The following is a 57,671-nucleotide window of genomic DNA, read 5'->3' as shown; positions in this document are numbered from 1 at the left end:
CTCAGTGTTCCATCATACTTAGCCCCGATTTTCTCCATTGCCCTCCTGGATCTTACATTTAATTCGTCTGTTCTTAGTTCCAGGCGCTCCATGTCCATTTTGTCAAACGCATGACTCAGCATCAAAAACTTCATATGCTTATTGATACCCGATCCAATAAATTTTTTGCCCAGCCAGGTCCAACCGATCTCGATTCCTTTTTCCTGCCAGTTGATATGACCATAACTGGAAGACCCAATGATTTCACCGGTTTCATTCAGCTTAACTGCATAAGACATTTTATCACCAAGTTTTGACTCAGCCAGTCGCATTGTCATCCACTTTTCCAAGGCATCCGGATGAGTTAAGTCTTCCGTATACCAGGTCCATATATCCGGATCATCGCTAAGCTTACGCATCTCTTGAATGTGATCTGCTGTTAGCGGAATCAAAGTGATTAATTCATCACCCAGTTCTTTATAATGCCTTTTCATTCGTATTCAAAAACACCATGTTCAGATCGAATAATGAGCTCTTTTTTCTCAGATGGTTCTACTCTTCCAATTACCTGAGCGTCCACATTGAATGACCGAGCAATCTCCACAATTTCATCTGCCGATTCCTCCGCAGCATATATTTCCATTCGATGACCCATGTTAAAGACCTTGTACATTTCCTTCCAGTTTGTTCCACTCTCTTCATGGATCATCTGGAACAAGGGTGGTATTGGTAGCATGTTGTCTTTAACAATTCGCAGGTTATCAACAAAGTGAAGAATTTTTGTTTGTGCGCCTCCACTACAATGAACCATGCCATGGACTTCAGTACGCAATTCCTTCAAGATGGATTGAATGATCGGGCCATATGTCCTAGTTGGAGAAAGAACCAGCTTCCCTGCATCCAATGGCGATCCGTCAACCGGATCTGTTAGTTTCTTTGAGCCACTGTAAACCAAATCCACGGGAACACCTGAATCAAATGATTCAGGGTATTTTTCGGCGTATACCTTATCAAACACATCGTGACGAGCTGAGGTCAGTCCATTGCTACCCATACCTCCATTGTATTCCTTCTCATAAGATGCCTGACCGTAAGAAGATATTCCGATAATGAAATCACCAGCCTGGATATTTTCATTATTGATTACATCCATTCGTTTCATCCGGGCGGTCACTGTACTATCTACGATGATCGTCTTTACCAAGTCACCCACATCTGCAGTTTCACCACCAGTAGACTTGATGTTGATCCCATTATCACGAAGCATCTGAAGTACCTCCTCTGTTCCGTTGATGATCTCTGCAATCACCTCTCCGGGAATTAGATTTTTGTTTCTGCCGATGGTAGAGGACAGAAGAATATTGTCTGTACACCCCACGCATAGCAGATCATCTACATTCATGATAATTGCATCTTGAGCAATTCCTTTCCAGACACTTAAATCTCCTGTCTCTTTCCAATATAGATAGGCAAGTGACGATTTAGTGCCGGCTCCATCCGCATGCATGATGGTACAATATTCCGGATCTTCGGTGATATCTTCTACAATCTTGCAAAACGCTTTCGGAAATAGCCCCTTGTCAATGTTTTTGATTGCAGAGTGAACGTCCTCTTTGTCTGCTGAAACGCCTCGTTGTGCGTACCGATCAGTCATACTTCTGTTTTTGTTTGCAAAGAAAACCGTTTATCCGTTTCCATCGCCCGAATCTTTAAAGAATCGATCGTATTCATCGACTGGCTCATCTGGAGGAAGGTCGTCATTTCTATTTCGAGGATTATATCTAAGCACCTTGAATTCAGTACGACGGTTCTTTTGGTGTTCTACCTCTGTCTTTGCGTTCTTAATCAAAAGCTGAGTTTCCCCATATCCTTTCGCAACAATCCGATCTGAATTGATTCCTTCATTGATGATATAGCTTACCGCAGACTGAGCTCTACGTTGGGATAGCTTCATGTTATAATCATCATCAGCTCTGCTATCAGTGTGGGACCCAAGTTCAATGTAAATCTCAGGGTTATCATTCATTATCTGAACTAGACTATCCAAAACAAGCGCCGCATCAGGGCGAATATTGGCTTTGTCCAGATCATAATAAATGTTATCCAAAACAATCGCTTTTTCCAACACAATTGGATCCATCATGATGTTGGTTTTAAATGTGACATTTGTGATGAATTCAGTTAGCGTGTCCCTGTTTACTGTCTTGCCTACCGTTGTAAAATCTTTGCGAACGGTGAAATAATCCGTCTTTTCGCCGATCAGATCGTAGTGCTCTTCAGGGTATACTCTAAAGTTAAATTTTCCATCGGCTCCTGTAAAAGCCTCATCCAACACATCTCCGTTATCTGCAGTCAATGAAACTTTTGTGTTAGGAAGAATGATCTCCTCTCCTCCATCGTCTGTAGTCATGGTAATGCCTGTTAGGAAATAGTTCACAACTTTCAAATCGGGATCATCATTAATAAATGTATAGATGTCATCATCTCCTTTTCCGCCTCTTCTATTTGAAGTAAAAAAGCCTCGTGTGAGGTTGAATTGGAAAAGACCAAAATCATCTGCTGATGAGTTCATTGGCTTCCCAAGATTAGTGACTGTAACGTGACCTCCTTCCCGAACTGCTCTAAACATATCTAACTTCCCAAAACCTGCATGTCCATCCGAAGAAAAATACAAACTCCCATCTTCACTTATATATGGGAACATCTCATCTCCAGGTGTATTTATTTCAGGGCCCAAATTCCTAACATCCACCCATCTTCCCCTTCTATTCACTTTCGCCTGGTATAAGTCCGCACCTCCATAACCTCCGGGTCTGGTAGATGAAAAATAGAGGGTTGTACCATCGGGAGAAAAAGCCGGAGTTGAGTCCCATGCTTCCGCCATATTTATAGAGAGCGGCACTGGCTCAGACCAACGTCCGTTACGATATCTTGTAAAAAACAAATTCACCTCACTATATCCCTTGGCTTTCCCGTCGTTTCCTTTAGCAAAGATCATCGACGACCCATCAGGTGAAATAGCAACTGAACCCTCGTTTGTATCAACATGGTTAATGATAGGATCCAAAGCATCAAGCGTGCTAAGGTTCACATTAGCTCCACGTGAAGCTACGCGATAGATGTCAGTAAAGGGTGTGCCTGTTGTTCGATAGATTTTTCCGCCCTCTCGATTGGATGTGAAATACAAATAATTCTGACTAAAGACCGGAGAGTATTCAGCTCTCTCCGTGTTAATCTCTTCTAAATTTTTAACCTGATAGTAGCTTTCCTTTTCTTTTAACTCATCAATCTTTCTCAGGTTTTCAAGCTCTTTTTCAGCTAATTTCTTCGTCTTTTCGTCTCTTGCCCTCGGAAGGTAGTTATTTAGAATTCGTTCTGCTTCCGCATAATTTTGTTGCACTTTCAGACCTTGCGCTAAATAAAGATTAGCCTCTTCCGGTGCACCTCCTTCCTCAATTGCAGCTTCATAAAAAGGGATGGACTCTACCAATCGATTGGATTTGCGGTATGCGTCTCCAACCATCACATTTTCTTCCACAGAGTTTTTTTCTGGTGAGTCTCCAAGCTTGGCTATAACTGCATCAAACTCTGCATTGTTCATGCTTTTTTCAAGTGAACAGCTGAAAGAGAAAAGTGCAAGTAGAAGAAATTGAATGAATCGCATATAGAAATAACGAAATTCTTGTCCAGATGATTTTTCCGAAATTAGCTAAACCTGAAACAAGAAACGAACCAAATGCCCTATGAAAAGTACCTTTTCACCCAGGTCTTTCCACTTTCTTTTAGCCACCCTTCTCGAAATTGAGCTACATTTTGTACTGTATTATCAAAAACCAGTGTTTCCGGGGTGATTACTTGCTCCTCGGCCTGTGACTTCAATTGATTGAATGGATAGAGATTAATTTGTTCATTCTGCAAAAACGCCACCTGGCTGGTAGTCATAAATGAGAGACTCAATTCATTCTCGAGAGCTTTTATCAAATGCACAGAAGCATCGATGCTGCATCCACTGGCCTGACTGAATGATTCATCAACCGAAATAATCAAAAACTGATCATATTCTACTGAAAATGAAGCTTTCAAATCCTGGCCATGGGCTTGCCATTGATTCAGAAAATTTTTGGTGTTTTCCTCTACAAATCGAACCTCCTCAGGTTTCAACTTTCGCTCCGCCTGATAAATCCATAACCGGGCATTGTCGGGCATCTCGTCAAATGGTATTAGCATATCAATCCAAACCCTCTGATTCGGCAATGAGTTCCGCCAGATCCTTCACCTTGACAGAATCTTCCTTCTCCTTATTCTTTACCCCATCAGACATCATAGTCATACAGAATGGGCAAGCTACTGCTATGGTTTCTGCTTTGGTTTCTAATGCCTCCTCTGTGCGTTCTATGTTGATTTCTTTGTTACCAGGCTCAGCATCTTTAAACATCTGAGCTCCACCAGCACCGCAGCAAAGACCCTTTGTCCGGCATCTTTTCATTTCCACCAACTCTGCGTCCAATGCTTCTAAAACCGCACGTGGTGCAGAGTAAACATTATTTGCACGGCCAAGGAAACATGAATCATGATAGGTAATCTTCTTGCCTTTAAATTCTCCACCACCTTTTAATTCTACTTTACCTTCATTGATTAACTCTTGGAGGAATTGTGAATGGTGGATTACGTCGTAATTTCCACCAAGCTCAGGGTATTCGTTTTTGATGGTATTAAAGCAGTGTGGGCAAGCAGTCACAATTTTCTTAATCTCATACCCATTCAAGACCTGAATGTTGGACATTGCCTGCATCTGGAATAAAAACTCATTTCCAGCTCTTCTCGCAGGATCACCGGTACAGGTTTCTTCCGGTCCTAGCACTGCGAACTTCACACCCACTTTGTTGAGGATTTTCACAAATGCTTTTGTTACACTTTTGTATCGATCATCGTAAGATCCAGCACATCCTACCCAAAAAAGAACCTCAGGCTTTTCTCCTTTAGCTGCTAAATCTGCTACGGTTGGTATTTGTATTTCGCTCATTTTCCTTCTTTTAATTCATTAGACCAGTTGAATCGATCTTGCACACCAAACTTCCAGGGTGCAAAATTTGTCTCCACATTTTGGAACATCGCGTTCCACGAGTCTGGAGCCGCTGACTCTTCCATTGCCACATATCTTCTTGTTTGAAGTATAATGTCTAATGGGTTAATATTCACAGGGCATGCTTCCACACAAGCATTGCAATTGGTACATGCATTGATTTCTTCCTTAGTGATGTAATCGCCTAACAATGATTTCCCATCGTCTAATCCATTTTTTCCAACGTCCTCCAGCCGATCACGTGTATCCATCATAATCTTTCGTGGAGATAGCTTTTTTCCTGTCAGGTTTGCAGGACATTCAGAAGTGCATCGTCCACATTCGGTGCATGCGTACGCATCCATTAGATTCTTCCAGGTAAGGTCATTTACATCTTTCGCTCCGAATCGCATACCCTCAGGAGGTGGTGAATTGTCTCCTTCTACAGGCATACCCAGCATCATTTTCACCTCGTTGGTGATTTCATCCATATTAGTCATCTTCCCTTTTGGATCCAATCTACTGTAATAGGTATTTGGGAATGCCATAAAAATATGCAAGTGCTTGGAGTAGGTGACATAAAGAGCAAATGCAAAAATCCCAACAATGTGAAACCACCAGGCTGCTCTTTCAATAAGAATTAAAGTGCCTGTTTCAAACTGATCCAGCCAACCGAACATGGCAGAGCTGAAAAAGAAAGAACCGGTCTCTGTATAGTGACTAGCTCCTCTGGTTTGAAGAATTTGGTCTGCACCATTCATACCCAGAATGGCTACCATCAACAAAATTTCAATAATTAAAATCAAATTAGCATCTAGTGAAGGCCAACCCACCATCTCTATTTTTTTGAAACGATTTATTCTCAAAACATTCCTTCTGATGAGAAAGACTACACATGAAAAAAGTACACCCACAGCTAGAAACTCAAAGAAATTGATCATCGTTGAATAAAAATCTCCAAGAAGTGGTGCTGCCACTCTGTGAGTTCCGAATATTCCATCGATTACGATTTCAAGAACTTCAATATTGATCAATACAAAGCCTACATAGATCAACAGGTGCAACAGCGCTGGAATGATGCGCTTGAACATCTTTTTCTGCCCAAACGCCACCAGGAGCATCGTTTTGAGTCGCTCTCCTTTATTGTCTGATAGGTCTACCGGTTTACCCAGCTTAATATTTTTTGCAATGCGCGAAACTCTTCTTGAGATCAGATATCCGAAGAATCCTGCAAACAGCAAAAACGCGATTTGAGGGATATATTCCATAATACTAAAAAATTCCTGATACGAACTTCAATTTATATTTTGCCTTTTCAAAGAAATACCTACTTTTGCCAACCCAAATTTTGGTGCTGTAGCTCAGTTGGTAGAGCATCGGACTGAAAATCCGTGAGTCGGTGGTTCGAATCCACTCAGCACCACCCAAGCCATCCTTCTTCAAGGGTGGCTTTTTTGTTTTCATGCCCTTCTGCTATATCGCTCATAAAGCTACCAATTTCAGCTTTCTTTTAATTGAACCCGAAGATAAAATCATTTCGTTAAAATAGTATGCATGCATACTACTTTAGAAACTTTATAAATTAGTTTTCGTTATTAATATACCGATCGGTATATTTGCATTATGGCGAGAAACCCTGAACATACTAAGGAGCTTATTATTGAAAAGGCATTGCCTATTTTCAACACGAAGGGCTATAATGCAGCATCTATTTCAGACATTACAGCTGCAACGGGTATTACTAAAGGAGCCATTTATGGAAATTTTAAAAATAAAGATGAGGTAGCAACCGCAGCGTTTGAAAGGGGGGTAGAAATTGTAGCTGGAGCATTGGCTAAGCGAGTTAGAGCTGAGAAGACCGCTCCGGATAAACTAATTGCAATTATGGATTTCTATGAGGAATATTTAAATGATCCACCTATTCCAGGAGGTTGTCCTGTTTTAAATTCATCTATCGAAGCGGATGATAACCTACCATTTCTTCGATCACGTGTTATTAGATCTATTGCTTTACTTAAAGATTCTGTCATGAAGATCATTAATCGAGGCATAATGGAAGGACAGATGAAAAGAGATGTAGACGCAGAGGAATTTACCAACTTCTTTTATGCTACCATCGAAGGGGCCATCTCAGTATCAAGAATTGAAGGAGATAGCAGATCCTTTGATTTTGTTAAGCAGTTTATTCTAAAACAGATCAAAGATATAAGTACTTAAAAAAATTTATTCATTAAAATACCGATTGGTATGTTCAATTATGGTTACTCACATAGAAATAAAAGGAGAAGATATTAGTCGACCTGCCGAGCGACCTCCAAAAACGAACTGGAAAATTGAAATAATTAAAAAAGGACTCGGACTCCTTCAGCATGCATCTCCGAAGAAATCAGCTGCTATTATATGGCATTACTTCACAATGCCTGGAAGAGTCGGTTATACTGACCCACAAAGACAGATTCTAGGTGAGGCACAAGTATCACAAACCAGCTATCAAGGAGATTTAATCAAATATTATCGATGGGGTACCTCCGGACCTAAAGTCCTACTTTGCCATGGATGGAGGTCAAAAGCTGCTGATTTTAGACGTATGATTAAGAAATTTGTTGCAGAAGGATATCAGGTTGAAGCAATTGATATGCGAGCACATGGAAACTCCCAGGGAAAACATACTGCCATGCCCGAGTTTAGAGATGTCATAAAAAATCATATTGCTAAAAATGGACCTTACGAAACGGTCATTGGACACTCAATAGGTGCACTAGCCTCAGGAATTGCATTAAGTGAGCTTGGTTCGACCTTTCAACCGAAACACTTTTTCGTTATATCAGCTCCTCCATACATCAGGTACTTTTTTAAAGACATAGTTAATGATGTAGGCTGCAATGAGTCCGTTTATCAGGCAATGTGTGGTTTGGTTAAAGAAAAATACCATCATTCCATCGATTATTTCGATTTGCGGATAAAAGCGAGTGATTTAAAACAAATCGATACGCACCTTTTTTATTGCGAAGATGATCAGGTTATTCCTTTTAGTAAAGGCGAAGAACTTGAAGCAGCATGGCCTCATGCATCTTTCGTTCATGTAAAAGGATTAGGCCATTACAAGATCATGGCCAATGATTCTATCATTGATTACATTCAAAAATTCATGCGATAGGCTCATTTTGAAATTTGCAATCAAAGCATTCATAATGCTGCTATAATTACAAATATTTCAATATTTTATAATATTCTGATAATTATTTCAATAACCAAATGATTGCCCTTTAATATTTAAAATTTCCATTCATTATTTGTTATTTTGGGATTTATTTCAAAATATAAATGCATGGAGGGAATGTATCTCAGCTCAATGGAACACGATGCATGCGGGATTGGGTTCATCGCTAATATCAAGGGTAATCGGGATTACAAAACAGTAGATGATGCTATTCTGATGCTTGAAAATATGGAGCATCGGGGAGGTGTTGGTGCCGAACCTGAAACCGGAGATGGTGCCGGCATAATGACAGAGATTCCTTACGATCTATTCGATCAGGAGCTATCCAGACATAAAGCCAAGCTTACACCCAGATCTTACGGTGTGGGCATGCTCTTTCTGCCAAAACCACAATGGGAAGAATGTCTTGATGAATTCAATTTGGTCGCTAAATCATTCGGTTTTGAGGTCTTTGCCAAAAGGTCTGTTCCGGTTGATAGCCTGCATGTTGGCCCAACTGCACGAGACAATGAGCCCATCATTATTCAACTTTTTCTTAAACACGGAGAGCTTGCTGAACGGGAATTAGAGAGAAAACTATACGTGCTCAGCAAATATGCAACCCACCAATTAACTCCTAATTACGACGAGTTTTACATTTCTTCTCTCTCCTGCTACAAAATTGTTTACAAAGGTCAGCTAAGAACAGACCAGCTAAAAAAATACTATCTGGATCTTCAAAATGAAGATTTCAAATCATCCTTTGCAATCATCCACTCAAGATTCTCCACCAATACTTTTCCGAAATGGAGTCTGGCTCAACCTTTCAGATACGTAGCTCACAATGGTGAAATAAATACGATCAGAGGGAATGTAAACAAGATGAAAAGCAAAGAAGCATTGCTTGAATCTCCGTATTTCACAAAAGAAGAAATTGAACACTTGCAACCCGTTTGTAACCCAGCATTCTCAGATTCAGCCAACCTGGATGAGTTGATTGAGCTACTGGTTATGGCAGGCAGGTCTCTCCCTCATGCGTTAATGATGCTGGTTCCGGAAACCTGGCAATACAACCAAAGTATGGATGAAAAGACCAAAGCTTTTTACAAATACAATGCTTCTATAATGGAGCCCTGGGATGGCCCGGCAGCATTGTGTTTCACAGATGGTGAAATAATAGGAGCCACTCTCGATCGAAACGGCTTGCGTCCATGCAGGTATACAATCACATACGACAACAGACTCATAGTTTCCAGCGAAACAGGTGCACTCCCAATCGACCAAAAGTTGGTCAAACAAAAAGGAAGGCTGCAGCCGGGAAAAATGATCATCGCCGATCTTGAGAATCAGCAGGTTCGGTTTGATCAGGAAATCAAAGAAGAAATATCAAAATCCAAACCATATACCGACTGGATTAAAAAGCATCGAATCAAGCTGCGATTTCTACCGGGTCCATTTTCAGACATTCTCTTTTTACCGGCAGATAAATATCAATCCTATCTCAAGGCAAATGGCTGGACCAAAGAGCTGGTGGATCGCATTCTGATGCCCATGTGCCAGGAAGGAAAAGAGCCCATCGGAAGTATGGGTTTGGAAATCCCAATTGCTGCTCTAAGCAAACTCCCACAGCACACTTCCAATTATTTGAAGCAATTTTTTGCCCAGGTTAGCAACCCACCAATAGACCCAATCAGGGAGCGACTGGTCATGTCCCTTTTTACGAGATTAGGAAAAGGCAACAATATTTTAACTGAAGAGCCTTCCCACTGTCATCAAATCCATATTACACGACCCATCCTAAGACCTCAGACCTATCAAAAAGTGCTGGAGCTGGAAAACCAGGGATTTAATCATCGGATTCTTGATTGCACATTTTCTATTTCCGAAACGTTGGAAGAAGGAATAAATAAGCTGTGCCAGGCCGCTGAGGAAGCCGCTCGGGAAGAAATTAAAATTCTGATTATTTCTGATGAAAATATTTCAGAAGATCGATTACCAATTCCATCATTGATGGCTACCGGAGCTATCCAGCATCATTTAATTGATAAGAAACTCCGATCGCACACCAGCCTGATTGTTCATGCAGCGGATGCTGTAGAGGTGCATCATTTTGCTACACTAATTGGATATGGTGCCAGTGCCGTAATGCCCTATCTAAGTTTTAACCTCATAAAAGAGCAGGCGGAAAATAAACAACTTGATTTTGACACGCTTTCCGACAATTACGCGGAAGCCATAGGTAAGGGATTGCTTAAAATCATGTCAAAAATGGGCATTTCAACACTGCAATCCTATCAGGCAGCCCAGATCTTTGAGGCAATTGGTTTGTCAGATGAAGTCATAAATAAATGTTTCAAGGGTACCATCTCTCGAATTGGTGGGAGCACCTTTGCTCAGTTTGAAGAAAATATCCGAGATAATCATTCAAAAGCTTTTCAGCAACACTCCGACCTGCCTCATGGAGGAGTTTATAGTTGGCGAAGAGATGAGGAGCGTCACCTGATTGATCCAGAAACAGTTCATCTGCTACAAAAAGCAACTAAGCTGAAAGATTATGAGCTTTATAAAACCTATGCTTCCCGAATCAATCACCCTGAGGATCCTTTCTACATCAGGCATTTGCTCGATTTCAAATACAAGGACTCGATCCCAATTGATTCGGTAGAGCCAGTCGAAAACATACTTAAACGATTTGCCACAGGCGCCATGTCTTTCGGCTCCATTTCTCATGAAGCACACACTACACTCGCCATAGCGATGAACCGCATTGGAGGGAAAAGCAACAGCGGCGAAGGGGGAGAAGATGTGAGTCGTTTTGAGCCAAAAGAGAATGGAGATTCGGAGAAATCAAGAATTAAGCAAGTGGCCTCCGGTCGATTTGGGGTAACGTCATACTATCTCAATAATGCGGATGAAATTCAAATTAAAATCGCGCAGGGTGCCAAGCCCGGTGAAGGCGGTCAACTACCTGGTCACAAAGTAAATGAGTGGATAGGTAGAGTGCGAATGTCAACACCAGGAGTAGACCTGATCTCACCTCCGCCACATCATGATATTTATTCCATTGAAGATCTGGCGCAGCTTATTTTCGATTTAAAAAACGCCAACCCAGATGCCCGGATTAATGTGAAGCTTGTTTCACAAGCCGGTGTAGGTACCATTGCTGCGGGTGTAGCCAAGGGTTTCGCTGATGCAATTCTCATTTCCGGAGCAGATGGAGGAACAGGGGCATCCCCCTTAAGTTCGATCCGGCATGCGGGTCTACCATGGGAAATGGGGCTTTCGGAAGCCCAGCAGACGCTTGTCAAAAATCGCCTCAGAAGTCGGGTGGTACTCCAATCGGATGGAAAAATGATGACAGGCCGGGACATTGCTATTGCCACCCTACTTGGTGCAGAGGAATGGGGTGTTTCAACAGCCGCATTAATAGCAGAAGGATGTATTATGATGCGTAAATGTCATCTTAACACTTGCCCTGTAGGGATTGCCACTCAGAAAGAAGAATTGCGAAAGTTGTTTTCCGGTGACCCGGAACATGTGATCAACTTGTTCCACTTCATGGCTCAGGAACTTCGAGAAATCATGGCAGAGCTTGGATTTAAGACCATCAATGAGATGGTTGGGCAGAGTAATAGACTTGCTATTAAGGATCAGGACTTAAAAGGTTTAGATCTTTCAAGGATTCTTGCCTTTGAAGAAACGAGGGATACACGATACAATTCTCGGAAGCAACAAGACCTCCTATCTGATGCGTTGGATTATCAGTTGTGGAATGATGTGAAGGAAGAGGTTAGAGCGGGCTTTGTTGCTGCCTATGATTACCCAATCAAAAACACCGATCGGTCTACAGGTGCTATCCTATCAAGTATAGTTTCTAAAGAATATGGCGAAAAAGGACTTCCAAAAGACCTGATTAAACCTAAGTTTAAAGGGTCTGCCGGTCAGAGTTTTGGTGCTTTCCTTGCCAGAGGATTGAAGTTTACCCTGGAGGGAGATGCGAATGATTACGTGGGAAAAGGTCTCTCAGGAGGACGAATCATCATCCATCCTCAAAGAAATGTTCGCTTCCATGCAAGAGAAAACACACTCATAGGAAACGTAGCACTATATGGAGCTACCAGTGGTGAGTGTTACATCAATGGTATTGCCGGTGAGCGATTCGCAGTACGAAATTCCGGTGCACGAGCTGTGGTAGAAGGTGTTGGTGATCATGGATGTGAATACATGACCGGAGGAACTGTGCTCATTTTAGGTGAAACAGGGAAGAACTTTGCTGCGGGTATGAGTGGTGGCATTGCTTATGTACTTGATACAGCTAACAAACTAAGGGAGCGCTGCAACATGGAAATGGTGGTTTTCGACACGCTGGAACCGTCGGATATTCAGCATATTCGATGGCTGATTATCAATCACATCCGACATACAGCGAGTAGCCTGGCGCAGGAAATCCTGCTGGATTGGGAGCGTCACCTCAACCACATTGTTAAAGTAATTCCTGTGAAATACAAGGACATTTTGGATAAGGAGAAATCAAAAATTCCAATGACACCCGTTTATTAATTAAGCAGTATGGGAAAACCAACAGGATTTTTAGAATATACCCGAGAGCTTCCTCCAAAGGAGGATGTAAAAGCCCGTGTGAAATCTTACACCGAATTCGAACACACCTTTCCGGAGGATAAAACGAAAGAACAAGCAGCCCGGTGCATGGATTGTGGAGTACCGTTTTGCCATTCGGGTTGCCCACTTGGTAACAAAATACCTGACTTTAATGATGCCGTCTACAACCAGGAGTGGGAAGAAGCATGGCAAATACTCAAGTCCACAAACAATTTTCCGGAGTTTACAGGTAGAATCTGCCCTGCCCCCTGTGAAGGTTCCTGTGTATTGGGAATTAATCAGCCACCTGTTACCATCGAGCATATTGAAAAATCCATAGCTGAAAAAGGATTTGAATTGGGACTGGAAAAAGTAAGAAAACCATCTACTTCCACGGGTAAGAAAGTTGCGATAGTAGGTTCTGGACCGGCCGGGTTGGCAGCAGCCGATCAATTAAATCAATCAGGACATTCTGTCACCGTTTTCGAGCGGGACGAAGCTGTTGGAGGATTGCTACGATATGGGATTCCGGATTTTAAGTTGGAGAAGCAGATTGTAGAACGTCGGATATCTATTTTGGAAAAAGAAGGGATCACCTTTAAAACAAAAGTGAATGTTGGCTTTGATATTACCGCCAAAGAATTGGATAAGTCGTTTGATGCGCTCGTACTATGCGGTGGGAGCACCATTCCCAGAGATTTAGATATCCCGGGAAGAAATCTTAAAGGTGTTCATTTCGCGATGGAATTTCTCACACAACAAAACAGAGAAGTAGCCACTGGTCAATCACCGAAGAATAAAATTTCTGCTGAAGGTAAAGACGTGGTGGTCATAGGCGGTGGTGATACAGGATCCGATTGTGTTGGCACCAGCAACCGACAAGGGGCTAAATCCATTACCCAAATAGAGATCATGGATAAACCCCCTCTGGAACGCCCTGAAGACAACCCCTGGCCTGAGTGGCCTATGGTGCTCCGGACATCAACCTCCCATGAGGAAGGGTGTGATCGCAAATGGGCGATCATGACTAAGGAATTCACGGGTAAGGAAGGTCACCTTACGGGACTAAAAGTGGTTGAAGTCTCTTTTGAAAATGGTAAAATGGAGGAGCGACCAGGATCGGAGCAGATTATTCCGGCACAGCTGGCACTCATTGCGGCTGGGTTTGTTCACCCGCAAAAGGAGGGTTTACTTTCTCAGCTTAAGTTGGAGCTCGACTCGGGTGGAAATGTCTCAACCAAAAACTTTCAATCCAGCATTAAAAAAGTATTTGCCGCCGGGGATATGCGCAGAGGTCAATCACTCGTTGTTTGGGCGATTGCCGAAGGGCGAAAGGCAGCAGAAGCGGTGTGCAAATTTTTAAATGCATAAAAAAACCCCTTTCGGGGTTTCTTCAGGTTAGGTCAGTAACCATTTCTCTTTCTATGGTGATATGCTGTTCGCCATGATATCCAATATCCATTCCTTCCAACTCAAGGTCCTTTGTGATCCTGGCACCTTTTGTAAAGAGTGCTACAATTTTATAAACAACAAATGTCCCAACTGCGGAATACACGATGGTAGCACCTACAGATTTTAATTGTATCAATAGCTGACCTGGATTACCATAAAGTGCTCCAACTCCCGAAGGGTCAATCGCCGGATTAGCTAATACTCCTGTGAGTAATGCTCCTGCAATGCCCACCAGACCATGCATACCAAAAGCATCAAGCGTATCATCATGACCGAAATATGCTTTAAGTTTTACAACTCCAAGGTAGCCTACAACACTGCTGATAATACCTATCACAAGTGCTCCAGGCACGCCTACAAATCCTGCAGCTGGTGTAATACCAACCAACCCGCATATAGCCCCGGATGCCACACCAATCAGGGTAGGTTTTTTTATAATTACCATTTCTATAATCAGCCATACAACCCCTGCGGTACATGCAGCAATATTGGTCACCATGAGCGCATTTGCCGCTAGGAAATTTGCTCCATAAGCACTACCTCCATTAAAACCGAACCAACCAAACCATAGTAGGGCTGATCCTAAAATCATAAATTTTATGGAAGAAGGTTTCCGTTCTTCATGCAGATTCATTCTTCTGCCAACTAAAAGAGCGAGTACCAATCCAGAGACTCCTGCGTTGATATGAATTACTGTTCCCCCGGCAAAATCCAGGTCTCCGTGAAGAAACCCTTCAGAACCCCACACCCAATGGCAGATTGGTGCATATACTACTACTATCCATAAAATAGCAAACCATATCCATGACGAGAACCGGATACGTTCAATGACCGATCCACTTACAATCGCCACTGCAATAGCCGCGAATGTTCCCTGAAATGCCACATCCAATATTTTTGGAATATTTGCTCCATCCACTATATCAGTTATCGCAATATTTTTTAACAATACATAATTCAGTCCACCTATGAAACCATTGCCGTCAGCAAATGAGAGTGAGTAGCCAATGATCACCCAAACCAGTGTGCCGATCAGGAAGGAAACATAGCTCATCCCCACGGTATTGAGCACACTTTTGTGTTGGGTAAGCCCTCCGTAGAAGAGTGCCAGTCCAGCTGGTGTCATCAACATGACCAATGCAGTTGCCATTAACATCCAGGCTGTATTACCTGTATCAACAGCCCCATCCTGGGCAAAACTTAGCATTGGAAGTAAAAGAATGATTAAAAAAGCTGGTAATTTCTTCTTGAATTGGCAATTCATAGCAAAACTGGATTAAAATTAAACTATAAAAATACCCATTTGCTGAAATAATTATAAACTTTGGTATGAATTAATCCTTTTTTTAGTAATTTTTTGCAAATCGACCGTTCAACGGATTAAAATCCATTCACTTTTTCAAAAAGTGGTGTCTTTTTATAAACGATATTGAAATTTTCGCAAAGGTTTTTAGTAAAAGACTATTTAATGCCTTTGAGGCCCATTACTTCTTTTGGGCTGAGGTGTCTGTATTTACCTCTCGGTAGGTTTTTCTTTGTAAGCGAGGCGAACATCACACGGTCTAGCTTTTTGACTTCATAGCCAAGGTGCTCAAAGATTCTTCGCACGATTCGATTCCTTCCGATATGGATTTCTACCCCAAGAACCTTGCTATCTTCTCCCAGAACAGCCATCTCATTTACAACAGCTGGTCCATCGTCCAGCTCAACTCCTTTTAAAATGGAGTCAAAGTCTGCCTTTGTGATTGGCTTGTCCAGTTCAACCTGGTAAATCTTTTTGACTTTGTGTGATGGATGGGTGAGTTTCTTTGCTGTTTCACCATCGTTTGTAAATAACAAAAGACCTGTTGTTTCTTTATCCAGTCGACCCACAGGATAGATCCGCTCTTCACAGGCTTTTTCAACCAACTCCATCACTGTTCTTTTAGCATGCGGATCTTTGGTAGTGGTGACAAAACCTCGTGGTTTATTCAGTAGAATGTATTGATGCGTCTCAGACTTAAGTTTTCTTCCCTTGTATTCAACAGTGTCTGTCCGCTTAACCTTATAGCCCATCTCGGTCTTAACTTTCCCGTTGACCTTAATTCTCCCCTCTGCAATCAGGTTATCTGCCTCTCGCCTGGAGCACACTCCTGCATTAGCGATGTATCGATTCAATCGGATTTCTGCAGGCTTTTTTGTTTCCTTCTTGTTGGGGCGTTTCATAATGTCTTACGACAAGTTATTCCTTTTCTTCACCAATCGTATTTTCCTCTTCAGAGGTAAAGTCTTTTGGTGTAGGTAGTTCTTTAAGATCATTGATACCAAAGTAGTCCATGAACTTCTGGCTTGTGCCATATAATAATGGTCTTCCAACCCCCTCTGACTTTCCTTTTATTTCTACAAGCTCTTTTTCCAGTAGCTTTTGAATGGAGTAGTCGCAGCTCACTCCTCTAATTTGTTCAGCCTCACTCTTGGTTATGGGTTGTTTATAGGCAATAATGGATAAGGTTTCGAGAGCCGAATTAGAAAGACGTTTTTTGGATTGCTGTTTTAAAAGAATCCCAATACTGGCCTGATAGGCTGGTTTTGTCAGAAATTGATATCCGCCACCGGATTTTACCAACTCCATGGCAAAGTCATCATTTTTGAACTTCTCTTCAATTTTGCTCAAGCCATCCGTAATATCATCAACAGGTACATCTGCATCAAACATCTCTTTGAGACAGTCCTGTATCTCATCTTCCGTAATCGGCTTTGGTGAACAAAAAACCAGTGCCTGAATATGGTTTGCCAAATAATCCATTAAGGCTTTCTATTCAGCTTAGCATCAATACTCTGCGTGGTGTGAGGCACTGCTCTTAAACGCTCTTTTGAGATCAGCTTGCCTGTATCAACACAAATGCCATAAGTCCCATTCTTAATTCGAACCAGTGCATTCTCCAGGTTATTAATAAACTTTTGCTGTCTCCCGGCAAGCTGGCTCAGTTGCTCTTTTTCTGCAGTATCAGCTCCATCTTCTAATGTTTTTACTGATGAAAAATTGTCGCCACTATCATCAGATTCTCGAGTGAGTGATGCCTTTAGCGTATTCAGCTCTTCTTTAGCTTTTTCAAGTTTTTGAAGAATAAGTTCTTCAAACTCTTTTAGCTCTTCGTCAGAATATCTCGTCTTTTCGCTCATGGCAGGTGATATTTAAATTCATATAACGTAAAAATCAAGCGAAAATACTCACCTTGATGCACAATAAATAATTGGATAAATCCAAAATGAGAATTTCGCATTAAAAATCTCTTCCAACAACCACCGTCTCTTTGATGGTTTCGGAATTGCCTTTACTATCATAAATCTCGAATATAATCAGATAGTAACCCATCCGTGCCATTTTCCCATCGTTAGTGTCACCATCCCAACGAAGAAAACCGGATGTACTCAAGAGCACACCTTGTGCCAAGTTTTTCACCAAACGTCCCATTTGATCATAAATACTTACGTTGGCAAACTGACCGGGTTCATCCAATTGGTAATTGATCGTAGTGAAATCTCTTCCTGTGCCTGCATTTCCGGGGATAAATACCTCAGGATCTGCACTAACCTTACCTGATGAAACGTCAGATGAAAAGGATTGAGAATTTAGATAGCCAGGGGTTGCGAACCCTTCGGTGCTGGCAGCAGACCGCCAGTTGTCTTCATTGTTTGACTGAGAAAATGAGACCCTTTCCAGCGAAACTCCGTCTACACTTTCCAGAAGGTCATAATGGAAATCTTCATTGTAGGTGAATTCATCCTTAATCTCCGAATTCTCGTCAAGAATTAAAACGGTTCCTTCTTCATTTGGATAGGAAGGTAAAGAAGTCATTTCTATGAAGTTTTCTGCATGCCCCTTTGGGTAGTTGGATAGCAAAATATTGACATCACTTGTGAAAACAAGGTAATCACCAGGTTCAATAACCAACTCTTCGCTTGAAATGATTCTTTCTTCTTCCACAATATCATCTATTTTTCTGGCTAGTTGCCAGTTTTTTAAGCTGATGAATTTTTCGGAATCATTGTAAATCTCAACGAAATCCACACCATTCGTTCGAGGATTAAAAAGTACTTCACTCAATTTAATTTCAGCATTTTCTGCATTGACAGGTAGTGCAAATAATTGCTCGTTTTCTCCGATTTCATTGCCATTGCAATCGCTGATTCCTGAAACCTGTAGGGTATAGGGAACATCGACTTCCAGTCCAGATGAAAGTTTCACATAGACAGATTTGGTCTTATCCGCCAAAACAAATGACTCTACTATCTCCTGGCTCGGATTGAAATTAAATGTAGCATTTTGTGTACTTGCCGGATCAATTTTTTCATCAAAAACAAGTTTGACTGTGTCATCTGAAATTGCTGTTACACGAATCAAATTTGGAGGCATATTGTCAGGCACGCTTCCGGGGTTATTCACTGAATTTTCTCGTCCGGGCGTCCCACCCGACACATCGGTAGAGCTTCGCCAATTAGCTCCACTCTCAAGGCATGGGTTGGTTATATCCACCATTTCAAATGAATAACCACCGTCTCTTTTGTCATCATCATGCCAATCTGGAGTATAAGTAACTGAAAATATAAGCGAGGAATTATGAGCGAGGACAAGTGTCTCCCCAGAATTATTCAGACTGTTTGAAAAATAGCCAGAGACGCCAGTGGCGTTTGCAAACTCAGATGCGCCGCTATTACTCGTTAAAATTGTATAGGCATTCGGTTCTATATTAAAGTTTGGTAAGTCGACGGTATTCGTCGCGTCAGTTAAAGTCATGCCCTCCGTTGAAATTACATCTGCGGTGGCATTAAATATCTCAATCCATTCTCTCTCCGGAAGGCCAACCGATGGATCTTCGTCCGCATAGATTTCTGTGATAATTAGTTCGTTGAATTCAGGTGCTCTACCAAAACTGAACGAAATTGTGGTTTCTTCCAACGTGTTTCCTGAGCAATCTGATACTTCAGCAATGGTGATGTTATAACTTTTGCCCAGCTCGATGGTCTCATTGAAAGTGATCTCTACAGATCTCGGGAGTGTCCCATCTACGTTGATTTGATCAACGGTAAGCCCATCAGAAACATCGTAAGACCCTGAGCTAAGACTAGCAGCGTCCATGATTTCAGAAAAATTGATAATCAATGAGGTGGTGAAGCTGGACGAGGTGATTGTAGGAGGGGTGGTGTCAGGTGTATTATCAAAAATTGAGTTTTGAGAACCTGGTGTGCCACCTGAAGCGTCAACAGACAATGCGTAGCTATCTATTGAAAGGCATGGATCGTCTGGATTGATCAATTCAGTGGAAACGCCATTTTCTGAATCCTGATAAACAATTTGATGAATGACTGTGGCCAACGAATTAGCTATCAAGATATCATCACCTGAGTTATTCAGCGCTGGAAAAGAAGTAACCTCTAACACTTCTCCAAAACCTGAAAACAAAGCTCCATTTCCTGTTGATGTTAAGATTAAATATTCCCCCGGTCTTAAGGTAGTAGATGGGAATCCGGAAGAAGGACCTGCAGCATCACTTATCGTCCAACCCTCAAGATTGACAAACTTATCAGATCGATTGTATATCTCCACATATTCTTCGTTGGGCAATCCTGATTCTACACTTGGTGCAGCCATAAACTCATTGATCACTATGTCTAGCTCGGTTGCCTCCTCAAACACCAAATACGCAAACATTTCCTCGCTATTGCTGGCTATCGCATTTCCATTTTCATCCTCCACATTGTTAATAGTCAGTGTGTAGTTTGTCCCGTTTGTAAGCGGATCGACGGTTAGATGCACTAAAGAAGTGTTAGAAACGTCTTGATCAGCTGAGCTAACCGAGATACTACCATCAATTGAATAATTGCCCAGCACCTCAGCAGTAGTTTCATCAACTGGTTCACTGAAATGAACATCCACTTGGGTATCTGAAATAGCAGTGACAGATTGGATGGTGGGTGGAGAGGTGTCGGCAACTGGTGTCACGGTTCCTGAGAAGTCATCAAAATAAAAACCATTGTCTCTAGAGTTCGCAGTGTACCTGACTTGAACACCAAAGAAAGAAGAAGAACTATAAGTATCATCAGTAACAGTCCCCTGACTAGTTGAATTAACTTCCAATTCCCATAAACCAATCTCAGACCTCCTTACTGTGACATTGGCAAAATCCTGCGATGTTAGCTGCTGAATTGACCCAGATAAAGTAAGCTCATTGGTAGAGCTTCCGTCTTGACGATATAGTCTCACCTCATTAACATCTGAATCTGGATACCTTAGCTCAATATAATAGCCATCCAAATTTCCATTTAAGTCTGAAGAACTACTCATTAAATAAACTCTGGATGTATTATTCGAATTAGTTGAAGCAGAACCAGGTTGAGAAAAGCCCAATCTAAACCTAAAGTTCCATTCTACTATAGAGGATGATAGATCAAGATTGTCAGCAGTACTTAGGTAGAGTAATCTGGTGCCAGAGCCCATGTCCAGATTTTGACTCCTAAGCTGATTGTCTGCCTCCGATATTTCAAAAGGATCATCTACTCCAAAACTGCTAGAGCCCGTCCAAGTTGGGCTGACATTAAAATCTCCATCACTAAAATCATCAGTTACCTGAGAGTATCCAATGTTGACTAACCCATAGAGAATACAAAAACAAATGACCCTATTACTAATCACAACTTAGTCGCTTCTGATGTGCCTGATATCTTCAATCCTCCATCCAAAATCAGTTTCCTTAGCACCCACTCCAGCGGGAATATCATGAGTGCAATACCTGCATCTATGAGGAAATCAATTACTGGTGTGCTTTCAATATCTAAAAATGCGCTAATTACCGCCTGCATGAATTGAATGATCACTACAAGCGTGAGTATACTTAAGCCATGTTTCATGAAACGATTGAACGGCTTAGACTCGTCCAGCCTTGAGGTAATACCAATAATCAATGCAAGAATAAGTGCCTGAACTGCGTAAAACCATGGCTGCTGCCAATATGGAGTGGCTACCGTAAAACGCAACAACGTATCTTCCTCAATTTGCCCCAATGCATCCCTGACCTTTACATCAAGTTGATACTCACCCGGAGGCAAATAGCTGTAGTCAATAAGGTTTGCATGGGTCCACTTTGACCATTCTTCAGTAAGGCCACTCAACCGATATTGGTATTCCGGGTTGAGCAATCCCACATAGTCAGGCTTTAGCAATTCAATGCTCAGCATGTTTTGATCATGAGAAAGATTTAACTGCTCATCGATTCGCAATTCACCTGCTTTTCCTACCAGACGCTTTACAAAAATGGAATAGGATTGATGAAATTCCGGGATTTGTTTTGCGTCATATGCTAGCAACTGATTATCATCTGTAATGAGCCAATAGCGATCAAGCTGCTCATCATAATTGATGTATTTCAGGTTTGGAAAAACGCCCAAATATTTGAATTCCTGAACACTGCCATCCGGAAGCAAAAGCTGCCATATTTTACCATTGTATAGCCAAACCCTACTCTTTTCATTATGAATATGATGATGAGGAGAACCCAGTTCCTTCTTCAATTCCAGATCTTTGACAATTCGATCAAGCTCCCGCTCCAATCGGAAATATCCCTGAGAGTTAATAAAATATAATTTTCCGGAATGCTCCCAAATGCTTATCTCATCATAATACCGATTATTGATCTCATAACTATGCTCGATCAGAAAGCCCTCCTCTGAAAACACACCCTGGTAAATGTGAGTGGTGCCTGCCAACCAAACCTCCCCTAGATGATCCATGTAAACATTTAGAATAACGTCCTCAAAATATGCGCTTGAAATCTCAGTCCATATGTTATTGATCAGATCATAATGTTTCAGCATCCCTCTCTCAGTACTGATCAGAAGCTGGTTTGACCCTGGCACTGCATAAGCGTATTTCACTGGGTGATTGATCACAAGCTGAGCTGAATTTTTGTCAATTTCGTATATCCCAGTATGGCTCGTCGCGAGTATTCGGTCTTTCGTTTCAATTAGTTGACGAAACTTTCCATCTGTATCAGGCACATGGTGGAACTGATAGCTAACACCGGTCACTACCTTTTCTACCCTTCGGACGTATTTGTATTTATCTTCTTCCTGTTCCTTTCCGCCACCCGTATTTTCCTCATCACTCGTAGAAAAAATCTTCTTGAAAAACCCTTTCTTCTCTTCCTCCTTATTGCTCTCCTGAGCTCGGTCTTTCTTCTTAAAAAGACCACTTAGAAAGCCTCTTTTTTTCTTGCTTTTCTTCTCTTCAGACTCCTCTATCTTTTCTTCTTGCTGCGGCTTGGTTTGGTTTGCTGCGGCTCTTCTGGATTTTTGAGGCTCCTTTCTTACCTGTTGCACATAAACTCTACTGCGATAGGAAGTATCCTTTGAAAAGTAGTAAACCCCCAAACTTGTATTTATCCATAGATCATCTTTCAAGCGTTGTGCTTCGATAAGATTTCCTTCAAGCCCAGGGAAGTTGGTATAACTGTAAGCGGGAAAAAGTGGTGCAATACGGGTTAATCCAAATTCATGAGCCACCCATACTCCCTGATTTTCATCCGCATATAAATCATGGATTTCGTTATCGGGCAATCCAGAGTGGTAATCCGTTACCTCGAAGTAGTTTGAATCACTTACATGTAGAAAGAATACTCCAGACTCAATCGTTGAACATGCAACCAATGAATCGTTTACCCATTCCAAATCAGTGATAGCAACCTCTGCTTCCTGCAGTCTTTCATAATGATGGTGAGGCTTAACCTCATCTCCTTGTTTTACAAACAGACCACCTTCCAAATCCACAGAAAATTCACTCCTTCCATCCGGAGAAGGTAAAATGATCCCCCAGAGTTTATCAGGATTGGTAAGGCTGTCGATTTGATTTGAACCTACAGTAATCACCGTTTCATCATAAGTATTGATGTGAAGTTTCTCATCATTAACATACCCATTCAAAAAATCACCGGCAAGCAAATTCTTTACTTCATCCGTTGAGGGGGTGTACTGATACAAGTTTTTATCACTCAGGAAATATATCCGGTCATCCAAGGCGAATGTTTGTAGAAAGTGATCTGAAAGCGAGTCACTATCAACAATTGGCACATATCCATATGTATTCGATACAAAATCCAGCTTCCCAAACCCACCAAGGCACCCTACATATACAACATTATCTGAGGATACCGCTAATGAAAGCGCTGATGAATTGGTTCGATAGAAATTCCATTCATTCCCATCGTATTTTAACACACCAAACCGATTCGCTATGCAGATTATCCCATTTTTATCGGCAGTGATTTCAAAATTGACGTTATCAATTTCCGAGTGTTTAGGTGAATGATGGGTCAATATAAAATCACCCGTCTGAGCATCGACAAGCTGGAACAAAAAGCTAGCAATGAGAAAAAAGAATGCTCTGTAAAGAAGATGAGATTTTGATGGCATACTTTGTGGGTTTTGTGTGTTGAAAGTGCATTTCCGAAATGAAAAAGAAACTTTTACGGATAGAAATGAAGTCCAAACACGTTATTTCATCAACTCATAAAAGTAGTAGTTTTGCATGACAATCATTATTCACATTGTTTAAGCTAATATGAAGGTTGCAGTAGTAGGAGCGAGCGGGCTGGTTGGCCAGAAGATGCTCCAGATAATGTCCGAGAGAAATTTTCCGGTTGAAGAACTTTTACCCGTCGCTTCAGAGCGCTCAGTAGGGAAGAAAATTTCTTATAATGGAAAAGATTACACCATTCTTTCCATGGAAGATGCTATTGCTTCAAAACCGGATATTGCATTATTTTCTGCCGGAGGTAACGTCTCCCTTGAGTATGCACCAAAATTTGCCGAGGCAGGAACAGTGGTGATTGACAATTCTTCTGCATGGAGGATGGATGTAAGCAAAAAATTAATCGTTCCTGAAGTTAACGGGCATATTCTTCGCATTGATGACCGAATCATTGCTAACCCGAATTGCTCTACCATTCAAATGGTGGTTGCACTCAAACCACTTCACGATGCATTCCAGATTAAGCGAATCGTAGTTTCTACCTATCAATCAGTGACCGGATCTGGGAAAGGGGCAGTGGATCAGCTGGAAGGAGAACGATCTGGGAAAGACATTAAAAAAGTGTATCCCCACAAAATCGACATGAATGCCCTTCCACACATAGACGTGTTTCAGGAAAACGGATACACCAAAGAGGAAATGAAGATGGTGAATGAGACTATGAAAATTATGGGAGATGACTCCATAAAGGTAACGTCTACATGTGTTCGAATTCCAACTATTGGTGGTCATTCGGAGGCTATCAATGTTGAGTTTGAAAATGAATACACCCTGGAGCAGGTATATTCCATTCTATCCAATGCACCGGGTGTTACAGTAGTAGATAATCCGGCTAAAAATGAATACCCAATGCCTTTGAATGCTCATGATAAGGATGACGTATTTGTTGGAAGGATCAGAAGAGATGAAACTCAACCAAAGACACTTAACCTTTGGGTGGTATCGGATAATTTGAGAAAAGGTGCGGCTACCAATACAATCCAGATTGCCGAGTATATGCTGGAGCATAGTTTGGTTTACTAGCTAACAGCATGGCGTCAAGAATAGATTTGCTAACTCAGTCAGAGGTAAAGGAATTTATTCGTGAAAATGCGAATGCTGATCCCAATAAACTCATTCTAAATCCGCCAGCAGCTTTTAGTTCGAACATCAAAGAGATAGCGAATCAAATTCTGTCCAGACAGAAAGCAAAAGCAAAACTGGAAAGCTGGGCTTCAAACTTTGACATAATCATGCCTCCACCGCTTTCCATTGAGCAGGCATCCTCTGAGGCAACCAGTCAATATAAGCGAAATTTGATCGGTGGAAAGCATTTAGTTGATCTGACCGGTGGGATGGGTATAGATTGTTTTTCACTAAGCGAATCGTTCGAAAGAACTAGTTATGTGGAACGAGATCCTGGTCTATGTGAGGTGTTCCGCCATAATTCAAAAGTCCATAAAAGAAAAATTGAGATCATAAACTCAACTGCTGAGGATTATCTGAAGCATCACTCACTTGATACTCAGAATGTCATTGCATATATAGATCCTGCAAGAAGAGATCAAAGTAAAAAACGGGTTTTCCGAGTTGAGGACTGTTCGCCGAATCTGATCGAATTGATGCCTGCTTTAAGTAAAAATGCATCACAGGTATTGGTTAAGTACTCCCCACTTTTAGATATCAGCTCACTCATCAAGTCAATCAACCACATAAGAGAGCTGCATGTGGTTTCGGTAAAAAATGATTGTAAAGAACTCCTTCTTCTGATTGACTTTTCCTTCGAGGGTGAGTCGCAGATAAAGTGCGTCAACCTTGAAACAGATCAGCAGGCATTTTCATTTTCTATGAAAGAGGAGCATTCTGCTTCGCCTGTTTATGGGAATTACAAGCAGTTCATCTATGAGCCAAACAGCTCAATAATGAAAGCTGGGGCATTCAATAAAGTTGCTAAGATTTTTAATGTCAGTAAACTGGCAAATAATACGCACCTATACACATCAAATGAAATAATTGAATCTTTTCCTGGACGAATCTATCAGGTAATTGATACCGTCAATAAACAATCGATCAAAGCGTATGCTAAAGATGGTAAGATTAATGTGATCACCCGAAATTACCCATTAAACCCTCAAGAGCTGAAGAAAAAATGGAAGTTAAAGGATGGTGGAAGATATTATCTTCTTGCGTTCAGAGATCAGAATAACAAAGCACAAATGATTATTGCTAATCGTTTTGATCAGTGAAAATAATTCTAAAAACAGACCCTTCACCTTTAACACTATCTACTTCTATTTTACCCCCCAGCCCTCTTACGAAATCATGACACAATGCAAGTCCAAGACCGTTTCCTCGTTCCCCTGCAGTTCCATCTGAACTCTCTAGCCCACCAGTAAATAGTTTTTCTTGTTTCTCTTTCGACATTCCGACACCTTCATCTATAACCTCAATCACTTTAGTGCTTTCACCCTTTACACAATTGATCTCCACCTTTGAATCTGGATCGGAAAACTTAATTGCATTCACCACCAGGTTGCGAAGCAGGACCCTAACAATCCCGGGATTAGAATGAAGATAGAAGCCAAAAGCAGTGTCGAACTTTAATTCAATTCTTTTCTCTTCCAGTCGCTCATGCAGTTCTGACTCGAGCTCCTCAATTACAGGATGTAATGAAAAATCCTCTTTCGCTAAATTTTCTCCCTCCATCTGCCCCTCGGCCCATAAAAACAAATTATTCAAAAGATTGATCAAATTTGAGGTCTTCTCTTTTACTTCAGGCAAAAGTGGCTCAATCTCTTCCTTGCTAATTAGTTTTTGATTGAACATCTCAATGACAGATGATACCGCCTGTATGGGTGACTTAAGATCATGAGAAACAATCGCGAAAATTTTAGCCTTGAACTTATTCAGATTTTCAAGCTTTCGTTTACGAATGCCTAATTCACGAACGACCATCACGATGATAGCGATCAATATTGCTGCTATAACCAGGGCAACTACTAATCCTTGAATGATCAGCTGCCGTTGGTCTGCCAACTGCTTATTAAGCTTGTTTTTGGATTCCAACACCCGTACCTGAAAAAGTCGCTGATAGTAGGATAGAAGTTCTAACTCATTGATGGTGTTGACGCTTTGTACGCTATCGAGATATTGCTCGTGCAAAAGCTCCATTTCGTAGGCATCCTCAAATTGATTTAGTGCTCCATAACATCGAGACAAGGTTTTACTCGTGATATAGATCAGCTCCTTCACTCCGCTTTCCATAGCCATATTAAAAGCGTTTTTGGCTTTGCCGAGTGCTGACTGATATTTACCTCGTGATCGATCCAATTCGGCCTGAAGCTGGTTAGCCCGGATAACGCCTCGCTTGCTGTTGAACTCCTTTGCATTGGCCATCGTAAGCTGAACGAGCGAATCAGCCTTTTGAAGGCTCCCCTGTTTATAATTGAGTTCGGCCTGATTGAAAAAATAGATTGAATGCAAATATTCAAATTCTGGATCCAGGTACTCAAATGCCTTCATTAAATAATGATTGGCTGAATCATAATAGCTGAGATCAAGGAAGGCTTTTCCGATGTTATTATTTACTGCAAATAGCCTAAAAGTATCCTTTAAGTTTTTTTGAAGATCCAACTCCAAACGATAGTAGCCAATGGCGTCCAAATCCAGCCCTGAGGCGGCATATACATTGCCAATATTTCCAAGATTTTTCGCCATCACTTCTTCAAAATCATTTAGCTCTGAGATTTGAAGGGATGCCTGAAGTTGCTCTAGTGCTTTCATCGAATTGCCAAGCGACCAATGCGCACTACCTACTCGATTGAGCGCTACAGCGATTAATGAGTCATTTGCCGCATCTGTAGCAAGCTGATGTGCCCGCTGTGCGAGCTCAAGACTTTCTTGCGGCTGGTCATAAACGAGAGAATCGCATTGCCTGATAAGCTTATCAACCTCCTTCGTATAATTGATCCTTTGTGCCCATCCAGCGGATGCAAGACAAAAGACAAAGCATGTGAATAGGTGAATGGTGAGTTTCACAAAGCAGATAATTGTTTGATACTACCATCAAAGATAGTGCTAATCAGAATCTTCCGAACCTGAAGCTGATCATAGCTGTGGTGCCTGAAACATCTTCATCTTGAACGTTTTCCAGTTCTGTGCCAGAAACGTATCGGTAGGTCATCCCGGCACCCAACCTAAAATACTTTGTGATATTGAACTCCACCTCAATTCCAGGCTCTGCTACGAAGAATACAGAGTTTTCCACTGTGAATTCTGAGTCTGCGGGATTATTGATAAAAAAATCTTTATCCACCACTTCAAGAGATCCAGCACCCAAAATGATCGGTATGCTGATGTGTATCAATTCTCGCGGCGCGATAGTGCCACCAATCAAGACTCCTCCATATCCTCCATGCAAATTCAGTTGCTTGGCTTCCGTTTGTCCCGGAACGGTTCCCTCAAACGCTACATTTGTGACTATACCATATCCTGCCACTCCAAAAAGATACCTTCGGTTTATAATGAAACCACCATATGCACCTACCAATAAGCCTCGCTCACCTTTCAGATCACCTACTTTCAGGTCTGCCGCACCAAAGGCATTTAGATCGTTCTTTTTACTGAGCAACGATTTTACTTCCTCGTCCTTTGGGTCATTCGTATCCATGTAACGCTGCGCAAAACCGAACGAACCAAAGCAAAAGATTAAGAATATGAAAATGATCTTTCTCACCACTAGAAGACATATTTAAATGAAATGGCTGCATCCCAAAAACGCGCTTTGGTGTGTCTCATGCCAATAAAATTGAAATATGGTTTGATGTCAAAGCCGAAGGTAGCTGGTACTTCGAGCCATCGATATTCAATGCCCAAACTGGCATCTACTCCCATGGTGAAAAAACTCTTTGATTCATAGATGAATTCATCGCCCGCTGCATTGGATAACGTTTTAGAAATGTCATCGAATTTTTCGTATCCCACATGACCACCTATTCCATAGTGCAGGTAAAAGCGATCGTTGAATGAAAACTCCATCGGTTGATGAAACAGATAGGTAGCAGTGTATTGCATCCCCTCATTTCTTCCGCTTAGGATCATCTCCACCGCCTCATCTTCTGTCACAAACTTTTTGAAAGTAATCCCGGAGGTGTGTCCGAGGCGAACACCGCCTGACTTTTCATACAGCTGCTGAGCTGCTGAGCTGATCGAAATCAGCACAAAAATTGAGCAAAGCAATGTTTTCATGGGTTTCCGGTGGTGACGGTGCATGTAGTTTTAATCTCGATCTACGAAAATAGGAGTTTCTTTAATGGCAACAATTAGTTCACCTCCATCAGCTTCTATCAGCAGCTGACTATGACGGGTGTTGGTATTTCCTACGAAACCAGAAAGTGAGATTTTACCCTCATCCGCAAATTGCTGTTTTTGCATGGTAAGCATGCTATTTGGCAAAATCATTCGGTCTTCCGGTCCTTTAATGTATGTTTTAATGTATGAGGCCTGATTGAGCACCAAATTGATATCGGTGGATTTTCCTGTAATGTCAATGCTATTAAAGTCTTTTTCGATTCTGCTAAGGAAGATATCTCCATAGCTGAAATCTAACCTTGCTGAGCCTCTCAGCAGATCAGAGGTCAAATCGGTGAACGAGCCCTCACACATAATTTCCTTGGCATCCAGCAAATGGATTTTATCATTTCTTGAGTTCAACTGAATTCTGCCAATCTTATCGACACGAATTTCCGAACTGCCACTTTCAATATTCAGTTCTGTGGCTTCATCCACTCTGACCTCTGCACCTCGGAGCGTGAAAATGCCATCTTTCAACTTCCCGAAAGAAGACTTTCCAAAGCTGTGTTTCAGATTGAGCGTCTGAGTAAGGTTATTGGCTTTGATGTCGCCATGAGATATGTCCAAATCTACTCTACCATTCAGATCAGCCATGTATAAATCGCCGTATTTGCTTTCAATACTAAGCATCACATCTTCAGGAATCCAAACTTCATAATCAACCTTCAGTTTATTGCTACCCATCACTCCTTCTACTTCGCTCAATACATTCCCGAAGAACCCACCACCACTGCTGATTTCCGTGACAGCAGAGATCACGCTTCCAACTTTACGAAACCTGATATCGACGCGAGACATGGATTTAGTAACGGCCGACGAATTTTTTCCTTCTGCGCGCACTATCACCTCAAATCGAACAGAATCAAGATTCCATGTGCGGACGATAACCTCTCCATACTTGCTCACTACCTCCACCTTGGCATTGTCTGGTACAGCAAATGAGCGCTTAAAGTCGCGTTCTTGCCGAACCTGCCCTACGAGTGGGGTTGTTAGCAATAAAGCTAGTAATATGTTAAAGCACTTCTTCACTCTTTTCTTTCTCCAACTCGTTTAAAATTTCTTCCAGTATTTGAAGCTTGAGGCGATAATTTTCCATCATCGCGATAATTACCTCCTCATTATCTACATTTTCATTAAGATCTGCCTTCAGATCTGCAAAGGCTGCATCCATTTCCTCCAGATCCTTAAGAATCTGATCATCTTCCAATTGATTTTTGATCAAGGTGACCTTCTGATTGATTTCTCCTTCGTAATAGTTTTCCAATTCTGCTACCTCGTTGCTACCCGATTGTTGGTTATTTAAAACAAAAACAGACCCAACGATTATTAAGGCAAAGCATGCAGCGATACCAGCTATCTGCCATGGGTTTCTTCTTTGAGGTCCTGGCTTGATCTTCCCGGAAAGTTTTTCCCACTCCTGATCACTATCAAAAGGATAGACCTCAAATTCTTCCCTGCTGTTTTCAATATGTTCTTTTAAACTATCCCGCATTTTGTCCCCTTTCCTCTGCTAATATTTTCCTAATTCTTGCTTTTGCTTTGCAATACTGTGCTTTTGAAGCTGACTCTGAAACGCCTAAAATCTGGCCTATTTCTTTATGATCATATCCTTCAAACAGATACAGGTTCAACACCGTTTTGCAGCCTTCCGGCAACAAATCAATCACAGACATGATCTGTGACGCCTGAAACTGCGCATATTCAAAGTCATCTTCCTCTTCCTCTATAAAATCTTCATTCTCCTCCAGCTGAGAAGTATCCAGTTTCTTTTTCCGAATGGCGTTAATACAATTATTAATCACAATCCGTTTGATCCATGAGCTAAACGTGTTCACCTCTCTTAGCGAGGGTAGCTTCTGAAAGGCATCAATAAATGACTCCTGAAGCATATCTTTCGCTTCCTCTTCATCACCCATCATCCGTCGGCATATATTATACATCGCCTTAGCATATAGGCCATAGAGTGACTCCATGGCCGCCTGGTCTCCCTGCTGACTCTGTATAATCAGGTGCTTATGGATGGTTTGTGTGGTGCTCACGATCTATGTAAAGACAATGCCTTTTATCAAAGGTTTCTCCATTTTACGTTTTTTCTAATAAAAAGGTGAGCTAAAGGTAGATAACTACTACCAAGCATTATGAAAACAGAGAATACAGGCTCTTACGATCGATTTTACCGCTATCGGTCTTAGGAATTTCTTTTACCATTTGGATGTATTTGGGGATCTTGAATTTGGCCAGCTTCCCGGCACAGAAATCAAGTATATCGTTCTGCGTTAATGTAGCTGAACGTCCCACAACTATCGCCTTACCCACTTCACCCCATCTGTCATCGGGAACTCCAATTACGGCCACTTCATGAATAGATGGATGTGTCTGAAGTAATTTTTCCACTTCATCCGGATACACATTTTCTCCACCAGAGATAAACATGTTTTTTATTCGGTCTTTCACATAGTAATACCCTTCCTCATCCCGAACGAGAATATCCCCTGTTCGAAACCATCCACCTGTAAAGGCCTCTTTGCTTGCCTCCTCATTGTTCCAGTACCCAGGAGTCACCACCGGGCCGTTGAGCCAGAGTTCGCCTTCTTCTTCACCTTTCGCTTCTGTACCATCTTACTTCATCAGCTTTACGTCCACAAGGGGTGGATGAAACCATATTGAATGCGGATAAAGACATGCTTGAGTTTGTGGTTAGGAACCTTATTCACAATTCGATCAAATTCACTCCTAAAAATGGAAAGATAAAGATTGTAGCAGAACACGGTGCTGATCTCACCAGAGTATCCATCATCGATACCGGAATGGGGATGACCAATGAAATGATTCAGAAGATTCTAGATAAGGAGGAAGCTTTTACCCGAACAAGAACAGAGCAGGAGAAAGGTTCAGGAATCGGGCTTCTAATGTGTAAGGACTTTATTGAAAAAAACCTGGGTAAATTGGAAATTAGTGCCAAACAGGGAACTACCGTTTCCTTTTACCTACCTGGTAGTAAAGTGCACTAAAAACCCCCTTCTTATAAAGCTTGATTTCAGTTTCCTGAAAATCACTTTCCTTTAAAAAAGACCTTAAGTCAAGTAGTTTGCTGGTTTCAAGATTGACAAACCAATTAAAGAAAATCAGCATAACTCTCAGCAAGAGGGTATTAACCTTTCTCTTTTCAAAATCCAACACAATCAACTTTCCATCAGTGCAAAGTAGTTCCTTGACTCTAACAATCACTGTATGCAGACTTTGCTCATCAAAACAGTCCAGAAAAAACGGACAGATGATCACATCATATTTTTTATTTGATTCAAATTCCAAAAAATCAGTATGAACGAAACTGACTGTTCCTTTAACCGATCGCTTTTTTGCTATATTCAGCATCCCACTTGACTTCTCTACGAATACAATTTCTTCACATGACGGAATTTTTTCCAAAATTTGTCCTGTACCTCCACCAAGGATAAGCACACGATCTTTATCGCCTATTTCTTTCAGATGATAAGCTTGTGCTTGTATTAATGATTCTCCAAAAACAAGTTTGGAAAGGCGATCATAATATGGGGCAACAAAGTCAAAATCGTTTACAGCCATTCAAAAAGAATTGGCAATAAAAATACACCATCACCTATAGCTCTGTATCGATGATTAAGTCGAAACCAATCGGAAGAAATGATCATCAATGCATAAATGACAAACCCTGCTACAAAATAAATTGTGATTACGTTGATGGAAAGAATAGCAATTGCAAGACCTATTGAGATCAGCAGTAATATAATTTTTTCCAGATGCTTACCATTAAGTTCTGTTGCAATCGATTGAAACTTGTCTCTGATATCGTCCTCCTTTTCATACCAGCTAAATAGACTAAGGTTCACAAAGGTTAGTAGCACCAATAATAAAAATATATCCCAGTGATAGGTCTGACTGAGTAGGAAAGGTATCATCAAAATCCCGGCTGAATAGACCAGCGCAACGTAAAGCTCCTTTGAAAGAAATCGTGATAATCTGTGCTGCATCATCAAGTAAGCAAATGAGAATACTGCCAGCGCTAAACCTCCAAGGAAGATCACTAATGGAATGAATAAGACCAGAACTGACAATGCAATCAAAACAAGAACAGCAACTACCAGTAAATATTTTCGATGGTTTTTATGAAACAGATATCGCTCCCTGGATGACCTGATCTTGTTCTCTGCATCTCGGAGGTGATCTGCTGTATAGATAAGCCAAACCACACCTCCTAGCAGCGCATACACTTCCCATCCGGGAGCTACTCCAAATTGAGCACAAAAAAATCGGAGCAGTATAACTACTCCGACTACAATATCTATGGACAAAATTTGAGCGGTACGATATGCTCGCCCGATCATTATCCCTGAGCTAATGCCTCAGCCCCACCAACGATCTCCAGGATCTCTTTGGTAATGGCAGCCTGACGTGTTCTGTTATAAGTCAAACGAAGCTCCTTCAATAGTTCATCAGCATTTTCTGTTGCCTTATCCATTGCTGTCATCCGTGCTCCATGCTCAGAAGCATTCGATTCCAATAAGGTTTTATAGAACTGGATCTTAAGTGACTTAGGAACAAGCTCATCAAAAATGAAATCTTTCGAAGGCTCATAGATGTAATCTATCTCACCATAGGAGTCATCCATTTCTTCTGTCTCAATTTCCTGAATTGGAAGAAACTGTTCTTTTTTTACGATCTGAGTAGCAACGTTTTTGAACTCATTGTAGACTATGTCCACTCGATCATATTTACCATCAAGGAAATCAGCCATCACCATTTCAGCCGCTTCCTTTGCATCCGCAAAATTTAGCTTCTCTATCAAATGAGAATAAGTGCTGACCACATTGTACTTTCTTTTAGTAAAGTGTTCCAATGCTTTTTTCCCGATCGGTAATATTTCCAAATTCCCTGAAGCCTCAACGTGACTGTACTTTTCTGCTATTAGCGCCTTCGTTCCTTTAAAGACACTGCTATTAAAAGCACCACACAATCCTCTATCTGATGTCACCACAACAAGAAGAACCCTTTCAATGGCTCTTTCTTCTGAATATGGGTTATCAGCATCGTCTGATTGTCCTGCCGATACATTCTGAATAATTTCAGATAGCTTCTGAGAATATGGCCTCATTTGAATGATACGATCCTGTGCCCTTCTCAACTTAGCAGCAGCAACCATTTTCATGGCTTTTGTGATCTGCTGTGTTGAAACAACTGATTGAATCCTACCTTTTACCTCTTTAAGATTGGCCATCTATTTTCTTATTTTTTATATCTGGAAGCAATGTCTTTAGCGATTTCTTCTGTTTTCGCAACAGCTTCTTCGCTCAATTTACCAGCTTTGAAGTCTGCCAACGCATCTTTACCAGTAGATCTCATTGCATTCATGAATTCAGTTTGGAATTCTTTTGCCTTGTTCACAGGAACCGGATCTAAGAATCCTTTTGTAGAAGCATAAATGATTGCCACTTGCTCCTCTACCGGAATTGGTGAGAACTGAGGCTGCTTCAGAATTTCCTGGTTCTTTCTACCTCTGTCGATGGTTCGCTGAGTCGCTGCATCAAGGTCAGACCCGAATTTTGCGAACGCTTCAAGTTCACGGAACTGTGCCTGGTCCAACTTCAAGGTACCTGCTACCTTCTTCATTGACTTGATCTGAGCATTACCACCCACTCGTGATACCGAGATACCTACGTTAATCGCTGGACGAATACCGGAGTTGAAAAGGTTTGTTTCTAGGAATATCTGACCGTCAGTAATTGAGATTACGTTCGTCGGGATATATGCTGAAACGTCTCCTGCCTGTGTTTCAATGATTGGAAGAGCGGTCAAAGATCCGCCACCTTTTACTTTTCCTTTCAGAGAAGGAGGAAGGTCATTCATTTGAGTAGCTACAGAATCATCGTTAATAATTTTTGCTGCACGCTCTAGAAGTCTTGAGTGAAGATAGAAAACGTCACCTGGATAAGCTTCACGCCCCGGAGGTCTTCTAAGTAGAAGTGACACCTCACGATAAGAAACCGCTTGCTTGGAAAGGTCATCATATACCACAAGTGCCGGACGACCAGTATCTCTGAAGTACTCACCAATAGCTGCACCAGTCATTGGAGCATAAAACTGCATTGGAGCAGGATCAGATGCAGAAGCATTCACAATAACCGTATAAGCCATTGCACCTGCTTTTTCCAGCTGCGCCACGATACCTGCTACGGTAGAGGCTTTCTGACCGATAGCTACATAAATACAGAATACCGGCTCTCCTTTGTCATAAAATTCTTTCTGATTGATAATGGTGTCAATTACCACGGCAGTTTTCCCTGTCTGACGGTCACCAATCACCAACTCTCGCTGACCCCTTCCAACTGGAATCATTGAGTCAATCGCTGTAATACCTGTTTGTAGCGGCTCACTTACCGGCTCTCGGTAAATTACTCCAGGAGCTTTTCTTTCGAGTGGCATTTCGAACGTTTCACCTTCGATCGCTCCCTTACCATCGATTGGGTTACCCAAAGTGTCAACTACACGCCCACACATTCCGTCACCTACTTTGATGGAAGCAATTCGGCCCGTTCTCTTCACTGTGTCACCTTCATTGACTTCTGCAGAGTCTCCAAGAAGTACGGCTCCTACATTGTCCTCTTCCAGGTTCAATACCAATGCATTCAATCCATTCTCAAATTCCAATAGCTCTCCAGCTTGAGCATTAGATAGTCCGTAGATTCTGGCTACACCATCACCTACCTGTAGTACGGTACCTACTTCTTCAAGCTCAGCTTCCGTCTTGTGACCAGATAGCTGCTCTCTTAAAATTGCTGAAACCTCATCAGGTCTTACTTGTGCCATAATTTTATTTGTTTAGCCTGTTGGCTTGAGTTATTTATTTTTTTGAAAACTTCAGTTTTAAATCTTTCAATTGTCCGCTCACACTTTCATCCAGCTGTTGGTCTCCCATTCTCAGGATATATCCTCCTACAATTTCCGGGTCTACCTTTTTTGATAAAAGTGGCTCCTTTCCGGTAATCTCTTTTGCCAGCTTTTCAAATGCTTTCTTCATTTCATCATCCAACTCAAAGCTGGTAGTTACTGAAACTTCAGCAAGCCCTTTCTTCACGTTGTATAAATGAAGAAACTCAGCTGCGATATCCTCAAGAAGGTTTTCGCGACTCTTTCGAGTAATGATATCGAATGCCTGCAGGGTAAGATCATTGACCTTACCGGAAAAGACCTTTTTTAAGATTTCGGCCTTCTTCTGATGAGCGATGATGGGGCTTTTAAGCATCAAAGCAAAATCCCTGCTCTCCTCGCAAACCGCAACAAAAGATTCCATGTCATCCTTCACATTATCCAACACCTTCTTCTCCTCAGCTAATTCAAGGATTGGAGTTGCATAACGAACGGCTATTCTGCTTACAGACATGTTTAATTAACTTTTACGTCTTTGATAAACTTCTCAACGAGTGCTTTTTGAGACTTATCGTCTGATAGTTTTTCTCGAAGCACTTTTTCAGCAATCTCAAGTGAAAGTGAAGAAACCAGTTCTTTTACTTCATTTAGCGCTGCTTTTTTCTCCACTTCTATTGCCTCTCTGGCATCCTGGATCATTTTGGATGTAATATCAGAAGTCTCAGCCTTTGCATGCTCCACAATGTGAGTTGCTTCATCTCTGGCCTCTTTCAAGATTGCATCTCTTTCAATTCTGGCTTCCTGTAGCAAGTATTCATTGTCAGCTTGGATTTGCTTCATCTCCTCCTGAGCATGCTCTGCAGCTCTTAGAGAGTCTTCGATCTGAAACTCACGGGTTTTAAGTGCTCCTAAGATTGGTCTCCATACGAATGCTCGTAAAATGAATAACACAATCAGGAATACTATCACCTGCCAAATGATCAATCCTATGTCGGGGGTAACTAGTGCCACGATATAAATTATTTAGTGTAAATGTCTTTTTTTAAAATAAACCTGGCCATGCCACCTAATGTGGTCATAGCCAAGCTTCTTTTAGGAATTAATTTCCTGTTCCAGCCAATAGACCTACTACAACACCGAATAGCGCCGCACCTTCAATAAGTGCTGCTGCAATAATCATTGCTGTTTGGATCTTACCAGCTGCTTCTGGTTGCCTTGCAATACTCTCAGTTGCTCCTTTACCGATCAAACCGATACCAAGTCCTGCTCCTAGTACTGCTAAACCTGCTCCAATTGCTCCCATAATTAATTATTTATTAGTTTAAAATTGGTTCCAAAAATTAATGATGCTCCTCTACTGCCTGTCCAAAATACAAGGCAGAAAGCAGCGTAAATACATACGCCTGAAGCACTGCTACAAATAACTCCAGCATATTCATCACTGTTGCGAAAACCGCTCCAACTACACCTATGGTTAAGCTTTCAAAAATGAAAGCCAAACTGATAATACTAAGGATCAAAATGTGACCTGCAGTGATGTTCGCAAAAAGTCGAATCATCAGTGAAAATGGTTTTGTGAAAATCCCGATGATCTCCACCGGCCATAAAATGATGTATAACAATAGTTTTCCGGCCCACGGCATTGATTTTCCAAGTGGATCTACAATGTGTAGCCAGTATGTTTGTCTTCCTGAGAAAAGTGTGATTAAAAGGGTTATCACAGCAAGTGTTAGCGTTACTGAGATATTCCCTGTCATATTTGCTGCTCCTGGCAACAAGCCAAGAAGATTACCAAACCAGATAAAAAAGAAAACGGTTAACAAGAATGGCATGAATCGCTCGTACTTGTGCCCAATATTTTCTTTGGCTATGTCATCTCTGATAAAAATAATGATTGGCTCGAAAAATGATTGAATTCCTTTTGGCGCCCGACCAGCATTTTTCTTATACCCTCTTGCTACTGCAGAAAAAACCAAAATCAAAATGACGGCATCAATGAGCATGAAAAGAACATTTTTAGTAATAGAAATGTCCAAAACGTGTCCCCCATTTTCCAGGGTAATATGGTCGTGATCCATTACATATCCATTGTAAGGAACCAACTCATGGTCTTCGTTGAAAAAATTGTGAGAGGAAAAAACATCCAGTCCTTTCTCCTCGGAGTATACGATTACCGGTAAGTAAACATTAAGTCCGTGATAGATTTCCCACACGTGAGAATCTGAAATGTGGTGATTGATTAATTCACTCGGATCGAATGGCCCATCTTCTCCGTCTTTCGAACCACCACCAGCGAATACTAAACCAGGAAAAACAAGTAATAAAAACGCTAAAAACTTGTTGATTTTCAGAAAGTTAGATTGCTTCAATATTGAGCCTATTTTCATCAGATTTTCGTTCGTTCCTCAATTTCGGCGCAAGTTAGTCAAAGCCTCAACTATTTCAAAGATCATGAATATCAAATAGAGGATAATAAATTGAATAACCAGGTTTTTGAGATCATCTTGCGTATAAATAAGAATCATAATGAAGACGAGAGAGGATAGCAATCGAATTACAATTTTAACAAGTGATATCTGAACTTTCCATTCATCAGGCGCCCACATTTCTATCCGAAAAAGCACCAGGGCTTGAATAGCAAAAAAAGCGACCATGATCAAATAAGATTCATGAAGGTGTAGGTCAGATTCAAAATAGTAACCTGCCACCAATAAAGATACAGTGATCAGCGCGAGCGTAATCCACTTTTTCATTTGAGTGATTTTAATAGTAGCCAGATTGTCCCAGCCATGGCAAGAAATGTGGTAATAAGGATAATTACCGGACTAGATGATAAATAATCATCCAGGTAATACCCTCCAATAATCAAGATGAGATTCATGACGATAAGCTCAAACACTAAACCATAAAGCTTCATGTAAGACTTATCGTCGTTTGGGTTTTTATCAGGCTTTGAGCGCTTGTGGCTGCTCTTGGTCTTCGGGCTTTCCAATTTTTATTTCCTTGCTTTTTACGCCCATTTTACATTTGCCATTGAAGTTAGCTCCTGATTCTACCAGCAACTTATTGGTAATAATGTCACCATCTATAGTTGCAGTAGCTTTCAATACCAACTGCTCAGTGACTTCAATGGTACCCGTAATGTGTCCCGCCACTTCGGCATTTTGAGCTAACACACTACCATCTACCTGAGATGAGTGCCCAAAAGCTGCTTTTGATTTTGTTTTGATGTCTCCTACAACCTTCCCTTCTACACGAATATTTCCAAACGTTTCGATGCTACCGTTTACGATCGTGCCTTTCCCAATTATATTACTTGAGTTACTCAACTCTTCTACTTCTTTTTGATTCTTGTTCAACATAGCCTGATTTTAAAGTGCAATATACTCTTGTGGATTCACAGGGTTGCCATTATGCCACAATTCCAAGTGTAAATGTGGTCCTGATGTCAGTTCTCCTGTATTTCCTATAGTGGCTACTACTTCTCCAGCCGCCACAAAGCTACCAACGTTTTTAAATAATTCCGAATTGTGTTTATATACCGAAATTAAATTGCCAGGATGCTGAATTGCCAGGATATATCCTCCATCCAGTGTCCAGGAAGACATTATAACCACTCCATCAGCAACTGACCGAACAGGTTCATTCTCCGGCGCAACCATATCTATTCCGTAATGATCCTCTTTGGGGTTAAACCCATCTGTGATAATTCCGTCTAGTGGGCTAAAAAGGTAAACATCACGCAATTCGTAGATATTTGATGATACTGCAATTGGCAGGGCAGTTATTTCTGCCAGCTCCGAACCTTCAAATTCCGCCCGGAATTGAGAATCAACCGGCTGAATTGTCTCATTGAGCTCTGCTGGCTGCAGATCAGACTCAGGACTCACATCCATATTTTGATCAATTTCTTCTCCAGCTATGATTTTACGGATGTTTTCAATGTATATATCCTTATTCTCGACCTCCTGAGCCAACGAATCGATAGTCATGGATAGCTCTAAAACCTGTCGATTAGCCTCCATTTGCGCATGCCTTGGATCCAGCCATTGTTCCAATGCAACCGTAATCAGGTATACTGCGAGTGATAAAAGAAGTAGGCCTACTCCTGCAAGCAGCAGAAATAAGCGAGCATAATTGAAGCTAAAAGTAGTCTTCTCAGCAAAATTCTCCTCATTTCTAATAATGAGCAGGTATTTATTCGTTAGCCAGTTACTAAATGTCTTTCTTGCAGCCATAAATTGCAATTTAAGGCGACAAAGGTATTCAATCACCCCTTGTTTTATCTTTACACCAAATTGAATTTGAGATCGTTATTTAACGAACCAGTCTAGGCGTATTTTGAAGAAACTTTTATCCGTATGTTTAATAGCAGTTGTGGCAGGTTGTTCTCCCTACAAAAACAACCCTTTGAGCAACTCCTATCACGATCTCACCGCTCATTTCAATGCCTATTTCATAGCCAATGAGCGTATAAATGAAATTGAAAAATCCATTTTTGAAAGCCAGGAGTGGAATTACAATAAGGTTCTACCTATTTATGCGCAATTTGACTCTGCCAAGTCTGCTTCATTGAAAGGTCCTATTGAAGACTGCATTCAAAAAGCATCAATCGCAATTCAGCACCATCCAAACAGTAAATGGGAAGATGACAGCTATCTTCTGGTGGGGAAAGCCCGATACTATGCCAGAGAGTTTCCAGACGCAATTGAGACATTTAAATATGTAAATACACATAGTGAAGATGATAATGCGAGGCATCATGCGCTTACAGAACTGATCAGGAGTTTTGCGGAATTTGAAGAATATAACAATGGAGTTGCAGTGACCGATTATCTGGCAAAAGAAGAACTGAACAAAGAAAACCAACGTCGGATGCACCTCAACACTGCCTACCTGTATCAAAAAAAAGGTGATCAAAATAAAATGGTAGGAAGCCTTGTGAAGGCGGAAGAACTACTAAAGTCTTCAGACAAAGCTCGAATCAATTTTATAATTGGTCAGACATTCCAGGAGCTTGGTTTCGAAAGTGAAGCATTTCGATATTACAAAAACGTTCTGAAAAACAACCCAAGCTATGAACTAGAGTTTTATTCGAAACTCTACATGGCCAGGGTAACCGAGCTAGCTGACGAAGGAGATTTAAAGAAAATCCAGAAATACTTTAAAAACCTACTCAAAGACCCTAAAAACAAGGAGTATCGGGACAAGATTTATTATGAATTGGCTGGCTTTGAACTGAAAAATGGCAATGTTGATGAAGCAATTAGAAACTATAAACTATCTGTAAGATCGAGTCAAGGCAACAATCGTCAAAAGGCCTATTCTTATTTAAATCTGGGTAAGATCTATTACGACACGTTGAGGGATTATGTCTTGGCTAAGAATTACTATGACAGTACGGTCAGTACTATGCCTAAGGATGAAGAAAACTTTGAGGCTATAAAGGAACGCCAGGAAATTTTAGTTGATTTTGTCAAGCAGATAGTCACCATCCAGAAAAATGATAGCCTTTTAAATCTAGCGTCTCTGCCAGAGGATTCTGTTTTATCAATGCTAACATCGAAAATCACGAAAGAACGAGCAGAGAAAGAAGAGAAAAGAAAAAAGGCAAAACAAGCTGCCATTAATCGGGCAAGAAATATTACACAGAGTTCTGGTGATAACCTTATTGCAACAGCTTCTACCGGATCAGTTTGGTACTTCAACAACCAAACAGCATTAAGTAAAGGCCGGAATGATTTCATCAGAAAGTGGGGGGATAGGGCACTTGAAGACAATTGGAGACGGAAAAACAAATCTGCTACAACCACCAATAGCCCTTCCCCTGAGGAAACAATTGTTTCAAACGATCGCTCTGAAGCAACCGGGGAACAACCCGAAGAAGAGACCATAGAAGATGAGGCCAGGCGAATGATGGCAGATATTCCGCGGACTGAAGAACAAAAAAATGCGCTACTTGGAGAGATTGAAGTTGCCTTATATAACCTTGGAAACATCTATAATCTACGCCTAGAGGAAGACGCCAATGCTGCCGAATCTTTCGAGCAACTACTCCAACGTTTTCCAGAAACAGAATATGAGGCTGAAGTACTCTATCAACTTTATCTCTTGTATAAAAACATCGATCCTGCAAAATCAGTTTTAAAGGGAAATATCCTGAAACAGAAATATCCTGAAACGATATATGCTAAACTGGTTGACAACCCCAATTACAGAGAAGAGAGCTTTGCAATAAGTGAGCAGCTTAAAAAGCTTTATAAAAAGCTATACGAGAAATATAAATTAGGTGAATACCAACAAGTATTATTTGCTGCTGATAGTGCGCTTAGCAAGCACCCTGAAAATGAATTTAGCGATAATGTTGCTCTTCTAAGGGTGCTAGCGATTGGTCAGATGGAGGAAGACCACAAGTATCAGTTTGAACTGGGGGAGTTTATAAAAAAATATCCTGAGAGTGAGTTGAATGCGTACGCTCAAACTTTACTCACCACTTCTGAATCCTTTCAGCAAAAAAGATATAATAGTGCTAAGGCTCGATTCATTGAAGACTTCAAACAAAAGCACTTATTTGTAATCGTCTATGACCTCAAATCAGATATGACAGACAAGCTTCTACCGCTGATGGATGACTATTTACAAGAAAAGAACATGTCAAATCTTAAAACAGGCAACCTAATCCTGAGTGATCAGAAGTCGATGCTATTGGTTAATGTCTTCCCTGGCAAGAGCACTGCCGTAAATTTTATGAATTTATTAAGTAAAGAGGTTAACCTGAAGGATACATTTAAAGGTCAAAAATTTGATTTATTTGTGATTACAGAGGATAACTTTGATATCTTCTATAAAACAAAAGATGTCTCAGCTTATTTGACGTTTTTCGAAAAACATTATTGATGAAGCAAAAGCTTATTAAATACTCACTTCGAGTTTTCTGGATTTTATTCATACTGACGGTTCTGGGCATACCGACTACCTTTCTAATGGTTAAAAATGATGCCTTTGGATGGTTTGGGGGCTTGCCAAGCCTTGCAGCACTCGAACGACCAGATCCAGACCTCTCATCAGAACTAATCAGCGCGGATGGAGTGTCTTTAGGTAAATATTTCAGGAAAAACCGAACTCCCGTCACATATGAAGAGCTCTCTCCTGAGCTTGTAAACACGCTATTGGTAACTGAGGATGTTCGCTTCAAAAATCACTCTGGAATTGATCTAAAAGGTTTGGCCCGTGCCGTCATTGGTAAGCTTACTTTCTCGTTCAAGGGTGGTGGAAGCACCCTTACAATGCAGCTAGCAGAGAATTTATTTAAAACCAATACTGCTGAACAAGGAACACTTTACAAGTCAAGAACACTGGGTCAGGTCATTACCAAGTTGAAGGAATGGATAATCGCAGTTCAACTTGAAAAATCCTACACAAAGGAGGAAATACTGGCTATGTATCTAAATACAGTAGAATTTGGAAGCAATTCATATGGAATCAAAGTAGCCGCAAAGACTTTCTTTAATAAACTCCCTTCTCAGCTCAATTACGCAGAATCTGCTGTGCTTGTTGGAGCCATCAATGCACCAACCCGATGGAGTCCTGTTTTAAACCCTGATAATGCCCATCGCAAACGAACAGAAGTCCTTTGGAATCTTCACAAGTACGGGATTATTGATCGTATTCAGTTCGATACACTCAATAGAGATTCAATCCAATTGAACTACAAAGTAGAAAATCAAAATGAAGGGTTAGCCACCTACTTTCGTACAGTAGCAAAAAACTACCTCGTCAATTGGGCCATCGAAAATGGATACGATCTATTTGATGATGGATTAAAAATCTATACCACTATTGATAGCAGGATGCAGCAATATGCAGAAGAGGCAGTAGCTGAACACATGGATACGCTTCAACAAATTTTCAATAACCACTGGCAAGGAGAAAATCCATGGATTGATGATGACAACAATGAAATTCCTGAGTTTCTTGATATGGCTATCAGGCGAACGGATGCCTACAGGAGTTTACGATCACGGTTTGGAGAGCAGAAGGATTCTATCGAATACTATTTGAATAAGAAAAAGAAAATGAGAGTCTTTTCGTGGGGAGGCGAAATAGATACCGTCTTTAGTTCTTACGATTCATTGAATTATTACAAACGCTTTCTTCAAGCAGGCTTTATGTCCATGGATCCAAGAACAGGATATATCAAAGCGTGGGTAGGGGGTATCAATCATCAATATTTCAAATTTGATCATGTGAAGCAGGGGAAAAGGCAGCCTGGATCGACTTTCAAACCAATCGTTTACACCGCTGCAATAGACAATGGATACTCACCTTGCTTCCCTGTGGTTGATGCTCCCGTTTCCTTTAGCCTTCCCGGACAAGATCCACCAACCTGGGTGCCTCAAAACTCAAATGGAAGATTTACTGGAGAAGTAATGACCATACGCCAGGCAATGGCACAATCGGTGAATAGTATCACTGCATTTATGATGAATCGCATTGGCCCGTCTACAGTAGTTGACTATGCGAAAAGACTGGGTATCGAAAGTAGACTAGATGCTGTTCCCTCGCTCTGCTTAGGAGCCGGAGGTGATGTTTCTATTTATGAAATGGTAGGAGCATACTCCACATTCGTAAATAAAGGTACGTACATCAAGCCTTTCTTCATTTCCAGAATTGAAGATAAAAATGGGAATGTCATCCAGCAGTTTGTTCCGGATGAACAGGAGGCTATCAATGAAGAAACAGCTTACCTGATGCTCCATATGCTGAAAGGAGTTGTGGAAATGGGTACAGGGCGTGCACTTGACTATGAGCTAAAAGTAGATAATGAAATTGGCGCCAAAACAGGAACAACGCAAAACGCATCAGACGGATGGTTTATAGGAGTAACTAAAGATCTCGTATCTGGGGCCTGGGTAGGCGGTGATGATCGAAGTATCCGATTTAGACAGTGGGTACTTGGACAGGGAGGTAGAACCGCGCTTCCGATTTGGGAAAGGTATATGGCTAAAATTTACGCTGATGAGACCTTGGGCTATGAGAAAGGATATTTCGAGAAACCAACGAAACAACTAAATACTGTAATCGACTGTGACCTCTACGAAGAGAACACAAATCCATCTGACTCTGTTGATTATGACGTAGTTGACGAAGATGATTTCATGTAATGCAATTTCAACGATACGCTCGAGAGGATTATTTAAGACTTCCTGAAAAGCCAGGTATTTATAAATTTCTTGATCAGGATGGAACAATAATCTATGTTGGAAAAGCAAAAAGTTTAAAAAAAAGAGTCGCAAGCTATTTTACAAAAGCCAACCTAGATAATCGAAAAACTTATAGGTTGGTATCAGAAATCCGGCTTGTTGAATTTGTAATTGTTTCTTCCGAATTCGATGCTTTACTCCTCGAGAACAATCTGATCAAAGAGAATCAGCCTCGTTACAACATTCTTTTGAAAGATGATAAGAGTTTTCCAAGCATTTGCATCACCAATGAGCGATTCCCACGAATCTATTCCACAAGAAGAATCGATCATAAAAAAGGTGAATACTTTGGTCCTTACACGAGCGTAAAAGCGATGAATGGGGTTATAGACCTCATTCGAAAGCTACATAAAATCAGAACCTGCAAATACAACCTATCTGAAGAGAATATTAAGAAAAAGAAATTCAAAGTATGCCTGGAATATCATATAGGTAATTGTCTGGGTCCTTGTGAAGGTCTCCAATCCGAGGAAGACTATCTGAAAGATATTGATGAGGCACGCAAGATCCTCAAAGGAAAAATTGGTGTGGTTGGTAGATCATACAAGGGAAAGATGCAAAATGCCTCTGAAGAGTTAAAATTTGAATTAGCTCAATCCTACAAGGAAAAACTGAATCTTCTTGAAAAATTCCAATCACGTTCGTTGATTGTTAATCAGAAGATTACCAATACAGACGTATTTACGATGACTGGGTCAGATAATGAAAAGTCATTGTTTATTAATTATATGAAGATTGAAAACGGTGCGATTATAAATTCCGAAACAATAGAAGTTAAAAAGAAAATTGAGGAAGATAATGCCGAGGTATTTAGATTTTCAATCTTCGATTTAAGGAAAAAATACGGTAGTAACAATCCACACATACTTACAAATCATGAAGTGGAGGGGTGGGAAGACGTTGATATAATTGTTCCAAAAATTGGTGACAAAAAGAAACTAGTAGAGCTGTCATTAAAAAACGCACTCTTTTTCAAAAAGGAAAATTTTTCGAAAAAAAGCACTCAACCCAATGAAGCTATTCTAAAGAACTTACAAGAAGATTTGAAATTACCAGAACTACCCGTCCACATCGAGTGCTTTGATAACTCAAATATTCAGGGTACCAGTCCGGTAGCATCAATGGTGTGTTTCAAAAATGGAAAGCCATCGAAATCTAACTACAGAAAATTCAATATCAAGACGGTAGTCGGACCTGACGATTTCGCATCAATGAAGGAAGTAGTGGGAAGAAGATATTCACACCTTAAGAATGAAGGAATTTCATTTCCTCAGCTTATCATAATTGATGGTGGTAAAGGCCAACTAAGTGCTGCATGTGAGGCACTAAAAGAACTGGGCGTTTACGGTCAGATACCCATCATCGGTATTGCCAAAAAACTAGAGGAAATCTATTTTCCAGAAGATAGTATCCCTCTTTATATAAGTAAAAAATCGACATCTCTTAAGCTAATTCAACATCTTCGAGATGAAGCACATCGTTTTGCGATCAACTTTCACCGACAAAAAAGGAGTAAAAATTCTTACAATTCCGCATTAGATCAATTGAAGGGTATAGGAAAGCAAACAAGAGTCATTCTGATGAAAGAGTTTGGTAGTGTCGCAAGGTTAAAACAATCTTCAGAGAAAGACTTAAGAGAGCTAATTGGAAATTCTAAAGCAGAAATAATTCTGGAGGCAATAAAAAAAGGAGACCTTTAACAGTCTCCTTTTTAGTGCTATTTTTAATTTTCTAATATTCTTTAATACATCGACAGCTGTTTCTATGCCAGTCGCCAATCACACTATGATAAATTTCTTTGGATCCTTTTTGAACAGAAATTAAACCAGAAGTATTGTCAGATTTTTTCTCAGCGTCCCAATAATTTCCACTAATTCCAACATTTTTAAATACTCTTCCCGGGTCACCAAATCCACCTAGAACTAAATCTATTCCGCTCTCGCCCCCATTTTGAAGTGCAATACCCGCATTCCGAATTCCTCCGTATGTTTTAAATAAAAGTTGCCAATCACCTATTGTGGGAATTCGCCATCCTTCAGGACATGCCTCAGTGGCTGCCTTGAAGGTATATAATCGACCAAATGCTTCACAATATGCAGGCTCATTCTTATAGCAAAATGAATCCGATACTTCAAAAGCAAGGTTCTGTGCCATCCAGGTTCGTTTCACGGTGACACCACCCTCAAGTTCAATGTCGATAGTAACCGTTTTATAGGTCTTTCCGTCACGTGAGTCTGTGAGCTCTCCAAACTCCTGCGCAGGGCCCAAAAGGCAACCAACGATAAACAAAAGGGAGAGTAAATAACGTATATTCATTTTACGGTGGATTAGGTTAGGTTAAAATCATTAATATTCCCAGAGCTCCGACTCGTACTCCATTAAGTCGTACTCATACTTTTGCTGAATCACAATCACACTCAAAGGATCTTCAGCCATTTGTTCTGAATATTGCTGGCGAATGTCCAAATCCTGAGGGTTAGATACCTTAACAATTGGTGCATTGAATAGCCGTAGCTCAAAGGCATCACTCATATTTAAGTGCTTGCCTACGTTCTGCCTGTTGTAATAAATTGCCTTATCGGCATACGGACCTCTGAAGAGGGACACAACATCATCATACCTAAAGTGAGCTACCTTCTTCTCAAAACCGGCAGGATTATAGAGTGAACCTGCATCTCTCGGAAGAGCAATACTCAAGGATCTTATGTAGTGATACATTCGTGATCTGTTTCTATCAAAGATCACGTCTTCTTTGATGTACAAGACTGAAAACAAGTCCTCAGGAATTGATTCTTGCCTTGGCTCTTCACTTTCCTCTACAGCAGCATCATCAGTGCTTTCATCACCAAAGGAGTCAAAACCACCAGAGTTAAAGCCTCCCCCAACAAACGGGTTTTCTTCTCGCTCAACTGAGATGTTTGAAACAAAGATGATATCAGGCATAAAATTTATACATGAGTCTGATCTATATGGAGTCAGCAGGCCTTCATCTACGGCCTCAATAAGTAGCCTGGAGATTTCTCCATTCAAGGAAAAAAACGGTCGATTTTGCTTTTCTTGCAAATCCATTCTTCTCCAAACGGTTTTCCGGAACATCACCTGAGACTCTTCAACCTCTGGTTTCACCAGGGGTGCAAGCTCTTCTTGCGCAAACCCGAAGGAGAGCGAAAAACCGAAAACAATTACATAACCTAATTTTTTCATAACACTGTTTTATCTGACAAGTTTACTTCAATGATATGTTGATAAAGCGCTGGTGTTTTGGAAATGTTTCCACCTGCTTTCTGAAGTTTTGTCTTTGTACTTTTTTAATCTCAATAACCAATTGGTCACCCTTTCTTCCAGACATTCCTCTTAGATTGATTCGTTCACCAGCCCGAATAGATCCTCTTCCAAGGCCGCCACTCACCAAAGTAACTTCTGCTTCAGCAATTTTGAATTTCGCGTCATTGGGAAGGAATTGAGCAAAGCTTTCATCAGGAATAGCTCTTAAAAATAATTCCGGTGTTCGAGCAGATATACCTTCTTTGAGATTCACCTCTCCTGCGCTTGTATAAGCCTTAATATCGGGAGCCGGGATGCTTCTTACACCAAACTCTCTGGATCCAATCACATTACCTCCTGAGGACACAGTTAATGTAACTTTCTGCGAGCGCGGCACCACAGTAACCTGACCAGTTTGAGATCCTTTTATTGCATCACCACCTTTTGCTGAGAAAGAAGGATTATATGAAGTTCCCAAAGCAGGAACCTGAACATCTAGTGCATTACCGCAATTGTAGTAAAGTGCGTTAACAGATTGTGATTGAATCTGTATCACAGGCTTCACTACATAATATTCAATGGTATCCGTGAATGTGGTGTCAGTACCGCCACCCTGAGGAACTGTAATAGACGCAATAATCTCTTTTCTTGCATTTCCACTCTTATCATAGCTACCTGGAGTGGCTGTAAATTCAACTTTACCTACACCTCCAACAACCGGAGCTTCTTCTCCATTATAAGTCATCACCAATTTGTCATTCAAACCAGAAGCAGAAGCCGCGATAAACATATCCGCTTTATACTTGGTGCCTGCAGCCACATATTTTGACTCTGGCATAATTACCGGTTTTATTTGATCAAAAGTGATGTCTTTCAAACCAACCCTCTTTACTAGAAAATCAAGAGCCGAAGTTTCAAATGCCAAAACATTAGCCTGAAATTCACTTACAGTAGCTAATCCAGCATGAGTTGGCGAGTTTTCAAAAGCCAGTTGAGACCATTTTTTACCTTTCTGATTTTCATCCTTGCTATAAATGGGATCCTCGTCCGCATCGAGGGCGATTTTATGATACTGCTTCAACTTAGCTTCATCAGCATCATTCTTCTTTAAGACTTCTTGAATATATTCGGCATAGCCATTAAGAAGCGCCTTCATTTTCGCCCCATGTCCTTCTCCTCCTTCTTCTTCTGGCATCATGTAGTGACCTACTTTGTCATAATCCGTCTTCCCATTGATGAAACGTTTATCTCCTTTATGACCTTCCATATAGTCTCCTGTAATTTCTACAAAAGTCTCTTTATACTCTTCTAGCTCGGCCAGAATCTTTGTTGTCTCTGCCCTCAGGGCTTCTGCATCTGCGACTACTTTCAAATCATCGGCTCTGTTCCCCTTATCTTTTGCGGCAGATTTCATACCAACGATGGTTCGAGCATTTCGCTCAGATGTTTCCGCATTTGCCCGCTCCAAACTTTCATTGATAAAGGCGAATTTGTCTAAGACCGTGGAGCTCACATTTAATGCCAACAATGCTGTCAGCACCAAATACATCATGCCGATCATTTTCTGCCGTGGTGTTTCTTTTCCTCCTGCCATAATTAGTTCGTTTTAAGGGTTAATTACTGATTACCACCTCTCATTGCGGTAAGCATATTACCGTATACTTTATTTAGAGCAGAAATGTTCGATGTAAGCTTGTTAAGCTCAGCCTGGAACTGCGAGGTTTCTTTACCTGCCTCTGCCATGCTTTCAAGCGCACCGCTAATATTAGAATAAAATTTATTCAATGCTTTGGTATGACTTTGAGCATCTTTTAACTCCATTTCATACACCGCATTCAACGCTCCTAAACTCTTAGTCACGTTCTGAACCTGACTATGGTACTCTTTAGTATCTTTTGTCGCATCAGCCATACCTGACATAGCCTCCATCGCCTGAGCGTAGGATTTGTTCATCTCAGAAAGAGACTTAGATGCTGACTTTACGTTAGTTGCATATTCATTGGTTGCAACCGCTGCATCACTAAGGTTAGACATTTTCTTGGCAGATTCTGCCATGTTTCTCATGCCATCACCCAAACTTTTAATAAGCTCCGGCCCAACTTTTGCATCAGCAAGCATTTTGTCCATTTGAGCAGAAGCTCCGGTTGCTTGAGGAACAGCCTTTCGTGGGGCAGCCGCTGGTCCATCATAATCATCAGCAAGCTCTGGATATACTTTAGCCCAATCCGGCTCAGCATGCTTTGGTTCGAAAGCACTTAAAAAGAAAATAACAGCCTCGGTGGTTAGACCAACCCCAAGCATAAGGGATGCACCTGGCATATGAAGAATTTTAAACATCGCTCCCACGATTACAACTGCAGCTCCTATTCCATAGATTTTCGGCATTATAGTGGAATAGAGTAGCTCCTGAAATCCGCCTTTTTTGCTCATTGTAATAATATTTAGGTTAGTAATTTATTCGTTTTTGATTAATTAAAATTCGTATCCTGATGATCTTCCTAGGTAGGTCATTGCACATCGGAAACCAATAGAAGCTCTGGTGGTATCCTGGTGTTCAAATGAGCGTGTACCTGTTTCAAGGTAATAGGCAATGTCTTTCCAAGACCCACCTCTTATCACTTTGTAAGGAATATTGTCATCAAAGTAAGTAGGGTTCAAATCCCATGTTAATGGCATAGCTGATTGGTTGTACGCATCTTCGCACCACTCTGCTACATTTCCTGCCATATCATATAGTCCATATTCATTGGCAAAGTAAGTTCCGATAGGAGATGTGTAGGCATAGCCATCATCAAAATAATTTCCTCTTCCTGGTTTGAAGTTTGCAAGTAAGCAACCTTTAGCATTTCTAATGTATGGATTACCCCATGGATACTTTGCCATATCTCTTCCACCTCTTGAAGCATATTCCCATTCAGCTTCTGAAGGAAGTCTGAAATTTGGCATCAAAGGCAACCCAACACTTCTTCTATAGTCATTCAAGTAATTGGTTCTCCACTCGCAAAAATATTTGGCTGCATTCCAATCTACCCCAACAACCGGATAATCATCGAAAGCAGGGTGAGACCAATAATACACTACCAATGGGTCTCCCATATGATGCGTATAATCTCTTGTCCAAACTGTTGTATCAGGTAAAAGGTCCGCAATAGAATAGCCCGTAGGTAAATCTATCTCTGAACTCTCCTGAAGATTCTGAGTAAACTGTCGGTATTCGTTATTGGTGATTTCTGTATCATCCATAAAGAAAGCCCCGATAGTAACCTGTTTGTTGAAGTTTATCTGAGTAGCAGCAACATCTTCGTCCGCTTGCCCCATGTGAAAAGTACCGGAAGGAACTGACACCATACCAAATGGCCTGGTCATTTCCCAACCTTGTCTGTCTGGAGCTCCTATAAGCTCTCCTTTGTCACCTTGATCTCCGCCAAAAAGACCACAACCTGAAAGAATTATGGCGCAGCAAAGGACAATACAATTTGATATTGTAAAAACACGCATTTTATTCATAACACCTTTATTGAACATGCAAGTATGTAAAATAAACAAACTTTAGCAAGAATTATTGCACGATATTCAGCCTAAATATATAATCATAAATCTATTTAGGACAAGTTTTACTTTAAAATTGGACAAAGGCTTTTATCTGGAGGTTTAAAAAGTGAACCTTGGTGTTTTCACAGCTTTCCTTCCCCCGAATACCAAATCAGGTAAATCATACCTTATAAATACCTCATGTGAGGTAGGCTGTTTCGCATCTTGATCTTTTACTACGTAATCAAATGAATAACCTGCTTTAAGCTTATTATCCTCCAGAAAAGAATAACCTAATAAAATACTGAGCGATTCTGCTCTCCGAAAGGCTAGCCCTCCCCACATTTTGTCTTGATATACGGCAATGGCACTAATATCATAAGTATATGAATTCAAATCTGACCGTATCATTATAGTTGGATTCAGTACCAATTCCCTCATCAAACCCACCGAAGTGCCTCCCATCAACAAGTAATTAATAGGCACAATATTTTTTGCGTCAGTTCCAAAATCAAACCCCGGCTCGATAATATTCTCCGCTGAGAAACCAACGAAGTAGTCTTTCCTGGACTTAAAATAAATACCAGCGTGGAGATTAGGCTTCATCTGAGATTCTCTGTTTTCCGGAATAAGACCATCATTTGGGTCAACTGCCCTGAAGTTTGGATCTAATGACTGAACATTGATTGCAGGCATGAGGCCAAATGATAGCTGACCGAATTGGAATTCTCTTTTAATCGAAATCGATAATCGGACCTGAAGGTTATTCACATTTGCAACCTTATCATTGGATATGGAAAGACCAACGCCAGATAAAGTGGATTTTACCGGGACAACCATGGAAATCAATTGCGTGGTAGGAGCTCCGCCTGGATCAAAGGTTGCGTTATACCCAGCCCACTGACTTCTATGATGAGCAGCTACGAATGCCTGATCTTCTGTACCAACCCATGCAGGATTATAGTAAGAAGGATTGAACATGTAATGATTGAAAAAAAAATCATTCTGTGCTGCACCGACGCTTGCCACGAGCAGCAATAAAAATGTACAGATGATTCTAGGGTTCCAATTCATATTGTAAGTATAACTCTTACAATTTACATACCCTTATTTCTCTTAAAGGTTATTCGCCTCTTTTATATATACCTCTAAAGCACCTGTCATGGACGGAGCATTTGGAAGTGGGGCCTGAATATCCAAAATCAAACCAGCATCTTTCACGGCTTTTGATGTGGTAGGTCCAAAAGCGGCTATTCGTGTATTGTTTTGTTTGAAATTAGGAAAATTCTGCAACAAGGACTCTATGCCTGATGGGCTGAAAAAAGCAATAATATCATAGGTTACATCATCCAGGTCAGAAAGGTCAGCTGCCACTGTTCGGTAGATGGTAGCTTCGGACCATTCAAATCCATTCTCATCCAGAAAGTTTGGAATATGTTCTGTTCGAATATTTGAGCAAGGAAAGATGAATTTTTCGTCCTTGTGCTTTTTTATCACATTAAGAAGGTCATTAGCAGTACGCTCTCCTGTGAATATTTTTCTCTTTCTAATCACGATATACTTCTGCAAATAATTTGCAGTTGTTTCAGAAATACAGAAATACTTCATATCTGTAGGTATTTCTATTTTGCTTTCAGTAGCTAATCGAAAGAAATGGTCTACCGCATTGCGGCTGGTAAAAATCACCGCAGTGTGATCGAGGATATTTACTTTTTGCTTTCTAAACTCTTTAATGTCGACAGGATCGATATCAATAAATTTCCGAAAGTCAATTTTCAAATTGTACTTTTCTGCCAGCTTGTGGTATGGAGAATTTGGATCAGAAGGCTCAGGTTGTGAAACTAAAATGCTCTTTACTTCCTTCAATCGTTCTTTATCCATTACCAAAAGATCATCAGTCGCGCTCATGTAATTTCCTCTTTAATATAATTATTTATAGAACCACCCCACTATAAGTATTACAGGGATAATTTCAGTGGCACAAAGGTAGGAAATTATCATAAGTTTTCTGCGTGGAGAATTACTAACAAATTTAAAAGTGAACCAGATAACAAACAGAACGATTAAGACTGGAAAGAAAACCAAAATTCCCGGACCTACCCATGAGTCAGACGAGTGATTGATAATAAAATCGAGCACTAGAAAAAGTAGAACAGGGACCAGTAAAAAAGTATTGAAATTCAAAAAATCGAACAGTTGAAAATTCTTTAGATTTCTGAACTTGAACAATTGAGCAACCACAGAAATGACAAGCCATTTAACAATAAACAGCATGAAAACCGCGCCAGCCAGCTGAATCCACAGCCACACAAATCCACCAGTAGTTTCAGGAACCCCAAACAAATGATTGTTCAGTAAGACATCCAGATAAAGACCTGTAAATGCAAGTGACAATGAGAAGAACATCAGCAAATACATGCTGGGTGAGCTAAGAAAAGCAGTGTTAATAAATTCATAAGAACTTGATTTAAACGTGAACGTTTTTTCAATCAAATAAGAAATTCGACCGGGATGACTGGAAACGATCACACCCAGGAAACCAAGAATTAACAATAAACAGATAATGACGAATTCATTAAACTTATCCCTTACTTCTCTGGGTAAAGCAACTTCTTCCCGCACAATATGTAACTCTTCGAAAATGACCAGCTGGCACTCCAGCTCACTTAATGAATTGCTCGTGCTGAAAGAAACATATATGGTGTCTGCGTTCTTTCCATGGAAGAGCGCATCTGGATTGTAAAAACGACATCCACTAAAAGTGTCAAATAACTGCCCATCTATCCACATGAAAAGTTTCTCCGGATGGCAAATCCTGACCGTTCCTTCTGGCTTTTCGTTCATAAAAAAACCAGCTTGCTGCTCATCATCCAATGAAGTGATCGGATAAACCTCTCCATCAGAGTCTGTAGCAATCATGATTTTGGTATAGTCAATGGTGATGATGGTATCCTGCTGAGCGAAAGCCTGCACAGAGAAAATCAGGCATACGATGGTAAACGATATTTTCATGTTAAAATCTTGAAATGTATCCGAAGTGTGCCTTCATGGTTGAGAATGAAATGGATTGATTTTTAGAATCGCCAACCCCAAGCGCAAAAGTAAATTGACCAGCCGAGGTTGCAAGCGCAAATCCTAAACCAACACCAAATGGATAACCCCAAATATCCCGTTTTTGATAAATGAGTTGGTCATAAAAAATATAGGCATAGCTCCTTTCTTCAAAAAAAGATCGAAACTCCATTCGACTCAAAAAATAATTTCGAGCAAAAATGTCTTTCTCATTAAACCCCCTTAAAGAGATAAGCCCTCCCAAACGATAAAGCTCATTTTGCAGTAGCTGATCATTCTTAATCGTACCAGTGGAGATATGGTGAAAGAACGCCTGCCTTTTTAACGCCTTTAGTTGATAGGCGAGCACACCTTCTAATCGAAAAAAATTGGTTTTCTCTTCTATGGAGTCATAGTATGTGCCCGGCACATCCAGATTTCTTTCTACCTGTTTGTTGCCTGCAGATGTTGTTGCCGACCAAACAACTCCTTCAGTGAGCCTACCCAAACTCACCAAATCACCCTTAGAGATCTGTAGACTATAAAGCGTTCTCGTAAAACCTGCTAGACCTGACGCCTCCAATGTCTGTATATCAGTGGTAAGTAAGGTTCCTTTTGTCTGCTCATACTCTAAAAACATCTCTATTCTTGGTGCGATGTAAGTGTGTACTCCCAATCCAAATCTGCGAGTTAGGAATGTGGTATCCTGTTTTAGTAAATCAAAGCTAAAAGACGGTGAGATCTTAGAATCCAGAAAAAAAGGATGCTTGTAAAAAACATTCAGGCTTTGTGACTGCTCAGAAAAACGCTCCCAGGAAAACATGAATTGCTTTCCAGATCGGAACAAGTTTTGGATGTCCAGTTCAATGCTTCCAACCACTGTTGTTGACTGACTGCCACTTTGCTGGAGCCCTAATACCCCTTGAAAGGAATTGGCTGCCTCCTCCTTGATGTCTAAAAAGATTTTTGCCTGCTTATTTTTAAACGACAGATCAGTGGGTCGCTGGATTGCTAAAAATGGGGATCGATCCATCTTTTTCGGAATCTGCCGGTATGATCGTTCACTAAATTTATTTCCCGGAACAATATCCAGTAGTTGATAGATATAGCTATGATTCGTCTTTACCGGATTAAAGAAATAGGCAGAATCATAGGTTATTTCCGGACCGGGCCTTATTCTCAGTTTACCTGATAAATGTTCATCATCAGCTTTTAAAGAATCCAGAGTGACAGAAGCAAATGGATAACCGTTATTGGAATAATCGCGCAGGTGCTTTTCAAGGTGTCTAATCACCTTTTCGCCCTTATATTCTTCCAGCCGTACTCTTAGATCCTTCCCTTTATGGAGATAAATCTTAAAACTATTCCCAACATCGATCAGAGAATCAATTCCAGAAAAATAATGCCCCTGATCAACCCATCTCAGCTGAAGGTTTTGAACGAAGCTAGTGAGTTGGATAGTATCTCTAAATTCCAACACATCGTGTAGTTTTCCATCAACATAGAGCTGTGAATTTACCTGCCCGTGTACAGCCATCGCGCTTACAAAAACCAACAGAATTAGAATTCTTTGCATCGGTCTTTGCAATTTAGCCCAAATCATGGCTGGCATCTATATCCATATTCCATTTTGCAGGCAGGCATGCCACTATTGCGACTTCCACTTTAGTACCAATCTGAGCAGGCAGGAAGAAATGGTGGATGCCCTCTCCAGGGAAATCAGAGACAGGAAAGATTACCTGCATGAGGAAGTAGAAACTGTTTATTTTGGTGGGGGTACGCCTTCATTGCTATCCGGGCCGCAATTAAAAAAGCTACTTGATACAATCAATCAAAACTTCAATGTATCGGCTAAAGCAGAAATTACACTGGAAGCCAACCCGGAAGATTTGACTGAAGAGCATTCACGCACCTTGTATGATTGCGGGATCAATCGAATGAGTATTGGTATTCAAACTTTTGACGAGCAAAAGCTCAGGTGGATGAATCGTATTCACTCCTCTGATGAAGCCATCGAAGCTTATGAGCATGCTCGAGCGGCAGGTTTCGAAAATATCTCGCTGGATCTTATTTATGCGATCCCTGATCATGATCGAGATAAATGGAAAAAAGATCTTGAATCTATTACCTCCTTGAGCCCTAAGCACATTTCGCTTTATGGATTAACTATTGAAGAAAAGACTGTTTTCGGAAAGTGGGAAAAGGATAATAAGCTGATACAGGTGCCGGAGGATGCTGCAGCGGAACAATACCTATTCGCTATCGATTTTTTGAAATCGAAGGGATACAGCCAATATGAAGTTTCCAACTTTGGAAAAGAAGGATACCGCTCACGCCACAATCATGCATATTGGGCGGGCACCCCTTACCTTGGAGTAGGGCCAGGAGCTCATTCATTTGATGGACAAAACACAAGAAGCTTTAATGTGCGAAACAATGCCATATACCTGAAGGCAATTAATGAGGGTAAGGAAT

At 40.9% G+C, this 57,671-nt stretch carries 51 protein-coding genes and 1 tRNA gene (2 of these 52 running past the window's edge); 12 read left to right on the top strand and 40 right to left on the bottom strand.

All coding sequences use genetic code 11. From position 1 onward, the window contains the following. The 6 genes from ACXAH9_RS00760 to ACXAH9_RS00735 form a co-directional block, all read right to left on the bottom strand. Positions 1–473 carry the 5' portion of a GNAT family N-acetyltransferase gene (locus ACXAH9_RS00760; RefSeq protein ID WP_474892978.1) on the bottom strand. The gene continues 106 nt to the left of window position 1, outside the view, so only the first 473 of its 579 coding nucleotides appear in the window; the start codon lies at positions 471–473; the stop codon falls past the left edge of the window. Further along, entirely contained in the window at positions 470–1,633 is a 1,164-nt protein-coding gene (locus ACXAH9_RS00755; RefSeq protein ID WP_474892977.1) for an AIR synthase related protein, read from the bottom strand. The genes ACXAH9_RS00760 and ACXAH9_RS00755 overlap by 4 nt, the downstream gene beginning before the upstream one ends. A 30-nt stretch (positions 1,634–1,663) precedes the next feature. Continuing rightward, positions 1,664–3,643: a CHU_0125 family OmpA-like outer membrane integrity protein gene (locus ACXAH9_RS00750; protein ID WP_474892976.1), complete on the bottom strand. Its 1,980-nt coding sequence runs from the start codon at positions 3,641–3,643 to the stop codon at positions 1,664–1,666. A 77-nt stretch (positions 3,644–3,720) separates the two neighbouring features. Beyond that, the gene (locus ACXAH9_RS00745; protein ID WP_474892975.1) at positions 3,721–4,206 is read right to left on the bottom strand and encodes a hypothetical protein; all 486 of its coding nucleotides are present in this window, start codon (positions 4,204–4,206) and stop codon (positions 3,721–3,723) included. A gap of 1 nt (position 4,207) precedes the next feature. Beyond that, a complete protein-coding gene (locus ACXAH9_RS00740) occupies positions 4,208–5,002 on the bottom strand; it encodes a (Fe-S)-binding protein (protein WP_474892974.1) in 795 nt (264 codons plus the stop codon). After that, positions 4,999–6,309 (bottom strand): 4Fe-4S dicluster domain-containing protein, encoded by a 1,311-nt coding sequence (locus tag ACXAH9_RS00735; RefSeq protein ID WP_474892973.1) that lies wholly within the window; start codon positions 6,307–6,309, stop codon positions 4,999–5,001. Before ACXAH9_RS00735 ends, ACXAH9_RS00740 begins: the two co-directional genes overlap by 4 nt. An 82-nt stretch (positions 6,310–6,391) precedes the next feature. On the opposite strand from ACXAH9_RS00735, the gene ACXAH9_RS00730 reads away from it, so the two are divergent. From ACXAH9_RS00730 to ACXAH9_RS00710, 5 genes are all read left to right on the top strand, one after another. Continuing rightward, positions 6,392–6,464, top strand: a tRNA-Phe gene (locus tag ACXAH9_RS00730). 200 nt (positions 6,465–6,664) lie between these two features. Then, a complete protein-coding gene (locus ACXAH9_RS00725; RefSeq protein WP_474892972.1) occupies positions 6,665–7,258 on the top strand; it encodes a TetR/AcrR family transcriptional regulator in 594 nt (197 codons plus the stop codon). A gap of 40 nt (positions 7,259–7,298) precedes the next feature. Continuing rightward, a complete protein-coding gene (locus tag ACXAH9_RS00720) occupies positions 7,299–8,198 on the top strand; it encodes an alpha/beta fold hydrolase (protein WP_474892971.1) in 900 nt (299 codons plus the stop codon). Positions 8,199–8,369: 171 nt separating this feature from the next. Beyond that, positions 8,370–12,800, top strand: a complete 4,431-nt coding sequence (gene gltB / locus ACXAH9_RS00715) for a glutamate synthase large subunit (protein ID WP_474892970.1) — start codon at positions 8,370–8,372, stop codon at positions 12,798–12,800. 9 nt (positions 12,801–12,809) lie between these two features. After that, positions 12,810–14,210: a glutamate synthase subunit beta gene (locus ACXAH9_RS00710; protein ID WP_474892969.1), complete on the top strand. Its 1,401-nt coding sequence runs from the start codon at positions 12,810–12,812 to the stop codon at positions 14,208–14,210. Positions 14,211–14,232: 22 nt separating this feature from the next. Here the strand turns inward: ACXAH9_RS00710 and ACXAH9_RS00705 are convergent, their stop codons facing one another. From ACXAH9_RS00705 to ACXAH9_RS00680, 6 genes are all read right to left on the bottom strand, one after another. After that, a complete protein-coding gene (locus ACXAH9_RS00705; RefSeq protein ID WP_474892968.1) occupies positions 14,233–15,555 on the bottom strand; it encodes an ammonium transporter in 1,323 nt (440 codons plus the stop codon). 197 nt (positions 15,556–15,752) lie between these two features. Continuing rightward, the gene (locus ACXAH9_RS00700; protein WP_474892967.1) at positions 15,753–16,496 is read right to left on the bottom strand and encodes a pseudouridine synthase; all 744 of its coding nucleotides are present in this window, start codon (positions 16,494–16,496) and stop codon (positions 15,753–15,755) included. Between the two features lie 16 nt (positions 16,497–16,512). Next, positions 16,513–17,076 (bottom strand): SMC-Scp complex subunit ScpB, encoded by a 564-nt coding sequence (gene scpB, locus ACXAH9_RS00695; protein WP_474892966.1) that lies wholly within the window; start codon positions 17,074–17,076, stop codon positions 16,513–16,515. Continuing rightward, a complete protein-coding gene (locus tag ACXAH9_RS00690) occupies positions 17,076–17,453 on the bottom strand; it encodes a TraR/DksA family transcriptional regulator (RefSeq protein WP_350207121.1) in 378 nt (125 codons plus the stop codon). Before ACXAH9_RS00690 ends, scpB begins: the two co-directional genes overlap by 1 nt. A 100-nt stretch (positions 17,454–17,553) precedes the next feature. Continuing rightward, positions 17,554–20,964 carry a lamin tail domain-containing protein gene (locus ACXAH9_RS00685; protein WP_474892965.1) on the bottom strand — a complete coding sequence of 1,137 codons (3,411 nt, stop codon included), beginning with the start codon at positions 20,962–20,964 and terminating at the stop codon, positions 17,554–17,556. Beyond that, on the bottom strand, positions 20,961–23,735 hold the full coding sequence (locus ACXAH9_RS00680) for a triple tyrosine motif-containing protein (protein ID WP_474892964.1): 2,775 nt from the start codon (positions 23,733–23,735) through the stop codon (positions 20,961–20,963). Before ACXAH9_RS00680 ends, ACXAH9_RS00685 begins: the two co-directional genes overlap by 4 nt. A gap of 148 nt (positions 23,736–23,883) precedes the next feature. Here ACXAH9_RS00680 and ACXAH9_RS00675 point away from each other — a divergent pair, with 148 nt between their 5' ends. Both ACXAH9_RS00675 and ACXAH9_RS00670 read left to right on the top strand, forming a co-directional pair. Beyond that, positions 23,884–24,876, top strand: a complete 993-nt coding sequence (locus ACXAH9_RS00675; protein ID WP_474892963.1) for an aspartate-semialdehyde dehydrogenase — start codon at positions 23,884–23,886, stop codon at positions 24,874–24,876. 8 nt (positions 24,877–24,884) lie between these two features. Then, complete coding sequence (locus ACXAH9_RS00670; protein WP_474892962.1) at positions 24,885–26,078, top strand: THUMP-like domain-containing protein; 1,194 nt, start codon at positions 24,885–24,887, stop codon at positions 26,076–26,078. On the opposite strand, the gene ACXAH9_RS00665 is transcribed toward ACXAH9_RS00670, so the two are convergent. The 7 genes from ACXAH9_RS00665 to ACXAH9_RS00635 form a co-directional block, all read right to left on the bottom strand. Next, positions 26,059–27,870: a tetratricopeptide repeat-containing sensor histidine kinase gene (locus ACXAH9_RS00665; protein ID WP_474892961.1), complete on the bottom strand. Its 1,812-nt coding sequence runs from the start codon at positions 27,868–27,870 to the stop codon at positions 26,059–26,061. The two genes, ACXAH9_RS00670 and ACXAH9_RS00665, sit on opposite strands and share 20 nt — an antisense overlap. Before the next feature lie 43 nt (positions 27,871–27,913). Then, a complete protein-coding gene (locus ACXAH9_RS00660; RefSeq protein WP_474892960.1) occupies positions 27,914–28,567 on the bottom strand; it encodes a hypothetical protein in 654 nt (217 codons plus the stop codon). Positions 28,568–28,569: 2 nt separating this feature from the next. Beyond that, positions 28,570–29,079 carry a hypothetical protein gene (locus ACXAH9_RS00655; RefSeq protein ID WP_474892959.1) on the bottom strand — a complete coding sequence of 170 codons (510 nt, stop codon included), beginning with the start codon at positions 29,077–29,079 and terminating at the stop codon, positions 28,570–28,572. A 30-nt stretch (positions 29,080–29,109) separates the two neighbouring features. Next, positions 29,110–30,180 carry a hypothetical protein gene (locus tag ACXAH9_RS00650; RefSeq protein ID WP_474892958.1) on the bottom strand — a complete coding sequence of 357 codons (1,071 nt, stop codon included), beginning with the start codon at positions 30,178–30,180 and terminating at the stop codon, positions 29,110–29,112. 16 nt (positions 30,181–30,196) lie between these two features. Next, a complete protein-coding gene (locus ACXAH9_RS00645; RefSeq protein ID WP_474892957.1) occupies positions 30,197–30,676 on the bottom strand; it encodes a hypothetical protein in 480 nt (159 codons plus the stop codon). Next, positions 30,666–31,223: an RNA polymerase sigma factor gene (locus ACXAH9_RS00640; RefSeq protein ID WP_474892956.1), complete on the bottom strand. Its 558-nt coding sequence runs from the start codon at positions 31,221–31,223 to the stop codon at positions 30,666–30,668. Before ACXAH9_RS00640 ends, ACXAH9_RS00645 begins: the two co-directional genes overlap by 11 nt. Before the next feature lie 97 nt (positions 31,224–31,320). Continuing rightward, complete coding sequence (locus ACXAH9_RS00635) at positions 31,321–31,746, bottom strand: class I adenylate-forming enzyme family protein (protein ID WP_474892955.1); 426 nt, start codon at positions 31,744–31,746, stop codon at positions 31,321–31,323. 86 nt (positions 31,747–31,832) lie between these two features. On the opposite strand from ACXAH9_RS00635, the gene ACXAH9_RS00630 reads away from it, so the two are divergent. After that, positions 31,833–32,195 (top strand): sensor histidine kinase, encoded by a 363-nt coding sequence (locus ACXAH9_RS00630; protein WP_474892954.1) that lies wholly within the window; start codon positions 31,833–31,835, stop codon positions 32,193–32,195. On the opposite strand, the gene ACXAH9_RS00625 is transcribed toward ACXAH9_RS00630, so the two are convergent. The 12 genes from ACXAH9_RS00625 to ACXAH9_RS00570 all read right to left on the bottom strand — a co-directional run bounded on the left by ACXAH9_RS00625 (position 32,155) and on the right by ACXAH9_RS00570 (position 40,325). Then, the gene (locus ACXAH9_RS00625; RefSeq protein ID WP_474892953.1) at positions 32,155–32,769 is read right to left on the bottom strand and encodes a class I SAM-dependent methyltransferase; all 615 of its coding nucleotides are present in this window, start codon (positions 32,767–32,769) and stop codon (positions 32,155–32,157) included. The two genes, ACXAH9_RS00630 and ACXAH9_RS00625, sit on opposite strands and share 41 nt — an antisense overlap. Continuing rightward, complete coding sequence (locus ACXAH9_RS00620; protein WP_474892952.1) at positions 32,760–33,548, bottom strand: hypothetical protein; 789 nt, start codon at positions 33,546–33,548, stop codon at positions 32,760–32,762. Before ACXAH9_RS00620 ends, ACXAH9_RS00625 begins: the two co-directional genes overlap by 10 nt. Further along, a complete protein-coding gene (gene atpG, locus ACXAH9_RS00615) occupies positions 33,548–34,438 on the bottom strand; it encodes an ATP synthase F1 subunit gamma (protein ID WP_474892951.1) in 891 nt (296 codons plus the stop codon). The genes ACXAH9_RS00620 and atpG overlap by 1 nt, the downstream gene beginning before the upstream one ends. A gap of 8 nt (positions 34,439–34,446) precedes the next feature. Further along, positions 34,447–36,027 carry a F0F1 ATP synthase subunit alpha gene (atpA, locus tag ACXAH9_RS00610; protein WP_474892950.1) on the bottom strand — a complete coding sequence of 527 codons (1,581 nt, stop codon included), beginning with the start codon at positions 36,025–36,027 and terminating at the stop codon, positions 34,447–34,449. A gap of 34 nt (positions 36,028–36,061) precedes the next feature. Beyond that, positions 36,062–36,601: an ATP synthase F1 subunit delta gene (gene atpH, locus ACXAH9_RS00605; protein WP_474892949.1), complete on the bottom strand. Its 540-nt coding sequence runs from the start codon at positions 36,599–36,601 to the stop codon at positions 36,062–36,064. A gap of 2 nt (positions 36,602–36,603) precedes the next feature. Further along, on the bottom strand, positions 36,604–37,098 hold the full coding sequence (locus ACXAH9_RS00600) for a F0F1 ATP synthase subunit B (protein ID WP_474892948.1): 495 nt from the start codon (positions 37,096–37,098) through the stop codon (positions 36,604–36,606). A gap of 88 nt (positions 37,099–37,186) precedes the next feature. Next, a complete protein-coding gene (gene atpE, locus ACXAH9_RS00595) occupies positions 37,187–37,390 on the bottom strand; it encodes an ATP synthase F0 subunit C (RefSeq protein WP_349565573.1) in 204 nt (67 codons plus the stop codon). A gap of 37 nt (positions 37,391–37,427) precedes the next feature. Beyond that, the gene (atpB, locus tag ACXAH9_RS00590) at positions 37,428–38,456 is read right to left on the bottom strand and encodes a F0F1 ATP synthase subunit A (RefSeq protein ID WP_474892947.1); all 1,029 of its coding nucleotides are present in this window, start codon (positions 38,454–38,456) and stop codon (positions 37,428–37,430) included. 36 nt (positions 38,457–38,492) lie between these two features. Continuing rightward, positions 38,493–38,840, bottom strand: coding sequence for a hypothetical protein (locus tag ACXAH9_RS00585; RefSeq protein WP_474892946.1), 348 nt, complete (start codon positions 38,838–38,840; stop codon positions 38,493–38,495). After that, positions 38,837–38,968, bottom strand: a complete 132-nt coding sequence (locus tag ACXAH9_RS00580) for a hypothetical protein (protein WP_474892945.1) — start codon at positions 38,966–38,968, stop codon at positions 38,837–38,839. Before ACXAH9_RS00580 ends, ACXAH9_RS00585 begins: the two co-directional genes overlap by 4 nt. Positions 38,969–39,032: 64 nt before the next feature. After that, positions 39,033–39,449 (bottom strand): bactofilin family protein, encoded by a 417-nt coding sequence (locus ACXAH9_RS00575; RefSeq protein ID WP_474892944.1) that lies wholly within the window; start codon positions 39,447–39,449, stop codon positions 39,033–39,035. 9 nt (positions 39,450–39,458) lie between these two features. Continuing rightward, positions 39,459–40,325 (bottom strand): M23 family metallopeptidase, encoded by an 867-nt coding sequence (locus ACXAH9_RS00570; protein ID WP_474892943.1) that lies wholly within the window; start codon positions 40,323–40,325, stop codon positions 39,459–39,461. Between the two features lie 103 nt (positions 40,326–40,428). On the opposite strand from ACXAH9_RS00570, the gene porW reads away from it, so the two are divergent. From porW to uvrC, 3 genes are read left to right on the top strand one after another with little or no spacing between them, the layout of a single operon-like run. Beyond that, the gene (gene porW / locus ACXAH9_RS00565; protein WP_474892942.1) at positions 40,429–42,984 is read left to right on the top strand and encodes a type IX secretion system periplasmic lipoprotein PorW/SprE; all 2,556 of its coding nucleotides are present in this window, start codon (positions 40,429–40,431) and stop codon (positions 42,982–42,984) included. Then, positions 42,984–45,251, top strand: coding sequence for a penicillin-binding protein 1A (locus ACXAH9_RS00560; RefSeq protein WP_474892941.1), 2,268 nt, complete (start codon positions 42,984–42,986; stop codon positions 45,249–45,251). The genes porW and ACXAH9_RS00560 overlap by 1 nt, the downstream gene beginning before the upstream one ends. Then, positions 45,251–47,050, top strand: a complete 1,800-nt coding sequence (gene uvrC / locus ACXAH9_RS00555; RefSeq protein WP_474892940.1) for an excinuclease ABC subunit UvrC — start codon at positions 45,251–45,253, stop codon at positions 47,048–47,050. The genes ACXAH9_RS00560 and uvrC overlap by 1 nt, the downstream gene beginning before the upstream one ends. Positions 47,051–47,081: 31 nt before the next feature. Here the strand turns inward: uvrC and ACXAH9_RS00550 are convergent, their stop codons facing one another. From ACXAH9_RS00550 to ACXAH9_RS00510, 9 genes are all read right to left on the bottom strand, one after another. Beyond that, the gene (locus ACXAH9_RS00550; protein ID WP_474892939.1) at positions 47,082–47,666 is read right to left on the bottom strand and encodes an FISUMP domain-containing protein; all 585 of its coding nucleotides are present in this window, start codon (positions 47,664–47,666) and stop codon (positions 47,082–47,084) included. Between the two features lie 30 nt (positions 47,667–47,696). After that, complete coding sequence (gene porN / locus ACXAH9_RS00545) at positions 47,697–48,554, bottom strand: type IX secretion system ring subunit PorN/GldN (RefSeq protein ID WP_474892938.1); 858 nt, start codon at positions 48,552–48,554, stop codon at positions 47,697–47,699. A 22-nt stretch (positions 48,555–48,576) separates the two neighbouring features. Next, positions 48,577–50,208, bottom strand: a complete 1,632-nt coding sequence (gene porM, locus ACXAH9_RS00540) for a type IX secretion system motor protein PorM/GldM (protein ID WP_474892937.1) — start codon at positions 50,206–50,208, stop codon at positions 48,577–48,579. 23 nt (positions 50,209–50,231) lie between these two features. Continuing rightward, positions 50,232–51,044, bottom strand: a complete 813-nt coding sequence (gene porL, locus ACXAH9_RS00535) for a type IX secretion system motor protein PorL/GldL (protein WP_474892936.1) — start codon at positions 51,042–51,044, stop codon at positions 50,232–50,234. Positions 51,045–51,086: 42 nt separating this feature from the next. Further along, positions 51,087–52,121, bottom strand: coding sequence for a T9SS ring complex lipoprotein PorK/GldK (gene porK / locus ACXAH9_RS00530; protein WP_474892935.1), 1,035 nt, complete (start codon positions 52,119–52,121; stop codon positions 51,087–51,089). A 144-nt stretch (positions 52,122–52,265) separates the two neighbouring features. Beyond that, positions 52,266–53,219: a PorP/SprF family type IX secretion system membrane protein gene (locus ACXAH9_RS00525; protein WP_474892934.1), complete on the bottom strand. Its 954-nt coding sequence runs from the start codon at positions 53,217–53,219 to the stop codon at positions 52,266–52,268. Between the two features lie 42 nt (positions 53,220–53,261). Continuing rightward, on the bottom strand, positions 53,262–54,053 hold the full coding sequence (locus ACXAH9_RS00520) for a uroporphyrinogen-III synthase (protein ID WP_474892933.1): 792 nt from the start codon (positions 54,051–54,053) through the stop codon (positions 53,262–53,264). Positions 54,054–54,074: 21 nt separating this feature from the next. Continuing rightward, positions 54,075–55,157 (bottom strand): DUF4271 domain-containing protein, encoded by a 1,083-nt coding sequence (locus tag ACXAH9_RS00515; protein ID WP_474892932.1) that lies wholly within the window; start codon positions 55,155–55,157, stop codon positions 54,075–54,077. 1 nt (position 55,158) lies between these two features. Beyond that, positions 55,159–56,772, bottom strand: a complete 1,614-nt coding sequence (locus tag ACXAH9_RS00510) for a BamA/TamA family outer membrane protein (RefSeq protein WP_474892931.1) — start codon at positions 56,770–56,772, stop codon at positions 55,159–55,161. 25 nt (positions 56,773–56,797) lie between these two features. Between ACXAH9_RS00510 and hemW the strand changes: the two genes are divergently transcribed. Further along, positions 56,798–57,671: the 5' portion of a radical SAM family heme chaperone HemW gene (gene hemW, locus ACXAH9_RS00505; RefSeq protein ID WP_474892930.1), read on the top strand. 272 nt of this gene lie beyond the right edge of the window; only the first 874 of its 1,146 coding nucleotides appear in the window; it begins with the start codon at positions 56,798–56,800; its stop codon lies beyond the right edge, outside the window.

The sequence above is a fragment of the Ekhidna sp. ABH4_415 genome (genome assembly GCF_056161305.1).
This window is presented reverse-complemented; position numbering and strand designations above follow the sequence as displayed.

What these genes read in the sequence shown, in the direction of transcription:
- ACXAH9_RS00560 (WP_474892941.1), top strand. Translation starts at nt 42,984, where the DNA reads ATGAAGCAAAAGCTTATTAAATACTCACTTCGAGTTTTCTGGATTTTA.
- ACXAH9_RS00710 (WP_474892969.1), top strand. Translation starts at nt 12,810, where the DNA reads ATGGGAAAACCAACAGGATTTTTAGAATATACCCGAGAGCTTCCTCCA.
- ACXAH9_RS00550 (WP_474892939.1), bottom strand. Translation starts at nt 47,666, where the DNA reads ATGAATATACGTTATTTACTCTCCCTTTTGTTTATCGTTGGTTGCCTT.
- porL (WP_474892936.1), bottom strand. Translation starts at nt 51,044, where the DNA reads ATGAGCAAAAAAGGCGGATTTCAGGAGCTACTCTATTCCACTATAATG.
- ACXAH9_RS00675 (WP_474892963.1), top strand. Translation starts at nt 23,884, where the DNA reads ATGAAGGTTGCAGTAGTAGGAGCGAGCGGGCTGGTTGGCCAGAAGATG.
- ACXAH9_RS00575 (WP_474892944.1), bottom strand. Translation starts at nt 39,449, where the DNA reads ATGTTGAACAAGAATCAAAAAGAAGTAGAAGAGTTGAGTAACTCAAGT.
- ACXAH9_RS00580 (WP_474892945.1), bottom strand. Translation starts at nt 38,968, where the DNA reads ATGAATCTCATCTTGATTATTGGAGGGTATTACCTGGATGATTATTTA.
- ACXAH9_RS00745 (WP_474892975.1), bottom strand. Translation starts at nt 4,206, where the DNA reads ATGCTAATACCATTTGACGAGATGCCCGACAATGCCCGGTTATGGATT.
- ACXAH9_RS00520 (WP_474892933.1), bottom strand. Translation starts at nt 54,053, where the DNA reads ATGAGCGCGACTGATGATCTTTTGGTAATGGATAAAGAACGATTGAAG.
- gltB (WP_474892970.1), top strand. Translation starts at nt 8,370, where the DNA reads ATGGAGGGAATGTATCTCAGCTCAATGGAACACGATGCATGCGGGATT.
- ACXAH9_RS00750 (WP_474892976.1), bottom strand. Translation starts at nt 3,643, where the DNA reads ATGCGATTCATTCAATTTCTTCTACTTGCACTTTTCTCTTTCAGCTGT.
- ACXAH9_RS00740 (WP_474892974.1), bottom strand. Translation starts at nt 5,002, where the DNA reads ATGAGCGAAATACAAATACCAACCGTAGCAGATTTAGCAGCTAAAGGA.
- atpH (WP_474892949.1), bottom strand. Translation starts at nt 36,601, where the DNA reads ATGTCTGTAAGCAGAATAGCCGTTCGTTATGCAACTCCAATCCTTGAA.
- ACXAH9_RS00625 (WP_474892953.1), bottom strand. Translation starts at nt 32,769, where the DNA reads ATGGCTGTAAACGATTTTGACTTTGTTGCCCCATATTATGATCGCCTT.
- ACXAH9_RS00755 (WP_474892977.1), bottom strand. Translation starts at nt 1,633, where the DNA reads ATGACTGATCGGTACGCACAACGAGGCGTTTCAGCAGACAAAGAGGAC.
- ACXAH9_RS00585 (WP_474892946.1), bottom strand. Translation starts at nt 38,840, where the DNA reads ATGAAAAAGTGGATTACGCTCGCGCTGATCACTGTATCTTTATTGGTG.
- atpG (WP_474892951.1), bottom strand. Translation starts at nt 34,438, where the DNA reads ATGGCCAATCTTAAAGAGGTAAAAGGTAGGATTCAATCAGTTGTTTCA.
- atpA (WP_474892950.1), bottom strand. Translation starts at nt 36,027, where the DNA reads ATGGCACAAGTAAGACCTGATGAGGTTTCAGCAATTTTAAGAGAGCAG.
- ACXAH9_RS00515 (WP_474892932.1), bottom strand. Translation starts at nt 55,157, where the DNA reads ATGAAAATATCGTTTACCATCGTATGCCTGATTTTCTCTGTGCAGGCT.
- porK (WP_474892935.1), bottom strand. Translation starts at nt 52,121, where the DNA reads ATGAATAAAATGCGTGTTTTTACAATATCAAATTGTATTGTCCTTTGC.
- ACXAH9_RS00680 (WP_474892964.1), bottom strand. Translation starts at nt 23,735, where the DNA reads ATGCCATCAAAATCTCATCTTCTTTACAGAGCATTCTTTTTTCTCATT.
- ACXAH9_RS00725 (WP_474892972.1), top strand. Translation starts at nt 6,665, where the DNA reads ATGGCGAGAAACCCTGAACATACTAAGGAGCTTATTATTGAAAAGGCA.
- uvrC (WP_474892940.1), top strand. Translation starts at nt 45,251, where the DNA reads ATGCAATTTCAACGATACGCTCGAGAGGATTATTTAAGACTTCCTGAA.
- ACXAH9_RS00525 (WP_474892934.1), bottom strand. Translation starts at nt 53,219, where the DNA reads ATGAATTGGAACCCTAGAATCATCTGTACATTTTTATTGCTGCTCGTG.
- ACXAH9_RS00735 (WP_474892973.1), bottom strand. Translation starts at nt 6,309, where the DNA reads ATGGAATATATCCCTCAAATCGCGTTTTTGCTGTTTGCAGGATTCTTC.
- ACXAH9_RS00620 (WP_474892952.1), bottom strand. Translation starts at nt 33,548, where the DNA reads ATGATCGGGCGAGCATATCGTACCGCTCAAATTTTGTCCATAGATATT.
- ACXAH9_RS00570 (WP_474892943.1), bottom strand. Translation starts at nt 40,325, where the DNA reads ATGGCTGCAAGAAAGACATTTAGTAACTGGCTAACGAATAAATACCTG.
- ACXAH9_RS00720 (WP_474892971.1), top strand. Translation starts at nt 7,299, where the DNA reads ATGGTTACTCACATAGAAATAAAAGGAGAAGATATTAGTCGACCTGCC.
- ACXAH9_RS00690 (WP_350207121.1), bottom strand. Translation starts at nt 17,453, where the DNA reads ATGAGCGAAAAGACGAGATATTCTGACGAAGAGCTAAAAGAGTTTGAA.
- ACXAH9_RS00700 (WP_474892967.1), bottom strand. Translation starts at nt 16,496, where the DNA reads ATGAAACGCCCCAACAAGAAGGAAACAAAAAAGCCTGCAGAAATCCGA.
- ACXAH9_RS00670 (WP_474892962.1), top strand. Translation starts at nt 24,885, where the DNA reads ATGGCGTCAAGAATAGATTTGCTAACTCAGTCAGAGGTAAAGGAATTT.
- ACXAH9_RS00705 (WP_474892968.1), bottom strand. Translation starts at nt 15,555, where the DNA reads ATGAATTGCCAATTCAAGAAGAAATTACCAGCTTTTTTAATCATTCTT.
- ACXAH9_RS00645 (WP_474892957.1), bottom strand. Translation starts at nt 30,676, where the DNA reads ATGCGGGATAGTTTAAAAGAACATATTGAAAACAGCAGGGAAGAATTT.
- ACXAH9_RS00655 (WP_474892959.1), bottom strand. Translation starts at nt 29,079, where the DNA reads ATGAAAACATTGCTTTGCTCAATTTTTGTGCTGATTTCGATCAGCTCA.
- atpE (WP_349565573.1), bottom strand. Translation starts at nt 37,390, where the DNA reads ATGGGAGCAATTGGAGCAGGTTTAGCAGTACTAGGAGCAGGACTTGGT.
- porM (WP_474892937.1), bottom strand. Translation starts at nt 50,208, where the DNA reads ATGGCAGGAGGAAAAGAAACACCACGGCAGAAAATGATCGGCATGATG.
- ACXAH9_RS00510 (WP_474892931.1), bottom strand. Translation starts at nt 56,772, where the DNA reads ATGCAAAGAATTCTAATTCTGTTGGTTTTTGTAAGCGCGATGGCTGTA.
- scpB (WP_474892966.1), bottom strand. Translation starts at nt 17,076, where the DNA reads ATGGATTATTTGGCAAACCATATTCAGGCACTGGTTTTTTGTTCACCA.
- porN (WP_474892938.1), bottom strand. Translation starts at nt 48,554, where the DNA reads ATGAAAAAATTAGGTTATGTAATTGTTTTCGGTTTTTCGCTCTCCTTC.